The organism is Halomonas sp. H33-56, from assembly GCF_040147035.1.
Lineage (GTDB): Bacteria > Pseudomonadota > Gammaproteobacteria > Pseudomonadales > Halomonadaceae > Halomonas > Halomonas litopenaei.
On record NZ_JAMSHP010000001.1, the window covers coordinates 1,659,082 to 1,713,788 of the forward strand.

Sequence of the window (54,707 nt, forward strand, 5' to 3'; positions counted from 1 at the left end):
GAGCCAGTCCGAGCTGTCGGGCTTCCCCGAGCAGGCATTGCCGGAATCGCGGGTGACCTCCCAGGCCGGGATTCGTGTCGAGGCTTTCCCGGCGCTGGTGCCTTCGTCGAGCGGGCTCAGCCTCGAGCTGTTCGACCATCCGGCCAAGGCCCATGAAGCGCATCGCCGCGGGGTAGTCAAGGCGGCGATGGAACGCCTGCCAGATCAAGTGAAGGCCATCGAGCGTACCCAGGGACTGTCGACCTGTGCTCTATTGTTCGCCAAGGTAGGCAGCAAGCGTGCACTGACCGAAGATGTGGTGACGGCCGTCTTCCGGCAGGTCGTGGCGGTGGACCCGCTGCCGCGAAGTGCCGAGGCCCTGGAACAACGCATTCAGGCGGTTCGCCAGGATATCGTTCCCCATGCCGACAAGCTGGTGGCGGTGCTCAAGCCGGCACTGGAAGGCCACCTGGCGGTGACAAAGGCGTTGAAGGGTAACCTGAGCCTGTCGCTGGCGCTGGTATACAGTGACCTCAAGGCACAGATGCAGCGGCTGGTGTACCCGGGGTTCGTGACCGACGCCGGTGCCTGGCTCGAGGCTTATCCGCGCTACATGGAGGCCGCCCAGGTGCGCCTGGAGAAGGCCCCGCGCGAGCGCATGCGCGACCAGATGCTGATGCAGACGGTGCAGGACTTCGAGACGCGCCTCGAGACGCGTCGACAGGCCGAGCACCGAGGCGGCGTCGAAGATCCATCGCTGGTGGAGTTTCGCTGGTGGATCGAGGAGTTGCGGGTATCGCTGTTTGCGCAGCAGCTGGGTACCGCCATGCCGGTATCGGAGAAGCGCCTGGAGAAACGCTGGGCGGAATTGACCGGGCGGGGGTAAGGCCCCCGCGCCAAAGATGACGAAAGTGAGTGGCCGCCCCGGGCGGTCGCGATCGACCGGCGGCACCGAGGTGCCGCATGAAGGAGAAGGGCATGACCCCAGCGAAGGTGCTTATTACCGGCAGCGGCCTGTATACCCCGGCCAACGCCATCGACAACGACGCCCTGGTGGCGTCGTACAACGCCTGGGTGGATGCCGAGAATGCCCGCCACCGCGAGGCGATCGAGGCCGGGGAACGTGACGCCCTGGCGCATTCCAGCAGTGAATTCATCGTCAAGGCCTCGGGTATCCACAGCCGCTACGTGCTGGACGCCGAGGGTATCCTTGATCCTGAGCGCATGCGCCCGAAGCTCGACGAGCGCGACAACGACAGCCCCGGCATCCAGTGCGAGATGGCGCTGGCCGCCTCGCACGAGGCGCTGGCCGCGGCGGGGGTCGAGGCCGCCGACATCGACCTGGTGATCGTGGCCTGCTCGAATCTGGAGCGCCCCTATCCGGCGGTGGCGGTGGAGTTGCAGCGTGCGCTGGGCACCGGGGGCTACGCCTTCGACATGAACGTGGCTTGTTCCTCGGCCACCTTCGCCATCGACAACGCCGCCAATGCCATCCGCTCCGGCGGCGTGCGTCGCGCCCTACTGGTCAACCCCGAGGTGTGTTCGGCACACCTTAACTTCCGCGACCGCGACAGCCACTTCATCTTTGGCGACGCCTGTACCGCCCTGGTGCTGGAAAGCGACGACGTGGCGAAAGCCGAGACACGGTTCGAGGTGCTCGGGACCCGCCTGGTGACGCAGTTTTCCAACGCCATTCGCAATAATGCGGGCTTTCTCAACCGCGTCACCGACGCCGACCCCCAGGCAGCCGACAAGCTGTTCGTACAGGAAGGCCGCAGGGTCTTCAAGGAAGTCTGCCCGATGGTGGCACAGTTGATCCGTGAGCACCTGGAGAGCCTGGATATCGCGCCTGGTACGCTGTCGCGGTTATGGCTGCATCAGGCCAATCGACACATGAACGATCTTATCGCACGACGGGTGCTGGGCCAGGAGCCTGCTCCGGATCAAGCGGCGATTATTCTTGACCGTTACGCTAATACAAGTTCTGCCGGTTCGATCATCGCGTTCCATCTGCATCATCAAGACCTGGAACCGGGCGCTACCGGGGTGGTGTGTTCCTTCGGCGCGGGCTACAGTGCGGGCTGCGTGGTGATTCGCAGGGACTGAGGCCGACCCTCCGGGGAACCGACAGCTGACTCGTCGGCGGAACCAGACGACTGCCGTACGCAGAGGCGTCGTCGCTGACGCTACCCGGAGTCCAACCCCGGACAACAGCGCCGATAGATTGACGATCGTGACAAGGACAGGCAAGGGAGGCAGTCGAACGATGAACGCGAACTACAGCGGTGCCCTGGGCAAGGGCATGCAGAGGGGTGTCCTGGTCATGGCCGTCGCCCTGGCGGCAAGTGGCTGCGCCAGCAGCGGCGTATCCAGCGAGCCCAATCCAGCGGACCCCTGGGAGGGCTTCAATCGCAGGGTCTTCGCCTTCAACGATGTGCTGGATCGCTATGCACTCAAGCCTGCCGCCCAGGGTTATCGCTACGTGACCCCGGACCCGCTCGAGCGCGGTGTCAGCAACTTCTTCGACAACCTCGGCGAAGTGCGCACGGTGTTCAACAGCCTGTTGCAAGGCAAGGGTGCCAATGCGGGCAACTCGAGTATGCGCTTTTTGATGAACACCACCTTCGGTCTGGGTGGTCTTCTGGATCCGGCGACCCATGCCGGCTTTATCGCCGACGAGGAAGACTTCGGCCAGACCCTGGCTGCCTGGGGCGTGGGCGAGGGGCCCTTCGTGGTGCTGCCGTTCCTCGGCCCCAGCACAGTGCGTGACACCAGCGCCTTGCCGGTCGACTGGTACACCTACCCGCTGACCTACGTCGAGGACGACACCGTGCGCTACTCGCTGCGTGGTCTCGAGCTGCTCGACGCGCGTGCCAGCCTTCTCGATCAGGAGGATCTGATTCGCGGTGATCGCTACAGCTTCATTCGTGACGCCTGGCTACAGCGTCGTCGTTTCGAGGTCACCGATGGTGAGCTTGGTGACGACAGCTTTATCGACGATGGCTTTGACTACGACGAAGATGCCTTCGCCGAGTAAGGTGGCATCTGCATGCAAGCAGCCAAACCTCTGATCGGGGTAATCGACCACCCGGGCGAGCACCGCGACGCCCTGGTGGACGCGATTGCTCGCGACGGACTTGCGGTCTTTGCCGCCGCCAGCGCCGATGAGCTTCCCGGCTCCACGGCGCTTGTGGTGGCACATTCGCTGGCGGTACCGAGTCGCGAGTGGATGGTGCTGGCCGAGCGCTGGCCCACCCTGGTGGTCAGCGAGGACCGGCGAGACGACGATCTGCTCAAGGCCGTTGACGCGGGCCTTGTCGACTACGTGATCGACCCCTTGCGCCATGCCCATCTGCTCAGGCGGATGATCCGGCGTGTGGTGGACGTCAATCGTCTGGCCCGGGAGCGCGAAGAGGATCGAGCGCGACTGGAAGAGCTCAACGAGAGCCTGGAGACCCACCTGGCGATGCTCCGGCTCGACCAGCAGGCCGGCGGCCAGATCCAGCGTCGCATGCTGCCGCCGAGGCCGCAGCAGCTGGGGGCAATCGGCTGTGACTACTGGCTTGCGCCCTCGTTGTATCTGTCAGGCGACTTTCTCGATATCCAGGCGTACAATGAGCGCTATACATTATTCTATTTCGCTGATGTGTCGGGCCACGGAGCCTCGTCCGCCTTCGTGACGGTGCTGCTCAAGTATCTGTTCAATCGCTGGCAAGGCGAGTGGGACGGTGAGGCACCCGAGGCATTGCCGCCGCGCTGGCTGTCCCAGTTGAACCGGGAGCTGCTGGACACGGGGATCGGCAAGCACGCCACCCTGTTCGTCGGCGTGATCGACCAGCAGAAGCGCTATCTGCACTATTCTCTCGGCGCGCAGCTGCCGATGCCGCTATTGAAGTCCGACGAGGGCGTCACCACGCTGGCGGGAGAGGGCATGCCGGTAGGCTTGTTTCCGGAGGTCAGTTATCCGGCACTGGGATGTGACTTGCCCGATGACTTTTCGCTCTGGCTCTGCTCCGATGGGGTGCTGGAGTGCTTGCCGGGGGACAGTCTCGAGGCGCGCCTTGACGATCTCAGGCAGCGGGTCGAAGACAGCGATTCCCTGGATACGATGCGTCGGGGGCTGGCCCTGGGGGCGCTCTCCAGCGATGAAGAAGCGCTGGAGGATCCCACCTCGGGGCGCGAAGAGCTGCCCGACGACTTGACGATCATGTTGGTGAGCGGGTTTGGCGATGAAAGTGCATGAAGGTCGACTGAAGGCGGCATTCGAGGCCGGTGTGTTCGTCCTGAAGCTATGTGGCGACGTGCGCCTGACCCTGTGTGCCACCCTGGATCTCCAGGCCCAGCAACTGGCCGACACGCCGGGACTCAAGGCGGTGATGATCGACCTGCGCGAGGCCAGCAACGTCGATTCCACGGCGCTTGGCTTTCTGGCCAAGGTGGCCATGGCGCTGCGCGGCAAGCTCGAGCAGGCGCCGACCATCGTGGCCGACAATCCCGACGTCAAGCGGATGCTCGAGGTGATGGGCTTTGGCGCTTTCTTTACCTTGCTGGAGCGTCCCATCGCCGAGGTCGACGACTTCGAGGAGCTCCCCGAAGTGCCCGCCGATGAAGAGGGGCTGCGGGAGCGCATCCTCGAAGCGCATCGTATCCTGATGCGCATGAACGAGCATAACCACGAACAGTTCCAGCCGCTGGTCGAGATGCTCGAGGCCCAGAACGACGCTTCGCACAAGGCCTGATCCCGCCCTTGCCGGGCCTGACGTCGACGCGCCGAAGGCGTGTTCAGCAGAAGGCGCCGAAGGCGTAGAAAATGGCGAACTCCAAAAGCGGAAAGCGGTGTCAGATCGCCGCAAGCTGGCAAGCGCATAATGCAAGAGGGCGATCCATGGATCGCCCTCTTGATCATCTGCAGCCAGGCCCAGCCAGGCTTGCCGGTGGTGCGCTCGTGATCATCCCTGGCGCAGTTCGGTCAGCAGGCTTTCCAGCTTGCGCTGATCGGCCATGAACTTGCGGATGCCTTCGGCCAGTTTTTCGGTGGCCATGGCGTCTTCGTTCATGGCCCAGCGGAAGTCGTCTTCGGTCTGGGGCTCCGGTGCGCTGGTCTCGGCGTCGCTACGGACGAGGCGGCGTTCGAGAGCGCCTTGCTGACCGTGCAATTCCTCGAGCAGTGCCGGCGAGATGGTCAGACGATCGCAGCCGGCCAGCGCCTTGACCTCGTCGGTGTTACGGAAGCTCGCGCCCATCACGATGGTCGAGTAGCCGTGGCCCTTGTAGTGGTCGTAGATGCGCTTGACCGATTGCACGCCGGGATCGTTGTCGCCGCTGAAGTCGGCCTCCGGCTGCTGGGCCTTGTGCCAGTCGAGGATGCGGCCGACGAAGGGCGAGATCAGCGTGACTCCGGCGTCGGCGCAGGCCTGAGCCTGGGCGAAGCTGAACAGCAGCGTCAGATTGGTGCGGATGCCTTCTCGCTCCAGCGTCTTGGCGGCACGAATGCCTTCCCAGGTGGACGCCACCTTGATCAGGATGCGCTCGGCGCCGACGCCTTTGCGGGCATAGCGCTCGATCAGTGAATGGGCGCGAGCCAGGGTACCTTCGGTATCGAACGATAGCCGTGCGCTGACCTCGGTCGACACATAGCCAGGCACCAGCTCGCTGATCTCGCTGCCGATGTCCACCGCCACGGCGTCGAGAGCGTCATCGATGTCGTTGGCCTCCTTGGCGATGGCGGCCAGGCGGGCGCGACGATCGGCGTGGCTGGCGGCCTGCAGGATCAGCGACGGGTTGGTGGTGGCGTCGGTGGGCTGGAAGCGACGAATGGCGTCCAGGTCGCCGGTGTCGGCGACCACCGTGGTCATCGCCTTCAGTTGGGTCAGCAGATCATCTGCCATGTGGCAATCTCCGTAGTTGGGCGGTGGTGAGCTGGACCTACTGTACCAAGGCGTCGATGTGGACAACAGCCGCAGCGGCGTCACGATCAACCCGATGACAATTTTTCAAACCTTGTTCTTCATGGAGCGCCTGTGTCCCTGAATGCCCGGCGTGTCGCCCTGCTGGTGGCCGCCAATACCGCCCTTGCCCCCTTCGCCATCGACGCCTATCTGCCGGCCATGCCGGCGCTGGCCGAGTCGGTGGGGGCCAGTGTTCATCACACCGAGCTTTCACTCAGCGTGTTCATGGTCGGCTTTGCCGTGGGCCAGCTCACTTGCGGGCCGCTTTCCGACCGCATCGGACGCAAGCCGGTGCTGCTGGCCGGACAGATCCTGTTCTTGATCGCCAGTCTGGTGATCGTCAGCGTCGATTCGTTGACGGAGCTTCTGGTCTGGCGCTTTGTCCAGGCGCTCGGCGGCGGCGCCTGCGTGGTCAATTCCGCAGCCATCGTGCGCGACTGTTTCAGTGGCCGCGAGGCCGCCAAGGTCATGTCGACGATGGCGATGATCCTGATGCTGGCGCCGCTGGTGGCGCCGATGGTCGGCAGCCTGCTGCTGTACCTGGCCGACTGGTGGCTGATCTTCGTCTTCCTGGCGGTCTATGCCGCCTTCCTGATGTGGCTGCTCGGGGCCTTTCTGCCGGAGACCCGGCCTGCAGGGGCACCGGTGGCCTCGCCCCGTCAGGTGCTGCGCAACTACGCAAGTGTGCTGACCGACCGTCAGGCCATGGGCTACATCCTGGCGGTGGCGGCGTCCTTCGCCGGCATCTTTGCCTTCGTCACCTCGTCGCCGTTTCTCTACATGCAGCACTACGGGCTGTCGCCGGCGGCCTATCCCTTCGTCTTTGGTGCAAATGTAGTGGTGATGGCGCTATCCAACCGGGTCAATATTCGCCTGCTGCGGCGGCGTACACCCCAGCAGAACCTGCGTCTTGGTCTCGCCATTCAGCTGGTCGCCGCCGGCGGCCTGCTGGTGGTAGTGGCCACGGGGACGGACTCGCTGTTCACGGTGGTGCCTCTGGTGATGGCGTTTCTGGGCGTGGTGGGGCTGATCTCGCCCAACGCCATTTCGTCGCTGCTGGAGCGCTTCAGTCATATGAGCGCTACCGCCACGGCGCTGCTCGGCAGTATCCAGTTCAGCAGTGCAGCACTGTCCGGTGCCCTGGTCACCGCCTTTGAAATCGACTCTGCCTGGCCCATGGTGATCGCCATGGTCACGGTGGCGTTGATCGGCAACGTCGGCCTGCGCGTGCTCGCCGGACGTCCGCCTCGGGTCGAGGAGGCGGCGTCATGATGGCGTCGTTGCTGGCCGCAGTGCAGGACTGCGCAAGTGAGTGGTGGGTGCTCAGCGAGCTGACCCTTGGCTCGTGGCTGTGGGTGGGGGCGGTACTGGCGCTGGGGACCTTCGTCCAGCGTACCACCGGCTTCGGCATGGCGGTGGTGGGGGCGCCACTGATCCTGTTGAAGGCGCCGTCCCTGGTGCCGGTGGTGCTGGTGGTCTACGGCTTTCTGGTGTCCTGTCTGGTGGTACGCCGCTATCGCCGGGAAGTCGCCATGACCGATATCTCCATGGCCCTGGTGGGCAAGGTGCCGGGAACCCTGCTCGGGGTCTGGCTGTTGCTGGTGGCGCCCATGGCGACGCTGGAGGTGATGATCGCCAGCATCGTGCTGTTTGCGGTGGTGGTGACGCTGTTCAAGCTGCGCCTGCCGGTCAACCGCTCGTCACTGTTTGGTGCTGGTTTTCTGTCGGGAGTGTTCGGTGCCGTGGCGGCGATCGGCGGACCGCCCATCGTGCTGCTGATGCACGGCATGCCGATGGACCGCCTGCGGGGCAACCTGGCGGCGTTCTTTCTTATCTCGTCGTTGATGACCCTGGCGAGCCTGGCCGCCGTGGGCAGGGTGCCGCTGTGGCTGTTGGGCGTGAGCCTCAGTTTCATGCCCATGGTGGTGGCGGGCCACGCCCTGGGGGCGGTGCTGGCGCCGAAGTTGCCTCGGCGACTGTTGCAGGCGGCGTCCTTGACCCTGTGCGCCGCGGCGGCATTGGGGCTATTGATCAGCTGACCCCGTTGTTTCATGTTGTCGCTATCGAAGCGACACCAGATTGGCCGTCCGGCGCAAAGCCGCGCGGCCTTTTTTCTCGGCACCTTCTTTTGTGTCCGCTCGGGATGCCGCCGGCTGTAAAAGGGTGGCGATGACCGGGGTCGCGGTGACAGGGCCGTGACGCCGTCATGACATGGCCGGGCGGGAGGAGGGGCAGGGGGGAAGCGTAAGAGGTATCGGGAAGGCGTCAACCGGAGTGGACTGTCATGAAGCTGTCATTTTTCTGCGGCATTGTGTGTTTCGCGAAGGTTGACCATCTCATCATCAGGAGCTTTCTCCATGAACCGCATCCTCAAGACCACCGCTATCGCCGCCGCCGTCATGGGCGTGGTGGGTGTCGCTCAAGCCCGCGATCAAGTCCGTATCGTTGGTTCCAGCACCGTCTACCCGTTCTCGAGCTACGTGGCCGAAGAGTTCGGTGCCACCACCGACTTCCCGACGCCGGTCATCGAGTCCACCGGTTCCGGTGGCGGCATGAAGCTGTTCTGCTCCGGTCTGGGTGACGATACCCCGGACATCACCAACGCCTCGCGTCGCATGAAGACTTCCGAGTTCGAGACCTGTGAAGCCAACGGTGTGACCGACATCACCGAAGCCTTCATCGGCTATGACGGCATCGCCTTCGCCCAGTCCGGCGACAACGAGGCGATGGACGTCACCCGCGAGCAGATCTTCCTGGCGCTGGCCGCCAAGGTGCCGGTCGATGGTGAGCTGGTCGACAACCCCTACACCAAGTGGAGCGACATCGATTCCTCGCTGCCGGATCGCGAGATCGCCGTCTATGGGCCGCCCACCACCTCCGGTACCCGTGATGCCTTCGCTGAGCTCGTGATGGAAGCCGTTTCCGAGGACATGGAGGCCTACGGCGGTGAAGGTTACACCGACGTGCGCGCCGACGGTGCCTTCATCGACGCCGGCGAGAACGACAACCTGATCGTTCAGCGCCTGGCCGAGAACACCGATGCCTTCGGCATCTTCGGCTACTCCTTCCTGGAAGAGAACTCCGACACCCTGATCGGCTCCAGCATCGACGGCGTCGAGCCGACTCCGGACGCCATCGGCAGCGGTGAGTACCCGGTGTCTCGCTCCATGTTCTTCTACGTGAAGAACCAGCACGCCGAAGACGTGCCGGCCATGTACGAGTACGCCAACATGTTCATGAGCGAGCAGATGGTCGGTGACCTCGGCTACCTCAAGGGCATCGGCCTGATCCCGGCGCCGGAAGACGAGCGCGCCGAGGCTCGCAGTGCCGTCGAGAACCACGAGACCCTCGAGCTGGCCGACCTGAAGTAAGGGACACGGTCCTGATCACGCCGGCCGGCATCCTGCAACGGGTGTCGGCCGGTACACGTTCCGGCAAGCCTATGCTTGCTTGAGCACAGAACCCCGAGAGACACCCATGCAGACCAACCAACTCCTGGCGATGTTCAGCGGCTCGCTGCTTCTGCTCGGTCTGATCGCCTTCTTCCTGGCCCGCGGCAAGGCCGCCAGAGTCCGAGCCTCCGGCACCTCCATGTACGCCCAACCCGATCAGTACGGCTGGTTCACCGTCATGTCAACGGCGGGTCCGGCACTGGTGGTCGGTGCCGTGGGTGGCTTCATCATGCTGCTCGTGGGTGCCGAGATTCCGCCGCTGCTGCTGCTGGCCAGTTGCCTGGTCATCGCCTGCATCGGCCTGGTGCTGGGCGTGGCGATGGTGCGCCCCGACTTCCACGCGCGTCAGGCGATCGAGCGGGTCATCCGCTTCATTCTTGCCGGCGCGGCTCTGATCTCCATCTTCACCACCCTGGGGATCCTGCTGTCCATCGTCTTCGAGGCGATCCGTTTCTTCCAGATGCAGAGCTTCTGGGACTTTATCACCGGCACCACCTGGAACCCTGGTGCCAGCTTCCTCGAGGCCGCCGGTCGCGCCGAGGAAGGGGCCAGTGCCGCCAAGTTCGGTTCGGTGCCGCTGTTCGCCGGTACCTTCATGATCACCTTCATCGCCATGCTGGTGGCGATTCCGATCGGTCTGCTGGCGGCCATCTACATGGCCGAGTTCGCGCCGCCCAAGGTGCGCACCATCGCCAAGCCGGTACTCGAGGTGCTGGCCGGCATTCCGACCGTGGTCTACGGCTTCTTCGCCGCCATCACGGTGGCGCCGATCATCGTTGCCGTGGCCGGGTTCTTCGGTCTCGAGGCCTCGTTCAACAACGCCCTGGCCCCGGGCATCGTCATGGGCATCATGATCATTCCGTTCATCTCCTCGCTGTCCGATGACGTCATCAACTCGGTGCCCAACAGCATGCGCGAAGGCTCGCTGGCGCTGGGCCTGACCAAGGGCGAGATGATTCGCGACATCGTGGTGCCGGCAGCCCTGCCGGGCATCATCTCGGCCTCGCTGCTGGCGGTGTCACGGGCGCTGGGCGAGACCATGATCGTGGTGATGGCGGCAGGCATGCGCCCCAACCTGACCTTCAATCCGCTGGAAGACATGACCACCGTGACCGTGCGCATCGTCGCCGCGCTGACCGGTGACCAGGAATTCGCCAGTGCCGAGACGCTGTCGGCGTTCGCACTCGGACTGATGCTGTTCGTGGTAACCCTGAGCCTGAATCTGGTGTCGGTGATCATGATCCGTCGCTTCCGCGAAAAGTATCGCGTCAACAACCTGTAAGCCGTGGAGCCAAAGCCAATGAGACAATCCTTCGATGACATCAGCGCCCAGCTCCGCGCTCGCCACCGCAGGTCGGCCCGACTGAAGTGGGCGTCCATGGGAGCGCTCGGCCTTGCCGGCCTGTTCCTGGTGCTGTTCTTTGCCGACATGCTGGTCAAGGGGCTGCCGGCCTTCCAGCAGGCCCAGATCCAGGTCGAGGTGGACTACTCCGAGCAGGCCAGCCAGATTCCCCTGGCGGCGGTTCAGGAAGACGTCCGCCCGCTGGTCAGTCGCGGCTATCTGCGCCTGATCCCCGGCCGCATGGAAGACAACCCGGACCTGCTCGGTACCACCCGCATGGAGTGGGTGCTGGCCGACGGCCAGGTGGACCAGTACCTCAAGGGCCACCACGCCAAGCTCAGCAACAAGGAAATGGCGGTGGTCGATCGGCTGAAAGAGGATGGGCGGGCCGAGCTGCGTTTCAACTCGACCTTCTTCTCCAGCGGTGACTCCAAGATGCCCGAGCTCGCCGGTATCGCTTCGGCGGCCATGGGCACCGTGCTGACCCTGCTGGTGACCCTGGCGGTGGCCTTTCCCATCGGCGTGATGACGGCGGTCTACCTGGAAGAGTTCGCGCCGGACAACCGCTTTACCCAGTTGATCGAGATCAATATCAACAACCTGGCGGCGATTCCCTCGATCCTGTTCGGTCTGCTGGGCCTGGCGATATTCATCAACTTCTTCGGTGTGCCGCGCTCCTCCCCGGTGGTCGGTGGCCTGACCCTGGCGCTGATGACCCTGCCGGTGATCATCATCGCCACCCGGACCGCGCTTCGCAGCGTGCCCGACTCCATCCGTCATGCCGCCTTCGGCGTCGGCTGCTCACGCTGGCAGATGGTGCGCGATCACGTCCTGCCGGTGGCGCTGCCGGGCATCATGACCGGTTCGATCATCGGCCTGGCTCAGGCCATGGGCGAGACCGCTCCGTTGATCATCGTCGGCATGGTGGCCTTCATCCCCGATGTGACCAACTCCTTTACCGAGGCGGCCACGGTGCTGCCGGCACAGATATTCACCTGGGCGGGCGAGCCTGACCGGGCCTTCATCGAGAAGACGTCGGGCGGCATTCTGGTGCTGCTGTCGATCCTTATCACGCTCAACGCCACCGCGGTGGTGCTGCGCAAGAAATTCGAGCGGCGCTGGTAAACCGGCCCCCAAACAGGATACGTTGCCATGAACATGAAAGTTGCCCAGCGCGGAGAAAGCGTGATGAAGCAGGACCAGCCCGGCCAGCCGGTCACTCGCAACGAGGATGCCAACCACGAGTTGAGCATTCGAGTGAACGACCTGAATCTGTGGTACGGAGACTTCCACGCGCTGAAGTCGATCGACATGGATCTGTACCAGAAAAACGTGACCGCCCTGATCGGCCCGTCCGGTTGCGGCAAGTCGACCTTCCTGCGTTGCCTGAATCGCATGAACGATCTGATCCCGAGCGTACGCGTCAAGGGCCTGATCGAGATGGACGGCCGCGACGTCTACGAGCCCAAGATGGACGAGGTCGCGCTGCGGCGTCGGGTCGGCATGGTGTTCCAGAAGCCGAACCCCTTCCCCAAGTCGATCTACGACAACATCGTCTATGCCCCGAAGATGCATGACCTGGTCAGCCGCAAGGCCGACCAGGACGAGCTGGTCGAGCGCGCCCTGCGTGATGCCGGCCTGTGGGAAGAGGTCAAGGACAAGCTGCACCAGCCCGGCACCTCGCTGTCCGGTGGCCAGCAGCAGCGTCTGTGCATCGCCCGTGCCATCGCGGTCCAGCCGGACGTGATCCTGATGGATGAGCCGACCTCGGCGCTGGACCCGATCTCCACCGCCACCATCGAAGACCTGATGGACAAGCTCAAGCAGCAGTACACCATCATCACGGTGACGCACAATATGCAGCAGGCGGCTCGTGTCGCCGACTACACGGCGTTCTTCCACCTCGGAGAGGTCATCGAGTACAACGACACCAAGACCATGTTCTCGACCCCGCATACCAAGAAGGCCGAGGACTACATCACCGGTCGTTACGGCTAGGCCGAGAAGCGTCGGTCAGCGTGGTAGCGTTCACCGCGGTAGCAAAGGGAGGCCTTCGGGCCTCCCTTTTTACTACCTGTGAACCGGGCCCAGTAGCCGTGGTGGCCCGCTCTGGTGTCAGGATTGGTGTCTGCATCTGATGTCAGGGTCTGGTGCAGGGGTCTGGTGTCAGGGGGCTGGCATCAGGAACTGGCGGGCTGGCGGCGGACGTAGGCGGCGACACCACGCATCGACCACAGTCCCAGCACCGGTCCGGGCAACAGTAGCCACAGCACGCTCAGTTCGTGCTCCTGCCACAGGCTGGCACCGAGCCAGATACCGGGCAGGGTAAGGGTGAAGCCGATGGCGTTCATCACCGCCAGGGTCGCGCCGATGTGTGCCCTGGGGGCGGTGGCCGAGGCCAGTGACGAGAACTGGGCCGAGTCGGCGATGACGCTGAAGCCCCAGAGGTACAGCAGGCCCAGCAGCAGCAGGGGGCTGGCCTGACCAAGCCAGGGGTAGATCAGGCACAGGGCGCCGGAGGTGGCGAGCGCCAGGTTGGCCGCACTGGCGCTGCCGTGGCGTCGGCTGAGGGCGCCGGCCAGGATGCAGCCCAGCGCCCCCACGGCGATGACCGAAAAGCTCAGCCAGGGCGCCCAGTCGGCTGGCGCCTGAAGGCGCGTGACCTCACGGCCGACCAGGAAGGGCACCAGCAGCCAGAAGGCGTAGAGTTCCCAGCAGTGGCCGAAGTAGCCGCCGGCGACGCTGAGAAAGTGGCGATCACGAAAGGCGGCAAGGCCATCCTTCAGTCTGGCGCGAGACGCGTTTGCTGGCAGGTGCGGGCCGTCGCCCAATAGCGCCACGGCGATGCCACCGGCCACCGCCAGGGCCGAGGACAGGATCAGGGTCCAGGCCCAGGGGAGGTCCAGGGTGGCGCCGCGCAGCAGATGGGGCATGGCCGTGCCGAGTGTCAGCATGCCCACCAGCCAGGCCAGGGCGGCCCCGGTGTGACGCGGGGTCCAGCCGATCACCAGCTTCATGCCCAACGGGTAAATGCCGGCCAGGCAGAGCCCGGTGGCGAAGCGCAGCAGCAGGGCGAGGGCGTGTTGCTCGGCAACCGTGATAAAGGCGAGGTTGACCAGAGCGCCTGCCAGGCTAGCGCTCAGAAAGATGCGACTGGCGCGGTAGCGATCGGCGAGACCGCTGGCGGCGATCGTCAGGGTGCCGACGATAAAGCCGAGTTGCACTGCCAGCGTCAGGTGACCGATTTCGGCCTCGCGAATGCCGAGGTCGCTTCCCAGCGAGGCGGCAACGCCGTTGATGCTGAACCACAGCGATGTACCGCACCACTGTGCCAGCACGATCAGCGGCAGGGCCAGGCGAGAGCGCTCCATGCGTGAGTCCTGTTGTGGATCCAGACCTGAGGTCAAAAAAATGGCCGGGAGCGCCTGTGAGCGCCCCCGGCCATGCTGACCGCTTATCGGCGTGGAAGGCAAGCGTCGCGCCTGCCTTTCAGACTACGACGTTGGCTAACCAGGTCTCGACGTCAGTCGATCAGCTCTCGGCCTCATTCGATCAATGGCCGGCCTCAGTCGATCAGTTCCACCGCCACGGCGGTGGCTTCACCGCCGCCGATGCACAGACTGGCGATCCCTCGTTTTCCGCCCTTGGTGCGCAGGGCGTGGATCAGGGTGGCGATGATCCGTGAGCCAGTGGAGCCGACCGGGTGACCCTGGGCGCAGGCGCCGCCGAAGACGTTGACCTTGTCGTGGGGTAGCCCAAGATCGTCCATGGCCATCAGGGTGACCACGGCGAAGGCCTCGTTGATCTCGAACAGATCCACATCGTCCACCGACCAGTCGAGTTTCTTCATCAGTGACTCGATGGCGCCCACCGGGGCAATGGTGAACTCGCTGGGATGACGCGAGTGGGTGCTGTGGCCAAGCATGCGGGCCAGCGGGGTGGCGCCGAGGCGATCCGCCGCTGCCCGGGTGGACAGGATCAGGGCAGAGGCGCCGTCGGAGATGGAGCTGGCATTGGCCGCCGTGATGGTCCCGTCCTTGGCAAAGGCCGGCCTCAGGGTGCGAATCTTGTCCAGGCGAGCCTGGAAGGGTTGCTCGTCATGCTCGACCAGGGTGTCGCCCTGACGGCTGGAGACCGTGACGGGGGCCATCTCGGCGGCCAGGTGGCCGGCCTCGGTGGCCTGCATCGCCCGCTCCAGTGAAGCGATGGCGAAGTCGTCCATGCGCTCGCGTTCGTAGCCGCGCTCACTGGCGACCTCCTGGGCGAAGCCACCCATCAGCTTGCCGGTCTCGGCGTCCTCCAGGCCATCGAGGAACATATGGTCCTTGAGCTCGCCATGGCCCAGGCGGTAGCCGCCACGGGCCTTGGTCAACACGTGGGGGGCGTTGGACATGGACTCCATGCCGCCGGCCAGCATGACCTCGGCGGTGCCGGCCTTGATCAGGTCGTGGGCCAGCATGGTGGCCTTCATGCCCGAACCACAGAGCTTGTTGATGGTGGTGGCGCCGCGGTGGTCGGGAATGCCGGCCTGGCGCATGGCCTGACGGGCCGGCCCCTGCTTGACCCCGGCCGGCAGCACGCAGCCGAAGATCCCTTCTTCGATGGCGTCTGCCGGAATCCTGGCGCGCTCGATGGCGGCACGAATGGCGCAGGCGGCCAGTTCGGGGGCGGTCTGACTGGACAGGGAGCCCAGCATGCCGCCCATGGGGGTGCGGGCAGCGGCAAGAAAGACGATATCGGACTGACTCATGGCGTGACTCCTGAAACTCTTGCATGTCGATTCTGCGGTCGAGCGGCAAGGTGTTGTGTTTGTGTGGGCCGTGGACACGGCGCTGTGATGTCAGTGTGGTTCAGTCCCCGGGGTTTCGCTCGCGACGCGAATCGCGTACGACAAGGTCAGCAAACGACGTTGACCCCGAGGGTGGGCTATGCTTTTCTCAACGAAACCAAGCAAGCGCTAGTGTAACTGTCGATGAATGTAATGAATGACTCGCCCCGTCGCAAGGAGCTGACCCGGCTCGCCGCTCAGCTGTTTGTCCAGGAAGGCTTCGATCGCACCACCGTGCGCATGCTGGCACAGGAAATGGGGATCAAGTCAGGAAGCCTCTTTCACCACTTTCGTGACAAGCAGGAGATTCTTGCTGCGGTCATCGAAGAGGGCACCCAGAACGCCTTGACGCTGGCTCGAGCCGCGCTCAAGGACAGTGCGCCCGACCCCTTGTCCAGGCTGCATGCCATGGCGCGGGCCCATCTGGATACGCTGTTGACCGACCGCAACGCCCACGTGGTAGCGCTGTATGAGTGGCGGCGCCTCGACGATGGCGCTCGGGACCACCTGACCCACCTGCGTGACGCCTACGAGGCGCTGTGGAACGAGGTGCTGGATGACGCCATCGCAGCGGATCTGGTCACCGGCGATCGCGCCCTGGTTTCGCGCTTTGTGCTGGGCGCCCTGAACTGGACGGTGCGCTGGTACGACCCGGACGGGCCGCGTGACCCCGAACAGCTGGCCCACGAACTGGTCGTGATGATCACCCGCCGTCCTTGATCTGCCAAGGGCAGAGTAGCGGGCCGCCCCCTGTGATGGACAGCTGGGGCGCGCCGTGTGCCTGGTAGTCGTTTCTGCTCGTCTTTTCTCTTTCTCTTTTCTCTTTTCTCTTTTCTCTTTTGCTCCTGTTCTCCTTTTCCCATTCCCGCGTTGTCGTTGCCTCGATGAGGTTCATTCTTTCGCCGAGTGCGCGGGCACGTCCGTCGTGCTCGGTCGGTGCGGTACTTCGAGGTATTCCTAGACGATGGTCTAGCGCACTCTTGCTTGTGTCATGACGTTGAAGCCTCTAGCTTCAACCCTAGCGCTTGCTAGGTTGACGCTTACGTCAACGGAATATTGCTGCCGGGGTCACCCTGGAGAGCTTCATCAACAATCACAACGCAAGAGGCCCGTCATGAGCCACGTCACGCCCGTCGATGCCGAGAGCTATCGCGAGACCTTCGACATCCAGCAGGTGATCGATCGTCTGGACGACCACCAGGATGGATATCTCAACGCCTATCATGCCTGCTGTGGTCGACATCTAGGGCAGGGCAGGGGCGACGTCCTGGCGCTGGTGCATGAGGACACCGCCGGTCAGGTGAGCCGGTTGACCTATCGTGAGCTCGACCAGCAAAGCGCGCGTCTGGCGGGCTGGATGGCGGCTCGGGGGCTGGGTGTCGGTGACCGTATCGCCTGCATGCTGCCGCGTTCGCCGCAACTGCTGGTCGCCGTGGTGGCGACCTGGCGTCTGGGGGCGGTGTACCAGCCGCTGTTTACCGCCTTCGGGCCGGATGCGGTGGACTACCGCCTGGGACGCGCCGACACCCGCCTGGTCATCACCGACGCGGCCAATCGTCACAAGTTCGACGGCCTGGAAAGCTGTCCCCCGGTGCTGGCGCTGGGTGGGGCCAGCGAGGCGCACCCGCAGGACCTGTCCTGGGATGAGGCGCTGGCCAGCGAAGCGCTTCAGGACTCGCCGCCGCGGCTGTCGCCGGACGCCCCCTTTCTGCAGATGTTTACCTCCGGCACCGTCGGCAAGCCCAAGGGGGTGGCGGTACCGCTGTCGGCCATGCCGGCCTTTGCGCTGTACATGGAGCTGGCCGTCGACCTGCGCCCCGAAGATCGCTTCTGGAACATGGCCGATCCAGGCTGGGCCTATGGCCTCTACTACGCCATCGCCGGGCCGCTGCTGCTGGGCGTCACCACCCACTTCTGCGAGGCGGGGTTCAGCGCCGAGGGAGCGCTTGCCTTCATGCAGCGCCATGACATCACCAATTTTGCTGCGGCGCCCACCGCCTATCGACTGATGAAGGCCTCGGGTCTGTTCGACAATGCCCATGAGACGCTGTCGCTGCGCGCGGCGAGTTCAGCGGGCGAGCCGCTCAATACAGAAGTGGTGAGCTGGGTGGAGTCGGCGCTGGGCTGTCCGGTGATGGATCACTACGGCCAGACCGAGACCGGCATGACCTGCAACAACCACCATCGGCTCGAGCACCCGAAGCACATCGGCGGCATGGGCGTACCCATGCCCGGCTACCGCCTGGTGATCCTCGATGCCGAGTACCAGGAGTTGCCCCCCGGTGAGCCCGGCGTGCTGGCGGTGGATATCGAGCGCTCGCCGGCGCACTTCTTCCCGGGCTATACCTGGCAGGAGAAGCATCCCTTCGCCGAGGGCTACTACCTGACCGGAGACGTGGTGGTGCGCAACGAGGACGGCAGCTTTCAGTTCGCCGGGCGCGACGACGACATCATCACCACCGCCGGGTATCGGGTCGGCCCCACCGACGTCGAAAACTCGGTGCTGACCCACCCCGCGGTGGCGGAATCTGCGGCAGTGGGGCAGCCGGACGAGATCCGCGGCGAGATCATCAAGTCCTATGTGGTGTTGCGTGACGGCTTCGAGGCCAGCGATGCCCTGGCCGACGAAATTCGTCAGCAGGTGCGAGAGCGCCTGTCGACCCACGCCTTCCCTCGGGTGATCGAGTTTGTCGATGAGTTGCCGAAGACCCCGAGCGGCAAGATTCAGCGCTTCAAGCTGCGAGCCGATGCCGCCGAAAAGGCCTGAACGAGCCGTCGGTATGGTGTCGGGCCAGGCATCCAGATAGACGTTTTTACCTTACGCCCCGAGCGAGTGCTCGGGGCTTGTTGCATGATTGATCAGGAGAATTCGCATGCGTATCGAGAACGCGACCTTTGTCATCACCGGAGCCGGCTCCGGCCTTGGCTCCGCCTGTGCCGAACGCCTGGTGGCCGCCGGTGGTCGAGTCGTGCTGTGCGACTTGAGCGAGGGCGTGCAGGACCAGGCCCGTCGTCTGGGCGACGCTGCCATCGCCGTGCAGGGCGATGTCACCTCGGCGGATGACATCCAGGCGGTGATCGACGCGGCCCAGGCCCACGGTGGCAGCCTTGCCGGAGTGATCCACTGCGCCGGTGTGGTCAGCGTGGCCAAGCTGGTGGATCGCCACGGCAACCCGGCCGACCTCGACGCCTATGCGCGCACCGTGCAGATCAACCTGGTCGGGACCTTCAACGTCATGCGCCTGGCGGCGGCGGCCATGAGCCAGAACCCGCCGGGAGACGACGGTGAGCGTGGGGTCATCATCAATACCGCCTCGGTCGCCGCCTTCGATGGCCAGGTGGGGCAGTGCGCCTACAGCGCCTCCAAGGCGGGGGTGGTAGGTATGAGCCTGCCGGCCGCCAGGGAACTGTCGCGTCACGGCATCCGGGTGATGGCGATCGCGCCGGGCGTGTTCGAGACGCCGATGATGGCGGACATCCCCGAGGATGCCGTCGCTGCGCTGTCCCAGGCGGTGCCTTTCCCCAAGCGGCTGGGCAAGCCCGATGAATTTGCCCGCCTGGCAGAGCAGATCATCACCAACAGCATGCTCAATGGCGAAGTCATTCGCCTTGATGGCGGTATTCGCATGCAGTGAATCCTGCCCTGAAACGAACGCTTGACTTAGAGGGCGGTCGTCGCTACTTTCAAACACATGTTTGAAAGTGCGTCCTGGCGAGGTCCATCGCAGGCGCAGCCACCGAATCCAGGAGTGCCCCATGCCCGACTATCAGGCCCCGCTGCGCGACATGCGCTTCGTGATGGACGAACTGTTCGACTACCCGAGCCATTATGCTCGTCTTCCTGCCGGGGATGATGTCTCGCCCGACGTGGTGGCGGCGATCCTCGAGGAGGGCGCGCGCTTCGCCCGCGAGGTGCTGCTGCCCCTCAACCAGAGCGGCGATCGCGAGGGCTGTCGTCTCGAAGGTGGCGAGGTCAAGGCGCCGAGCGGTTTTCGCGAGGCCTATCGACAGTACGTGGAGGGTGGCTGGCCAAGCCTTGCCGCAGAGCCCGAGCACGGTGGCCAGGGGCTGCCGCCGTCACTGTCGATGCTGCTGTCGGAGATGATCTGTGGCTCGAACCTGGCCTGGGGCATGTATCCGGGTCTGTCCCACGGGGCGGCAGACGCGCTGCGACACCACGGCACCAAAGAGCAGCAGCGCGTCTACCTGACCAAGCTGGTGGAGGGGAGCTGGACCGGCACCATGTGCCTGACGGAGCCCCACTGCGGTACCGACCTCGGGCTGATCAAGACCCGCGCGCTGCCCCAGGATGACGGCAGCTATAGCATCAGCGGGACCAAGATCTTCATCTCTGCCGGTGAGCACGATCTGGCCGACAACATCCTTCACCTGGTGCTCGCCAAGCTGCCGGATGCACCAGAGGGATCCAAGGGCATCTCGCTGTTTCTGGTGCCGAAATTTCTACCTGATGGCCAGGGCGAAGCGGGGGAGCGCAACGGCGTGGTGTGCGGCTCCCTCGAACACAAGATGGGCATCCACGGTAACGCTACCTGCGTGATGAACTTCGACGGCGCCACCGGCTACCTGATCGGTGCGCCGAACAAGGGGCTGGCGTGCATGTTCACCATGATGAACGCAGCGCGTATCGGGGTCGGTATCCAGGGCCTGGGGCTCGCCGAGGCGAGCTTCCAGAACGCCCTGGCCTACGCCCGGGATCGACTGCAGATGCGCGCGTTGTCGGGCCCCAAGGCACCCGAAAAAGCCGCGGACCCGATCATCGTCCATCCGGACGTGCGGCGCATGCTGCTGACCCAGAAGGCTATCGCCGAAGGCGGCCGGATGCTGGTGCTGTATACCGCCCAGTTGGTGGACGTGGTCGAGCAGTGTTCGGCCGGCGAGGAGCGCGAGCGGGCCGAGACCCTGCTGGGCCTGTTGACCCCGGTCGTCAAGGCGTTTCTGACCGAGCTTGGTTTCGAGGCCACCAACGAAGGGGTACAGGTGTTCGGCGGCCACGGCTTTATCCAGGAATGGGGCATGGAGCAGATGGTGCGTGATGCACGCATCACACGGCTGTACGAAGGCACCACAGGGATCCAGGCGCTGGACCTGCTGGGACGCAAGGTGCTGATGAACCAGGGCGAGAGCCTGAAGGTCTTCACAAAGGAGATCCACAAGTTCTGCCAGGCCAACGCCGACGACGAGGCCATGGCGCCCTTTGTTGGCCCGCTGGCCAAGCTCAACAGCCAATGGGGCGAGCTGACCATGGGCATCGGCATGAAGGCCATGAGCGATCGTGAAGAGGTGGGGGCAGCCTCGGTGGACTACCTGATGTATTCGGGCTACGTGACCCTGGCCTATCTGTTCGCCCGGTCGGTCAAGTGCGCCCGGGAAGCGCTGGCGGACTCGCCCAGCGACGCCAGCTTCTACCAGGCCAAGATCCACACCGCGCGCTTCTACTTCGAACGGCTGTTGCCGCGCACCCGTACCCACGCCGCCCAGATGCAGGCAGGGGCCGAGGGCCTGATGGCGATGGACGCGGAAAGTTTCGGCCTTGGTTTCGAGGTGTAGACGGGACTGCCTGTCGACACGATGTTTTGCTGAGCTCTCTCGATCGGGTGACTGATCGTTGATGGGCGGCGAGCCTGGCTCGCCGCCCTTTTTTTATCGAGGCGAAGCGAGCCCGGGGGATGCGTCTGTCGGAGCAGAAGACTGAGACACTTCATTAGCCGCCATACGGGTTTCATGGCATGATGCGCCGATACGCATATTCTTATAGTGAAGGTGATGCAAGACTCTCTCCATCTGTCGATTCTCGCCAAGGAGGCATCATGAGCCGCCACCTGGGATTGGGGGTCAAGTCGTTACTTATCCCGTTGTTGTCCTTTCTGGTCGCACTGGTGCCGGTGCTGTGGATCGGCAGCCACGCGCTTCAGGACGTCGAGCGCCACTTCGGACAACGCTTCGCCGAGCAGTACAGCCAACTGCATACCCAGCGCATGCTGACGCCGCTGTCCACCGAACTGGCCCTGGCCAGGCGCTTCGGCGATCTGACGGTCACCCGCGACTGGCTCTCGGATATCGACAACGAGGAACTCAAGGCCCGTTTCTTCGCCGAGTCCGAGGGATTTCGCCAGCAGTTCGACGGTGACGACTACTTTGTGGTGCATCACGACAGCCGCCAGTTCTACTTCAACGACGGCAAGATGAGTCCGAGCCGTGCCCCCCGCAACCAGCTGTCACGCAGTGACAGTGAAGACAGCTGGTACTTCCGCATGATGGACAGTGGGGCGCCTACCCGGGTTCAGGTCGCCTATAGTCCGGCGCTGGACATCACCCGGGTGTGGATCAATGTTCGCGTCGACGGCGAGAACGGGCCTCTTGGCATGGTCGGTGGCGGCCTCAATTTCAACCGCCTACTGGCCAGCAGCTTCGACGATCAACCGTTGGGTGTGGCTTCCTTCCTGCTCGGCCGCGAGGGTCGGGTGCTGGCGATGGCAGAGGACGGAGAGCTCCAGGCGACCGACTTGAGCCAGGTCGATGAAGGCGGCGGCGTGCTTGATGCGGCGGTCGAGGATCCCGAGGCCCTCGCCGAGATGCTGGCATCGGCCCGAGAGAGCGGCGGAGAGGTAGAGACCCGCACCCTCGAGTGGTCCGGTGAGGAGCGAGTGGTGGCGGTCAGCTACATGCCGGAGCTCGACTGGTGGTTGGTGTCGGCGGTCGATCCCTACGCCGCCACCTTGCTGGAAAAGCGTTGGTTGTGGCCGCTGATGTTCGCCCTGGTTGCCAGCCTCGGGGTGGTGCTGCTGGTGGTGGTGATCGCCCTGCGGCGGCTGATCGTCAACCCGATGCGTCGCCTCAGTCAATCCGCCCAGGCGCTGGCCCAGGGCCGTTATGACACCAGGCTCGACAGTGACCGCGGTGACGAGATCGGCGATCTGTCACGGGATTTCCAGCGCATGGCCGATCAGGTTCAGGCCCATACCGAGGAGCTCGAGGAACGCATCCGTCAGCGCACCATGGATCTCACCCTGGCCAATCGGCAGATGAGCGAGGCCAAGCGTCAGATCGATGATTCCCTCGACTGCGCTCGGGTATTGCAGCAGGCGATCCTGCCCAGCCGCGACATGCAACGCTGCGCCGGGCTAAGGCACGGCGTGCTGTGGAGTCCCAAGGATACGGTCGGCGGCGACATCTTCGTGTTTCGGGACTTCGGTCATGACCGCGGCTATCTGCTGGGGGTCATCGACTGCGCGGGACACGGCGTGCCCGGCGCCCTGATGACCATGCTCGCCCGTGCGGCCTTCGACAACTCGGTCAACCAGGTGGGGCCCGAGAATCCGGCGGGTATCCTCGAGGAGATGGACCGGCGCATTCGCCGCACGCTCGAGGCCGACAGCGAGGCTCACGGCGTGACGCCGCACATGGATGCGGGGCTGGTGTGGGTCGGCGCCGACCAGCAGCAATTGACCTTCTCCGGCGCCAAGCTGGATCTCTATGCCACCGATGGCCAGCGCCTGGAGGTACTGGCCGGTGGTCGACGCGCCCTGGCGTTCAAGCGTCGTGGGGAGTTCACCAATCAAACGTTGGCACTGGTGCCTGGCTGGTCCTGTACGCTGTGCAGTGACGGCTTCCTGGATCAGGCGGGCGGCGAGCACGGGTTCGGCTTTGGCAGGCGGCGTTTCGAGGCCATGCTGCTGGAGCACGCCGGGCTCGATCCCAGGGCACAGGTTGCGGCCTTCCTGGATGCGCTTGCGCGTTTCCAGGGTGAGGCGCACCAGCGTGACGATATCACCCTGCTGTGCTTCCAGCCGGCCGTCGAGGACGAGCAGGACGGCACCGCGTCCGCGACGTCCAATATTCACCACGGTCACGATGAGGAAATTCCATGGACCTCTTGACGCTGCGCGACCAATTCGAGAAACAGCGCGTGCTGCTAAGCTTCAATGGCCCGATTTCCCATAGCCTGATCGAAGAGATCGGCAAGGCCATTCGCAACTACCTCAACAGCGAATCTGCGGCACCATCGGCGGCGATGGACGTGTTCTCGACCTACATCGAAATGACCCAGAACATCAGCCATTACGCCACCGCCATGGGCTATGACGAACAGCGCGCCACCGCCACCGTTGCGGTGGCGCGGGGCGAGCAGGGTCACTATCTGGTGTCGGCGGGCAACGTGGTCGAGCATGCCGATGGCCAGCGTCTGATGGCGACCGTCGAGGAACTCGGCGAGATGGACGCGGTCGAGCTCAAGCGATGCTACAAGCAGCAACTCAGAAAGCCGCGGGAAGACGGCTCCCGGGGAGCAGGGCTGGGATTGATCGACATGGCGCGAAAGTCCTGCCAGCCGCTTCAGTCGAACCTGACGCCGCTCTCCGATCAACAGAGCTTTTTCTGCATCACCGCCACTATCTGACGGAAAGTCGAGAAAATGATCAACGACATTGCGATTGACGGGACCCAGTCGACCCCTGACATTCGTTCTGACTGGGACGCCGGAACGCTGACCATGCGTGGCGATTCCTATCCCGAAAACACCTTCGAGCTCTACAGTGGCGTGCTGAACTGGGTAGATCACTACCTGCGAGACGGCGAGAGCCCCCTCGAAGTGTGCCTGGAACTGGTCTACCTCAACACCAGCTCGGTCAAGGCGATGATGGACATCTTCGACCTGATGGAGGAGGCTCACCTGGAAGGCAAGGCCTGCAGCGTGGATTGGCGCTACGATGTCAGAAACGAACGCATCGCCGAGCTGGCCGAGGAGTTCAAGGAAGACTGCAGTTTTCCGTTTGCGATCATCCCCGTCGAGGATACCAGTTCATGACCGAAAGGGATCGTCAGCTGCTGCGGGACATCGAGGCACTGCTGGCCTCGTCCGAGCATCAGGACAATCCACTGAAGGCACCGCTCGAAGCGCTCTACCGGCGGCATACCGAGCAGCTTGAGCGGCTGGACCGCATGGCTTCCATTTCCGATGGCTTTCAGCGCAACGTCAAGAGCGACCTGTCCACCGCCGAACGCCGGCTGGAGCGACAGCAGCGTCGCCAGCACAAGCTGTCACGCATCGCCGATGGTTATCAGGAGCTGCTGTTCGAGCGCAAGCAGACGCTGGAAAGCGAGGTCATGCTCGATCCATTGACCAAGATCCCCAATCGTCGTGGCCTGCACACCGAGCTGCGTCGACTGATGGCCGCCTCCAGCCGACAGCAACGCCCTTTTACCCTGGCGATGGTGGACATCGACCACTTCAAGCGCTTCAACGACGAGCATGGGCATGATGTCGGCGATCAGGCGCTGCTGGTAGTGGCCAAGGTCCTCGACGACACCCTGCGTGGTGGCGATATCGTCGGTCGCTGGGGGGGCGAAGAGTTTCTGATCGCCTTGCCCGGCGCTTCGCTGTGGGCGGCTGAACCCCTGTTCGAGCGGCTCCAGGCCAAGCTGCGTACCACCCAGGTGGTGAGCGACGACTCCCTGACGCTGACCGTCAGCATCGGTGCGGCGGAGCACCGTCATGACGAGACCTACGAGCAGACCATGAATCGCGCCGACCAGGCGTTGTATCAGGCCAAGCGCAATGGCCGAGATCGCTGGGAGGCCGCCGAGTGACGGGCGTTCTGACTCAGTATCAGATGGTGTGTCGGCGTTGGAGGTTGCGCGGGTCCGGACCTGGCAGGCAGGAGGTGCCGGCAGCATGCTGAGGGTGTCCGAGCGGCTGTGGCTTGCGTCGATCGGCAAGGAACACTGTGACGCTCTGTGGCACGCCATCGACGCCAGCCGGCAGTCGTTGAGGCCCTGGCTGCCGTGGGTCGATGCCACCCGCGAGCCGGGAGATTGCGAGGTCTTCGTCACCGCTGCCATGGCTGAGCGGCGTCTGGGCAGCGCTCGACACTTTGTCTTGCTCGAGGACGACGCGCTGATCGGCGTCGTCGGCTTCAACCGCATCGTCGAGCGTCACCGCTGGGCGTCGCTGGGCTATTGGCTGCGCAGCGACTTCCAGGGTGGGGGCCGGATGACGCAGTCCGTGGCAAGCCTGGTGGAATGGGGTTTCGACGAATTCGAGCTTCATCGACTCGAGATTCGTTGTGCCGAAGGCAACAGCCGTAGTCGCGCTATCCCCGAGCGACTCGGCTTTCAGCAGGAAGGCGTGCTGCGCGAGTGCGAATGGGTCGGCGGACGGGCGCTGTCCCATGTGGTCTATTCGCGTCTTGCCGGTGACCCCGCGCCGGGCTGACGGCCTCGCCTTCAGGCCCAGCGTTCCTCGGCGGTAAAAGCGACGGTAAACCAGCGGCGCTCGGGGGGAATGCTCAGTCGTGAGGATATCTCCTCGCGGATCTCGTCCATCTCTACCATGCCGCGCCCGGCGGCGAAGTTCGGCGCGGTGACGATATGAATCTCGATAAAGTGGCCCCGGCCACTCTTGGCCACATGACTGTAGTAGTGGCTGAGACCCTCTCTTTGCATGATCTCCTTCATCGCCGCGTGCACCTCACGATCGATGGCGCTGGGTGCCATCAGCAGGATGTCCTTGGCGGCTCGCCGAATGATGTTGATGGGCACCGGCATGAACACCAGGGTCAGCACCACCAGCAGCGCCGAATCGACGTAGGGTGTCCAGTGGTCGAGCGCGGTACCTTCCAGCAGCAGGGCGATCATGAAGGCCACCAGCAGCGCGCCGGTGATCAGCGCCGCCATCAGCCAGTTCTTCTGATCGATTCGCAGAAACTCGGAGTTGGCCCTGCGATTGATCTTCTTGAGATACACCGCCATGGTGCTGCAGATCACCAGCACCACGGCGGCGTAGAGGGTGGCCGCGCCGAAGGCGAGGGCGTGGCCGCCGCCCAGCAATTCCCGCAGCGCGTTGAGAAAGGCGTAGAAGCACAAGAGCAGCAGAATGCCACCGTTGAGCGCCGCCACCATCGGCTCGAAGTGCCAGAAGCCATGCTGGAAGCGTGAGGTCGCCTCGCGCACGACCAGCCGCGATACCGCCAGCGCAAGCCCCGACATGGCGGCGTCAATGGTGGAAAAGACGCCATCGAAGAGGATCGACTGGGAGCCGGCCAGCAGGCCGAAACTGACCCCGAGCAGGGCGACGCCCAGGGTGGTGATGATCGAGAGCGACAGGGCCCGTTGTTCGAGTCGTGAATCCATGATCCGATGCAGTGTCGAGGAAAGCTCGACTATAGGGGCTGGCGTCGTTTGGCACCAGCCGGGGCGTTCGCGTCGGCTATCACAGGGCGTGGATCAACAGGGAGAACACCATGAGCAACAATCTCTACGCCAGGGCAGAGTGTGGCTGCGGCGCCATTGCGCTGCTGGTCGCCGGTGAACCCGAGGCCGTCGATCCTCGCCTGAGGCTGGCCTGGTGGCCGGAGACAGCGCTGCAGTTGACGCAAGGGGCGGACTGGCTCGAGCTCACGGATGAACGGCGCGGAGAGCATTGCTTGCTGGTGGAGAGTTGCCGCCGCTGTGGTGACCGGCTCATGGTCTCACGGGACGGCTGGGTCGAGACGACGCTTGAATGGGTGGAGAGGCTGGGGCTGGAGGTATCGACGCTCAGTGCCAGTGATGCACTTCGAGAGAGCTTCGGGCATGCACGCCCCGTTGACTGAGCCGTCGTGATCTCCACCCATGGGCGCTCGCTGCCTGCGCGGTGCTGAGATCAAGGGTGCGCGTTGGCGAGGGAGGGGTAGCCCAGCAACTGCCCCAGGCGCTCGGCGTGAAGCGACAGCCAGTCGGGATCGATCGGCCCCCAGTCCTCGATGCGATAGTGGCCGATATTGTGAGGCTTGCCTGGCTGATGCTCGAAGCGGCAGCGGATGTCCAGTTCCTCGAGGGCGGCGAGGGTGTCCTGAGCGGTACGTCTCGGCATGCCGGTGGCGGCGGTGATGGCCGGCACGCTATCGATGCCGGTGGCCACCAGATGGGCCAGGTAGAGGCGTCGATAGAAGCTGGTGCGGGTCTTGCTGAGGCTGGTCATGGGCTTTCGCTATCTCGTCAGGGGCCTTTGGTACCGATGGTTCAGCGTCACGTAAAAGCGCGGCCAGTGCAACAGAGGTTCGAGACTTTGATGCACGTCACAGGCGTGCCTGCCGGCACAGGCTAGAGTGTGGCGACACCGGGCGGTGCTTCATGAACTTCGTCATGGAAATGATTCTTGAAACGCGAACGGTTCTCGCCATTTTCTATCCCGAGGTTCTCGCATGTCTGCATCGCCGATCTTTGACCGCTCCGCCCTGGCCGCCCTGGCCACCACCCTCTGTCTTGGTGTCTTTTCCAGCAGTGCCTCGGCGCTGGAGTATCCGATCGGCGAGCCCGAACTGGTCAACGGCATGGAAGTCGCCGCGGTCTACCTGCAGCCGGTGGTCATGGAGCCTGCCGGTGAGCTGGCCGCTGCCGAGGCCGATATTCATCTCGAGGCGGATATTCACGCCCTCGAGGACAACGACAACGGTTTTCCTCCCGGCGCCTGGATTCCTTTTCTGCACATTGACTATCGGTTGCAGAAGGAAGGCAGCGACAGTGTGATCGAAGGTAGCCTGATGCCGATGATCGCCAGCGACGGCACCCACTATGGTGTCAATGTGGCGCTCGAAGGCATGGGGCGCTATCACCTGAGCTTCCACATCGAAGCGCCGCACCTGATGCGTCATATCGACAAGGAAACCGGCGTGGCACCCTGGTATGCGCCCTTCGACGTCGAGTATGACTTTGTCTACGCCGGCGTGGGCAAGAAGGGCGGCTACTGAGAGGAGGCGGTCATGTTGCTGCTACGTCGTTCCCGTCTCTCGGGCGCGCTGATCACGGCGCCGTTGGTCGCGCTGTCGCTGATGACACTGTGCGCCACCTCTGGTCAGGCAGAGGCCGGAGCGCTGCCTACCTACCGGTTGACCCTTGTTGACGGCAGGCTTGATCCCGTCGAACTCGAGGTCGTCGCCGGGCAGCGGTTCAAGATCGAACTGCATAATGCCGGAAGTACGCCGGTGGAATTCGAGAGTCGCCGGCTTCGCCAGGAAAAGGTGATGGGCCCCGGCGTTCACTCCTTCGTCGTGGTCCACCCGCTGAAGCCGGGGCGCTACGACTACTTCGACGAGTTTCACCTGCCCGATGCCCAGGGCGTGATCATCGCTCGGGAAGCCTCCGAGGAGGCTCACCCATGAACGAAGCGGCCTTTATCGTGGTCCTGCGCGAGAGCCTGGAGGCCATCCTGGTGGTCGGCCTTGTCTACGCCTGGCTCGCCCGAGAGGGGCGTCGCGATGCCTTGAATTGGCTGTGGGGCGGTGTCGCGGCGGGTATCGCCCTGGCGGTGGTGCTGGGTGCTGTGCTGATGGGAGTAGGGCGCTGGTTGACCGGTGACGCCCAGACCCTGTTTCAGACCGCCATGTCGGCGCTGGCCGCCGCGTTGATCGTGCAGATGGTGGCGTGGATGCGCCGTCGCGGCGCCTCCTTCAAACGCTCCATGGAGTGTGACGCCATGCTGTGTCTGTCGCGCTCACGGCTGTGGGGCATCGCTACCCTGGTGGCCCTGGCGGTGGCTCGCGAAGGCGCCGAGACCCTGGTGTTTCTGTACGGTCTGGGGCTGGCCCAGTGGCGAGGCGGACAACTGACCTCCTTCGCCCTGGCCGCAGGTCTTGGCTTTGTCACGGCGGCTGCCTGCTTCGTGATGCTGCAGTGGTCCTCGCGACGACTGGCCTGGCGCGGGTTCTTCCGGGCCAGCGAGATCCTGCTGCTGCTGGTGGCGGCGGGCCTGTGGGTAGCGGCGCTCGAGCGGCTGATGAATCTGGGCTGGTTGCCGGTCGGGATCGATCCGCTGTGGGACACCAGTGCCTGGCTGGATGATGGCCAGGGAGTCGGCGGACTATTGGCCAGTATCGCCGGTTACCGTGCCTGGCCTTCCTCGACGCTGGTGCTCGGCTACCTGTGCTATTGGGGCCTCGTCTACTGGTGGGTGGGCGGGCAGCGCCCGTCGCACAACGTCGTCGAGGGAGCGGTGTCGTGAACGAGGCGGCGGCAGTGACGGCAACAGGGACGGCAACAGTGACGCCAGCAGTGATGCCAGAAGCCAGCGATCGTCGCTGCGGGCCTGGCAAGGAGACTCGGCCAACCGTGGCTGAGAATCGGCATCCAGGCGCCCGCAAGACCCGACGCTGGGCGCGTCTGGGAGCCTGGCTGAAGCATCATCGGCGCTGGATTCTGACACTGCAGTGGGCCGTGGTGGCGTTCTACGCCGTGCTGCTGCTGGTGCCGCCCTTGTTGCCCCTGCCGAACCATGAGGCACGCATCCTCGATCACCTCACGGTGTTCGCCGAGTTCGTGTTCTGGGGTATCTGGTGGCCCTTTGTCATGGTCAGCATGGTGGTGGCGGGGCGGCTATGGTGCGGGATGATGTGTCCGGAGGGTGCCATCACGGAAGCCGCCAGCCGTGTCGGCATGGGCCGGGCGATACCGCGCTGGATGCGTTGGGGTGGCTGGCCGTTCGTGGGCTTCGCCATGACCACGATCTATGGGCAGCTGGTCAGCGTCTACCAGTATCCCAAGGCCGCGCTGCTGGTGCTGGGGGGCTCGACCCTGGCGGCGGCCGTGATCGGTCTGGTCTACGGCAAGGGCAAGCGCGTCTGGTGTCGCCATCTGTGTCCGGTCAGCGGCGTCTTTGCGCTGTTGGCCAAGCTGGCGCCGTTGCACTACCGCGCCGACCCCGAGGTATGGACCGAACACGGACGGCGCCAGCGCCGGCGTGAGGTGTCAAGAAGCCGGGCTACGGACTGCCCGGTGCTGATCCCGCTGAAGCAGCTGGACAGCGCCAGTGACTGCCATCTGTGCTCGCGTTGTTCAGGCTACAAGGATGCTATCCATCTCGAGCTCAGGGCGCCCGGCATCGAGGTGGTGTCGCCACCGCCTCAGCGACCCGCGACCCTGTGGGAGTTCGTGCTGGTGGTGTTCGGCCTGCTGGGAATCGCGGTGGGGGCATTCCACTGGTCGGCGAGCCCCTGGTTTGTTGCCGCCAAGCAGCAGGCGGCCGTCTGGCTCTATCAGCACGGTTGGGGATGGCCGCTGGAAACCAGCGCACCCTGGTGGCTGCTCACCCACTATCCCGAACACAACGACGTCTTCACCCTGCTCGATGGAGCCCTGCTGCTGGGCTATATCGGCGTGACTACCCTGGTGCTGGGGGGGCTTGTCTCGCTGTCGCTGTCGCTGACCAACCGTCTGCTTGGCCGCTGGCGCTGGCAGCGCCTGTGGCACCTATCCTACGCCCTGATACCCCTGGCCGCGGTCGGCGTCTTCCTGGGCCTGTCGATGACCACCCTGACCCTGCTGCGAGGCGATGGCCTGCTGATCCACTGGGCCAATGACGCCAGGGCGCTGTTGCTGGGGCTTGGCGTACTGGCAAGCGCGGGGCTTGGATGGGGCATCCTCGGACGCTACGCCAGTGGCCCGCGTCGACTTCTGGCCATGCTGCCCATGCTCGCCGCCCAGGCGCCGGTGATCGGCGCCTGGTGGCTGCTGTTCTGGGGCTGGTAGAGCGTGGTAGCGCCTGGTAGAGAGCCAGCCAGCGCCGACCCTGACTATGCAGAAAGAAACGGCGCTTTCATTGCGGTGATGATCTGGCGCATCTCGTCATCCGAGGTGATATAGGCGGGCGGGCTGGTAGAGAGCCAGTCAGCGCCGCCCCTGCCCACTAATTATGCGTTTGCTGTGAAAGTTATGCGTTTGCTGTGAAAGGCGCCTTCATGGCCTTGATGATCTGGCGCATTTCGTCATCCGAGGTGATATAGGCCGGCGGGCTGGTAGAGAGCTAGTCAGCGCCGACCCTGCCCACTAATTATGCGTTTGCTGTGAAAGTTATGCGTTTGCTGTGAAAGGCGCCTTCATGGCCTTGATGATCTGGTGCATTTCCTCATCCGAGGTGATATAGGCAGGCATGGTGTAAAGCCATCTGCCGAAGGATCTCAGCCACACGCCCTGTTCACGGGCGATGGAGGCGGCGCCTTTCAGCGCTTTACTGTCGTGCACCTCGATCACACCGGTGGCGCCGAGCACACGGATGTCGGCCACCGCAGGGTGGGCGCGCAGGTCACTGTCGCCGGCGAGTTCCTGCACAAGGATGGCGTTGAGCCGAGCGATACGACCCAGATAGTCGTCCTCCTCGAAGACCCTGAGGCTTTCCAGTGCCACGCGACAGGCCAGCGGATTGCCCATGAAGGTCGGGCCGTGCATAAAGGCGTGAAGCTCGCTGTCGCCGATAAAGGTGTCATGGACACGGTCGCTGGCCAGGGTCGCCGCGTGGCCAAGGTAGCCGCCGGTCAGCCCCTTGGACAGCACCATGATGTCCGGACTGACACCGGCATGGTCGGCGGCGAACATGCGCCCGGTGCGGCCAAAGCCGGTGGCCACTTCGTCGAACACCAACAGCACGTCGAACTCGTCACATAAGGCGCGAGCACCCTTCAGATAGTCCGGAGAGGTCATGTTGAGGCCACCGGCGGCCTGCAGCAGGGGCTCCATCAACAGCGCGGCGATCTCGTGGTGGTGGGCTTCCAGCACCGCTCGCAGGGCGTCGAGGTCGGCGGCGACCTGCTCTGGCGTGGCCGCATAGGGGGCCGTCGGCGCCGGGGCGAAATGGTGCTTCGGAAGAAAGCCGGAAAACAGCGAATGCATGCCCTCTTCGGGGTCACACACCGCCATGCAGCCGGCGGTATCACCGTGGTAGGCCTTCATCAGCGACAGCATGCGGTGCTTGTTGGGGCGGCCGCGCAGATGGTGGTACTGCACCGCCATCTTCATCGCCACCTCCATGCCCACCGAGCCGCTGTCGGAGAAGAACACGTGGTTGAGGCCCTCTGGCGTGACGCGAACCAGTTCCCGCGCGAGCTGGTCGGCGGGATCGTGGGTCAGTCCTCCAAGCATCACGTGACACAGCGTGGCAGCCTGCTCCTGAATCGCCTTGACCAGCCGTGGATGTCCGTAGCCGTGGATCATGCACCACCAGGAGCAGGTCGCGTCGAGCAATGATTCGCCGCTGTCCAGGGTAAAGCGGGTGCCCTGGCCGCCGACTACCCGGGGGGCAGGGGCCTGGGTCTTGAGATGGGCGTAGGGATGCCACACCGGAGAGGTCATGTCGGCTCCTGAAGGACGCTTGGTGGTAAACTGAGTGACGAGTTAAAAGTTTACCACTGCTGCTGCTACCGTCGCCAACGCCAGCGCTCCCACCCGGAAAACCGGGGTAGAGCGGGGCAGGCGAGGGCACAAGGAGGAGCGGTGCTTCCTTAGGGATGCTGGGCTCAGGGATGCTGGGCGTCGACACGTTCGAGAAAGCGCTCGAACAGGAACGCCTCGTCGTTTTTCAGCGAGCGACTCAGGCAGTCGATGAACTCTCGGCGCGGATAGGTGAAGACCCGCGGCGCCTTGTAGGCATCCAGATCGATGGCGATCACCTCTCCGTCGACGACCAGGAAGTTCTCTGTGTGCAGGCCACGACAGTGGATACGGTCACGGTACAATGCTTCGAGAATGTCCAGGTAGCGGTTCTGCAGTTCCGGAGAGTCGAGGACCAGCTTTTTAAGCGCGATGCCGTGCACGTTGGCGGTGACCAGACGATAGCGCTCTGCCGACAGGATTTTCGGTGTGGCGATACCCAGTCGCTCCAGTCGGCCGGCGACATAGCGAAAATTGTGGCCGGGGTAGCGCCGGATGCCCAGGCGGTAGCGCCAGCGATCGCTGGTCTTGGGCGTGAAGGTCTTGATGAAGGCGTCCTGGTCCGCGTCGTAGTGGACCTCGGTGTACTTGCCGGTCTGGATCAGTTGCATGGCGTCCTTGGCAGGCAGGGGGTGGCGGTCAAAACAAGGAGAGGGAAGACGTCAGGCGTCTTCGTCGAAGCGTGCGTCGAACAGTGCCTCCAGAGCGTCCAGCACCGCGTCCGCGTCCTTGCCTTCGGCCTCCAGGGTCAGTTCCGTTCCGCAGGGGGCGGCCAGCATCAGCAGCGACATGATGTTGGCGGCGTCACCCGAGCGGCTGCCATGGTGGACGGTGACGGTGGCGTCAAAGGGTTGGCAGCAGGTAACCAGGCGAGTCGCGGCGCGTGCATGCAGGCCGCGACGATTGGTCAGGGTCAGGGTGCGTCGGGCCACGCCTAGAGTCCTCCGCTGTCCAGTCGGCGTTGCTGGCCGAGTTCGCGGTGGCGTAGACGGACGCGGGGATGCTGGTCGGCCAGGGCCGAGGCGATTCCCTCGGCCAGGTAGACCGAACGATGCTGTCCTCCGGTGCAGCCCACCGCCACGGTGAGGTAGCTGCGCTGGCTTTGCTGATAGCGCGGTAGCCAGGTGCGCACCCAGGCGAGAATGTCGCGCTTCATGTCGGCGACGTCCTGATAGCGTTCGAGGAAGTCGATGACGCTGGGATCGCAGCCATTGGCATCACGCAGCGATGGTTCCCAGTAGGGGTTGGGCAGACAGCGGGCATCGAACACGATGTCTGCATCCGGCGGCACGCCACGCTTGAAGCCGAAGGACTCCACGGTCAGGCTCAACTGGCCGCTGCGGTGGTCGGCGACCTGTTCGGCGATGCGCGAACGCAGTTCGTGCACCGACATGCGAGAGCTGTCGATGACCAGATCGGCCAGGTCTCGAATACCCGAAAGGGCCTTCTGTTCGGACTCGATGGCTTCCGCCAGGGTCATGTCGCTATCACGGGTCAGCGGGTGACGGCGCCGCGTGTGGGAGTAGCGCTCGAGCAGAATTCGCGCATCACTGGTCAGGTAGACCACCTGGCAGTCGATCGGACTCTGCTTGAGGGACGCCAGCTGGGCGGGGAAGCGTTCCAGCGCCTCAGGCAGGTTGCGGGCGTCGACGCTGACGGCGATACGGCGGGAATGACCGTTTTCCAGCTCGTCCACCAGGGCGCCCAGCAAGGTCGCGGGAAGGTTGTCGATGGCGTAGAACCCCAGGTCCTCCAGGGCCTGAAGGGCCACGGACTTTCCCGAGCCGGAGCGACCACTGATGATCACGAGCTGCATGTCCTGTCTCCTTGGGCAGGCGTCCATTGCTGATGGCCTAGGCAAGGCCGCGATCAGGAGGGAGTGTCGTCCCCTGGCGCCTGTTGGCGGATGGCTTCCTGCAGGCGCTCGTGAAGCTCGCGCTGGGAGCTGGCGTGGCGCAGACGGTGACGTGTGTCGGCGTCGTTCATGACGCCGGCGACCTGGCCGAGCAGGGCAAGATGGGCGTCGTCGGCCTCTTCCGGCACCAGCAGCACGAACACCAGATCGACGGGCTCACCATCGATGGCATCGAAGTCGACAGGTTCCGCGAGTTTGAGGAAGCCGGAGATGGGCGCCTTGCAGTGGGGGTTGCGGGCATGGGGAATGGCGACGCCATTGCCGATGCCGGTACTGCCCAGGCGCTCACGTCCGATCAGCCGACTGAAGACCTCCTGGCTGTCCAGGCTCGGGGTGTTCTGCGCAATGAAGGTGCTGAAAAACTCCAGCACCCTCTTCTTGCTGCCTCCCGGGACATCGAACAATGTGCGCTCGGGAGGGAGAATGGCTTCCAATGTCATGAGAGTCAGCGAATTCCGGCGCCTTGGGCGCGGGCTTGGGATTTTTCCTTGTGCTTGACCAGCTGGCGGTCCAGCTTGTCGGCAAGGGCGTCGATAGCAGCATACATGTCGCCGTCCTGCGCTTCGGCATGCAGGTCGGCACCGGCGGCGTGAAGGGTGCAGGCGGCCAGCTGGCGTTCCTTTTCCACCGAGAGGGTCACCTGGACGTTGGTGATGTTGTCGTAGTGGCGCTCCACACGGGCGAGCTTCTCTTGTACGTAGTCACGCAGGGGATCGGTCAATTCGACGTGGTGGCCGGTGATGTTGACTTGCATGACAGGCTCCTTGCTCTTTCGGGTGGTGGCTTGATTGTAACCCTTTTTCCGATCCTGCAAACCCCCTCGACGCTACGCAGAAAGACGCAGATGTCATGCGAAATTTCAAGTGCTTGCGCTTTCCCGATAACTAGGCTAGCGACGCCGCAGCGCAAGGCCTCAGCGCAGTCGCTTGCGCTCGCTGGAAGACGGAATATTCATGGCTTCCCGGTACTTTGCCACGGTGCGTCTGGCGACATTGACGCCGTCTTCCGCCAGCAATTCCACCAGTTTGCTGTCCGACAGAGGTTTGCGGGCAGGTTCCTTTTGAATCAACGATTTGATCATGGCGCGGATGGCGGTACTGGAATGGGCGTCGCCATCCTGGCCGACCTGGCTCGAGAAAAAATACTTCAACTCGAACACGCCGCGAGGCGTGTGCACGAACTTCTGGGTGGTCACGCGGGAGATGGTGGACTCGTGCATCTCCACCTTGTCTGCGATATCGGCCAGCACCAACGGTTTCATGGCCGCTTCTCCCTGCTCGAGGAAGTCGATCTGACGCACCATGATTTCCCGGCCGACCTTCAGCAAGGTGTCGTTGCGGCTGGACAGACTCTTGATCAGCCAGCGCGCCTCCTGCAGGTGGTCCTTGAGGAACTGGTTGTCCTGGCTCTTGTCCGCGCGCCGAATCAGCGCAGCGTAGTCGGGCTGGATGCGCAGTCGGGGCATTGCATCCGGATTGAGTTCAACGCGCCAGCCCTCTTCGGTGTGGCGTACCACCAGGTCGGGTATGACGTAGTCGTTATCGCTGTCACCGAACTGGCTGCCGGGACGTGGGTCGAGGCTCCGGATCAGCTCGATGACGCTGTCGAGTTGGTCGTCATCGAGTCCTAGTCGGCGCTTCAGCAGACGTCGGTCGCCGCTGGCCAGCGCCTCGAGAAACTGTCTTACCAGTCGTCCGGCCTGGGGCAGCAGGACGGTATCGCGAGGCAGGCTATCCAGTTGCAGCATCAGACATTCGCGCAGGTCGCGGGCGAACACTCCGGTCGGTTCGAACTGTTGCAGCCGAACCAGCACCGCCTCCACCTCGGCGAGGGGAGGGGGGCGACGACCGTCTTGCTCGAGCCCTTGGGCGATGTCATCCAGTGTCTGCTCGAGATAGCCGTCGGCGTTGACCGCGTCGAGCAGGCTCTCGGCGATCAGGCGTTCCTGGTCGCTGACGTCGAGCATCGCCAGTTGCCAGCTCAGGTGGCTGTGCAGTGACTGGGAGCTTGCCTGGCGCTCGAAATCCGGCGCCTCGCCACTGCCGGCGGGGGTGGTGCCCAGGTCCTGGTAGGTGTCGGACCAGTCGCTGTCCACACTGAGTTCCGAGGGAATCTGATCCGCCCAGTCATCTTCCACGGCTTCCCTGGTCTGCTGTTCGCCGAACTCGTCCTCGAGTTCGAGCATGGGGTTGGCCTCCAGCGCCTGATGGACCTCCTGGCGCAGGTCCAGGGTCGAAAGCTGCAGCAGGCCGATCGCCTGTTGCAGTTGCGGGGTCATGGTCAGCTGGGTACCGATGCGCAGCTGCAGTGACGCCTTGAGGGCCATGGGTCGGGATCCACCAGTGTTGTCGAAAGGCTTTACCCTAACGACGAGTCATCAGACATGCAAGCATCTTGCCAAGTTGGTGTTTTTTGACCTGTGGGAGGGAGTGAAAAGGTCGATGTGGAACAACTTGGTAGGGGGGGGGAGGTGGTTCTTTCGAGGGAGGCCCTGTGTGCAAGGTGAGGCCGACCCTTTCGGGGCCGGCGGTTGGATGCTGATGCTGGCAAGTGTTGCGGCCGCTTGATGCGACTGCGGCTGTCGGGCGGCCCTGCGGTCTAGAGGCGGAAGTTCTCGCCCAGGTAGACCTCCTTGACGCGCTGGTTGGCGAGGATGGACTCGGCGCTGCCCTCGGCGATGATCTGGCCGTCGCCGACGATGTAGGCACGATCGCAGATATCGAGGGTCTCGCGCACGTTGTGATCGGTGATCAGGACGCCGATATCGCGGGCCTTGAGTTGACGAATGATGGACTTGATCTCGCCCACCGAGATCGGGTCGACCCCGGCGAAGGGTTCATCGAGGAGGATAAAGGCCGGCTCGGTGGCCAGGGCGCGAGCGATCTCGACCCGGCGCCGCTCCCCGCCGGACAGGCTCATGCCGGGGTTGTCGCGAATATGGCTGACGTGGAAATCCTCGAGGAGTTGCTCGAGACGTGCTTCTCGGCCCTCGCGGTCGAGGTCCTTGCGGGTCTCGAGGATCGCCATGATGTTGTCGGCCACCGACAGCTTGCGAAAGATCGAAGCCTCCTGAGGCAGGTAGCCGATACCGGCCAGCGCGCGCTGGTGCATGGCCGCGCGGCTCAGGTCCCGATCATCGATGCTGATGCTGCCGGCGTCGGCTCTGACCAGGCCGACGATCATGTAGAAGGAGGTGGTCTTGCCGGCCCCGTTGGGGCCCAGCAGACCGACGATGCTGCCCTGCTCGATTGACAGGCTGATGTCCTGGACGACGCGACGCTTCTTGTAGCTCTTGGCCAGATGGCGAGCGTGGAGAGTCTTCATCAGTTTCCTTGGCTTTCCGGCTCGAGGGTCATGCGAATGCGCTGCTCGCCCTGGACGCCCTGGGCGCTGGAGCGGGCCTGGACCACGCGGCGATCGAGGAAGTACTCCAGATAGGCACCGTCGAAGGTGTCATTGGCCTTGTGCAGCTCAGCCTGGTCGATCAGCTCCATGCGGCGTTCGGCCACGTGGTAGATCACCTTGCGGCCCCAGCCCTTGACCACCGGTTCTTCCGGGGATGGCTTCTGCTCGAGGTAGGCACGTGAGCCGGTCGCGGTCGCCAGTGACAGTTGTCCCTGGTCGTTGCGCTGGATCTCGACGCGTTCGCCGGTGAGGATCATGCTGCCTTGCACAATGCGCACGTCGCCGGTATAGACCGCGGTACCGGCGCGATCATCGAGATCCAGCTGGTCGGCCTCCACCTGAATCGGTGCGCTGCGATCACTTTCCAGCGCCAGGACACTGCTGCCGGTGGCGCCGGCGGCCAGGCCAAGGGCCAGGGCAAGCAGGAGGGCGGGACTTGGACGCATCATGGAAGGGGCTCCTTATTGAGGCTCTGGCGGATGATGACCGGTGACATTGTCGGTCAGGCGAGCGGTATTGTCATGGATCCAGGCGTCGAAGCGCTCCCCTTGCATCTGTTGAGGGGGTTGGCGTAGGACGGCTGGCGTTTCGCTCCAGACATGGCCACTGTCGCTGTCGTAGACCAATACCTCTGTATCAAGCTGCCAACGCTCCGCGGGGGCCTCGAGATGGGCGTCGCCCGACAGGGTCAGGGGGTTGCCGTCCGGACCCAGTTCACCGTTGTCGGCGTCGGCGATCCACTCTCGGCCGCTGTCGTCGATCAGCGCAAGGTCCGGCTGGTCCACCCGGGTGATGTCGTCGAGTGGTGTGTGCACAAGGCGTGGCGTATCGATGCGCTGATGGGGGGTGCCCTGGGCATCGAAGCGGGTCAGGCGGGCATCCACCAGGTAGTAGTCGGGCTCGCCGGCCTTGTCATTGGGTACCAGGTCGGGGACGTTGCTCTCGCGGGGGTCGAGCAACGTCAGGCCGCCACCGAGTACCAGCAGCAGGATGACCAGCCAGAAGCGAAAGCCTGGACGCAGTGCGCTCAGTTTCATGTCAGCGGTCCGTTGCTCAGGTAGCTGTCGATGATATCGTCGAGGCGGCCCTGGGCCATCAGCAGGGTGTCGGTGATCTCGCGCACCGCGCCATGTCCGCCGGCAACCTGGGTGACCCAGTCGGCGTGCTGACGAAGGTAGCAGGGGGCGCCTGGCACGGTGATGCCGACCGCACTGCGATGGATGCAGGGCAGATCCGGCAGGTCATCGCCGCAGTAGGCGACCTGGTCGAGGGTCAGGCCCAGCGAATCGCACAGCGATTCAAGGGCGGGCAGCTTGCGCTCGACCCCTTGCTGTACGTGCTCGATGCCGAGTGCTCTGGCTCTTTGAGTGACCATGGGGGAGCTGCGCCCGGTGATCAGGGCCACCTGGATGCCGGCGCGCTTGGCCAGCTTGAGGCCGTGGCCATCCAGGGTGTTGAACGCCTTCAACTCGGAGCCGTCGGCGTGGAAGTACAGTCGACCATCGGTCAGTACGCCGTCCACGTCCAGCGCCAGCAGCTTGATGTGGCGCAGGCGCTCCACCAGTTCCGGCGCGAGGGAGGCGAGAAGCTCGTGAGACATGACGGCGTTCCTTGTAAAGGGATAAATGAGGCTCAGATGACACCGGCGGCCAGCAGGTCGTGCATATGCAGTGCACCGATTGGGCGCTGCTCGTCATCGACCACCGCCAGGGCGGTGATCCGGCCTTCTTCCATCAGCTTGACCGCTTCCGCCGCCAGGGTGGCGGGGCCGATGCGTCGCCCGGGGGTGGTCATCACGTCATCCACGGTAAGCGAGCTGAAGTCCTGATGGCGATCCAGGGTACGGCGCAGGTCGCCGTCGGTATAGACCCCGGCCAGGGTGCCGTCGGGGGACACCACGCAGGTAAAGCCGAGTCCCTGACGGGTGATCTCGAGCAGGGCATCGCGCAGCGGCGAGCCCGACGGTACCGAGGGCAGCCGGTCGCCGGTATGCATCAGGTCGGCCACGGTCAACAGCAGTCGCTTGCCCAGGCTGCCGCCCGGGTGGGACAGGGCGAAATCCTCGGCGGTGAAGCCGCGGGTCTCGAGCAGCGCCACCGCCAGGGCGTCGCCCAGCGCCAGCGCTGCGGTGGTCGAAGAGGTCGGGGCCAGGTCCAGTGGGCAGGCCTCGCGCTCGACCCCTGCGTATAGATGGGCTTCGGCGTGGCGGGCCAGGGTCGACTGTGCTCGGCCGGTCATGCTGATCAGTGGAATGCCCATGCGCTTGAGCAGCGGCAGCAGGGCAGTGACCTCGGCGGTTTCGCCGGAGTTGGACAGTGCCAGGACGACGTCGCCGGGCGTGATCATGCCCAGGTCACCATGACTGGCTTCGCCGGGATGGACAAAGAAGGCCGGCGTGCCGGTGCTGGCCAGGGTGGCGGCGATCTTGCCGCCGACATGTCCCGACTTGCCCATGCCGGTGACGACCACCCGGCCGCGGCAGGCCAGCAGCAGTTGGCAGGCACGGTCGAAGTCGCCGTCGAGACGCCCGATCAGGGCGTCGATGGCGTCACGTTCCAGCTCCAGGGTGCGTCGTGCGATATCGCGGACGCTCAGGGTCGGCGTCTGCGCCGAGGAGGGGTGTTTGCTCATGGCCATGATTGTTGCCGTTTACTGCCGTTGTCACAAGGGGCCTGCCGCGACCGAAAGGCCGAGCCAGGTCAGATAAAGCGCATAGGTGCAGGCCAGCAGCGCGCCGATCCAGCGCCCCAGGCGCCCTCGGCGTTGCCACAGCAGCAGCGCCGCCAGCAGCAGCGTCAGGCCAAGCATTACCGGAAAGTCGCGGCCGGCGGCTGCGGGATCGGTGGCTCCCGGCGCCAGCAGCGCCGGTACCGGCAGTACCGCCAGCATATTGAACAGGTTGGAGCCGATGACGTTGCCGATGGCCAGATCGTGGTGGCGCTTCAGCGCGCTGGCCACGCAGGCGGCGAGTTCCGGCAGGCTGGTGCCGATGGCGACGACGGTCAGACCGATCACCAGCTCGCTTACGCCAAAGGTGCGTGCCAGCTCAGTGGCGCCCCAGACCAGGGCGCGGGAGCTGGCGATCATCACCGCCAGGGTCAGCACCAGCCAGCCGATGGCCTTGCCCAGTGCCATGCCGGGAATGTCGTCGGCCATCTCCTGTTCGGCCTCGTCGGCGCGAAACAGCCACCACAGACTGAATACCAGCAGCGCGATCAGCAGGGCCGCGTCGAGGCGATCGAGGCTGCCATCGGCCAGGGCGTAGCCGGCGAGGCCGGTGGCGCCCAACAGCAGTGGCAGCTCGCGGCGCACGATGGTGAAGCGCACCGGGATCGGCACCACCAGTGCAGTCACGCCCAGTACCAGCGCGATGTTGGCGATATTGGAGCCCAGCGCATTGCCGGTGGCCAGGTCGGGGGCGCCATCCAGCGAGGCCATCACCGAGACCACGATTTCCGGGGCAGAGGTGCCGATGGAGACGATGGTCATGCCGACCAGCATGATGCTCATGCCGGCGCGGTAGGCGGTGGCGGCGGCGGCGCCGACAAAGCGATCCGCGCTCCAGAGCAGGCCCACCAGGCCCAGGGCGACGACGACAGACGGTAACAGCATGGAGAACGACTTGGTTGCAGAAAGGGCGCCCATTGAACCCTTAGATAAACCTGCGCGCAAGCGCGCAACCGGGGCACTGGCATGCTGCATTTGAGTTAAGATACGATGTTCGAAAACCGAGCGCGGCTCAAGGCGCTCTATTCTCAAGGTTCGGGCTCAGGTCTGGCCAGGCGTCGAATCCGAGGATTCGGGGCCGGCGTCCGGTCTGAACCGCCGGTTCACGGTGATACTGACTCTATAGGGACTGCGATGACGGCTTCCTCCTTGGTGGAGGTGGAGAATCTGCATTTCACGCGCGGCGACAGGGATATCTTTCGCGGCGTGGATCTCTCCATACCCCGCGGCAAGATCACGGCCATCATGGGGCCAAGTGGCACCGGGAAGACTACCCTGCTGAAACTGATCGGGGGGCAGCTCAACCCCAGTGGCGGACGCGTCCTGATCGATGGTCAGGACGTCCATCGCCTGTCGCGCAAGGATCTGTTCCAGATGCGTCGGCGCATGGGCATGCTGTTCCAGAGTGGCGCGCTGTTTTCCGATCTCAGTGTCTACGAGAACGTGGCCTTTCCGCTGCGGGTGCACACCGATCTGCCGGAAAGCATGGTGCGTGACGTGGTGCTGATGAAGCTCGAGGCGGTGGGGCTGCGTGGGGCCAGAGACTTGATGCCAGCAGAGCTGTCCGGCGGCATGACACGGCGTGTGGCGCTGGCGCGGGCGGTGGCGCTGGATCCTGAATTGATTCTCTACGACGAGCCCTTCGTCGGCCAGGATCCGATCTCCATGGGTGTGCTGGTCCAGTTGATTCGGCGGCTGAATCAGGCGCTGGGCTTGACGGCGGTGGTGGTCTCCCACGATATCAAGGAGACCCTGTCCATCGCCGACTACGTCTACGTGGTCGCCGACGGGCGGGTCATGGCCCACGGCACGCCGGCATCGCTGGACGTGGAACAGGACGCCCGAGTCAGTCAGTTCGTGCATGGTGAGCCGGACGGCCCTGTGCCGTTTCACTACCCGGCCAACGATTTTTACGATGACATTCTGGGCCAGGGGAGCCGTCCATGATCGAACGAATCACCCATATGGGACGGCGCGGATGTGACCTGCTGGAGGCCGTCGGCCGGGCCAGCATCTTTCTCGGCCAGTCCATGCTGGGGCGCCCCTCGGCAGAAGGGTTCAGCCTGTGGGTGGCCCAGGTCTATGCGGTCGGTGTGCTGTCGTTGGCCATCGTGCTGGTGTCGGGGCTGTTCATCGGCATGGTGCTGGCGCTTCAGGGTTACACCATCCTGGTCGGGTTCGGTGCCGAGGACGCGCTCGGCCAGATGGTGTCGTTGGCCCTGTTGCGTGAACTGGCGCCGGTGGTGGCGGCGCTGTTGTTCGCCGGGCGCGCGGGCTCGGCGCTGACCGCCGAGATTGGCCTGATGAAGGCCACCGAGCAGCTGACCAGCATGGAGATGATCGGCGTCGACCCGCTGCGTCGTATCGTGGCGCCACGCCTGTGGGCGGGGTTCGTCTCGCTGCCGCTGTTGACCATCGGCTTCAGCGTGGTCGGCGTGTACGGCGGCTACCTGGTCGGGGTCGAGTGGCTCGGGGTATTCGAAGGCTCGTACTGGGGCAACATGCAGGCCAGCGTCGGCTTCTTTACCGATATCGGCAACGGCGTGGTCAAGAGCATCGTGTTCGCCATAGTGGTCACCTGGATTGCCGTGTTCCAGGGGTATGATCTGGTGCCGACCTCGGAAGGTATTTCGCGGGCCACCACCCGTACCGTGGTGTATTCCTCCCTGGCCGTGCTGGGCTTGGATTTCGTTCTTACCGCCGTGATGTTCGGCGGGCTTTCCTGATTCTGCGGAGACTGTCCATGAAGCGCAGCAAGACGATGGAGTTTGGTGTGGGCCTGTTCATGCTGGCCGGTATCCTGGGGCTGGTATTCCTGGGGCTCAAGGTCAGCGGCCTGGACCTGCAACGTGCCGACGACACCTACGAGCTCCGGGCCAACTTCGCGAATATCGGTGGGCTCAAGCCGCGGGCACGAGTGACGATGGCCGGGGTGACCGTGGGACGGGTAGAGAGCATCGAGCTGGATACCGAGTTCTACGATGCCGTGGTGGTGATGTCGCTGGACAGCTCCCTGGCCGGCAAGCTGCCGGACGACAGCACCGCGGCGATCCTGACCTCGGGCCTGCTTGGCGAGCAGTACATCGGGCTGTCGGTCGGGGGATCACCGGAGATGATCGCCGAGGGTGAGGCGATTCGTGATACCCAGTCCGCGCTGGTGCTCGAGGAACTGATCCAGCAGTTCGTGTCCAATCTGACGAAAGACTGATCCGGCAGTTTCCGGAGATACAAGGAGGCAACCCATGACCCGTTCTTTGCCCGCAATGGTTCACCTGCGCCGCTGGTTGATGGCGCTGATGATGGTGCTGGCCAGTCTGCCGGCCATGGCCCAGCAATCCCCCGAACAGCTGATTCGCGACAGCGTCAATGATCTGATGGGGATGATCGGCGGCCGAGAGGCCTACTTCATGGACCGTCCCGACGAGCTCAAGCAGATGGTTGACGAGAGTCTGCGTGGCGTCGCCGACTTTCGCTACATCGGCGCCAGTGTGATGGGCCGCTACTTCAACAATGCCACGCCGGAGCAGCGTTCGCGCTTCGTCGAGGTGTTCAAGCAGACCCTGCTCGACACCTATGCCAAGGGCCTGGTGACCTTCGAGTACAAGGAAGTTCGCGTGCTCGATAACCAGTCCGCCTCACGCTATGACGATCAGGACAGCGTCGAGATGGAAGTGGTGGCTACCGATGGCACCATCTACCCGGTCAACTACACCCTGCGCAAGTCCAACGGCCAGTGGCGGGTGGTCAATGTCATCGTCAACGGCATCAATCTCGGTCTGACCTTCCGCAACCAGTTCGATCAGGCCATGCGTGACCACAACCGTGACTACGACGCCGTGATCAACAACTGGTCGCCGGATGTCGGCGTCGACGAACTGGAGCGCGGTGCGTGAGCGTGTTGATGGAAGTGGCGTCGGCCCGCCTGCTCGAGGACGGAAGTACACTCCGGGTGTGTGGCAAGGTCGACTTCGACGGGGCCGCGGACATGGCCGAGGCAGGTCGTGAGTGGCTCCAGAGTCGGGCATCGGGCACCTCGGTGTGCCTCGACCTGAGCGAGGTGGAGCACGTCTCCAGCGCGGCGCTGACCATGATGCTCGAGTGGGCGCGTACCATTCGCCGGATCGGGCTGTCGCTCAACAGCATCAAGCTGTCGGCGCAGCTCAGGCAGTTGACCGAGCTGGCCGGTCTGGATGATCTGTTGCCTTCCAGCACCGTTACCGCCTAGCGGCGGTTGTCTGGCGGCTGGTGTCCGTGATGCGCCTGGTTCGACGTCTGAATCCAGCGCCTTGATCCGGGCTGCTCGCCCTCGCCGCTAGCCCTTCCGGCACCCCCGACCACCGCAAGGTGGCCGGGGGTGTCTTTTTTGTGACGGATGTATAGGTGGAAACCTCGCTGCGTCATCGCCAAGCGCGCCGCTTTTCTTTACCATATGCCCTTTGAGTTTTTTCGGGACGTCACGGCGAGGCCGTGGGCGTCTCCCGTCATTGGTCTGGTCAAGGAGCAGGTGCATGCAACCCAGCGACGTCAAAGCGCTGCTCGAGAGCCGTGTCGACGGCTGTGAATTTCATATCCAGGGTGAAGGCTGCAACTTTCAGGTGATTGCGGTGGGCGAACGCTTCGCCGAGCTGTCACCGGTCAAGCGTCAGCAGGTCATCTATGGTGCGCTGTCCGAGGAAATCGCCTCCGGCGCCCTTCATGCGGTCAGCATCAAGACCTATACCCCCGCACAGTGGCAGGCTGCCGCCGAAAACACCGGAGCCTGATGGTACCGCCTTCATGGACAAATTGATCATTACCGGCAACGGACCCGCCGAGGGCGACGTCTGGGCCAGTGGCGCCAAGAATGCAGCGCTGCCCATCCTGTGCGCCACCCTGCTGTCCGAAGAGCCGGTCACCATCGGCAATCTTCCCCACCTGCAGGACATCACCACCACCCTGGAACTGCTCGGCCACATGGGCGTGCAGGCGGTGATGGGCGAAAAGATGTGCATTCAGCTCAACGGAGCCCAGGTCAGCGACTGCCACGCGCCCTATGAGCTGGTCAAGAAGATGCGCGCCTCGATCCTGGTGCTGGGACCGCTGCTCGCCCACTTCGGCAAGGCCGACGTGTCGCTGCCGGGCGGGTGCGCCATCGGCTCGCGTCCGGTGGACCTGCATATTCGTGGCCTCGAGGCCATGGGTGCCGATATCCGGGTCGAGGGTGGCTACATCCGTGCTACCACGCCGGGCCGCCTCAAGGGCGCCACCATCTTCTTCGATACCGTGACCGTGACCGGTACCGAGAACCTGCTGATGGCCGCGACCCTGGCCGACGGCACCACGGTGCTCGAGAACGCCGCCAAGGAACCCGAAATCGTGGATCTGGCCGAGTGCCTGATCAAGATGGGTGCCGATATCCGTGGTCACGGTACCGACACCATCACCATCGAAGGGGTGGAGCGGCTCCATGGAGCTCGCCACGACGTCATGCCGGACCGTATCGAGACCGGCACCTTCCTGGTCGCAGCGGCGCTCAGCCGTGGCCGCGTTCGGGTGCGTCGTACCCGTGCCGACATTCTCGAGGCGGTGCTGGCCAAGCTCGAGGAGGCGGGGGCCAGGATTACCACCGGTGAGGACTGGATCGAGCTGGACATGGAAGGGCGCAGGCCCAAGGCGGTCAATATCAGGACCGCTCCGTATCCGGCCTTTCCCACCGACATGCAGGCCCAGTTCGTGGCCATGAATGCGGTGGCCGAGGGCTCCTCGCGAGTGGTCGAGACGATCTTCGAGAATCGTTTCATGCACGTGCAGGAGTTGAACCGCATGGGCGCCAACATCGCCCTGGAAGGCAACACTGCCGTCATCGAAGGCGTCGAGCATCTTTCCGGTGCACCGGTGATGGCCACCGATCTGCGCGCTTCGGCCTCACTGGTGATCGCGGCGATGATGGCCAAGGGCGAGACCCTGGTCGATCGTATCTACCACATCGATCGCGGCTACGAATGTATCGAGGAAAAGCTCCACCTGCTGGGTGCTCGGATCAAGCGCGTCCCGGGCTGAGCTTTCTTCGCCCAGCCGGCTCGGACTGCCCGAGCCGGCGCGGGGAAACACGCCACATTGACTTCCAACCCGACAACCGGGCGAGACCATGAGCAAGCAATTAATAGTGGCGCTCTCCAAGGGGCGCATTCTCGACGAGACGCTGCCACTGCTGGCAGATGCCGGCATCCGGCCCGCCGAGGACCTGGGCAAGAGTCGCAAGCTGTTGTTCGACACCAATCTGCCAGACGTCAAGCTGGTGGTGATTCGTGCCACCGATGTGCCGACCTATGTGCAGCTGGGGGCGGCGGACCTGGGGGTCGCCGGCAAGGATGTGCTGCTGGAGCACGGTGCCGAGGGGCTCTATGAGCCGCTGGACCTCAATATCGCGCGTTGCAAGCTGATGACGGCTGGTATTCAGGGTGCCGAGCCCGCCCGTGCCCGGCGTCGGGTGGCGACCAAGTTCGTCAATGTGGCGCGGCGCTATTACGCCGAGCAGGGCATCCAGGCCGAGGTCATCAAGCTGTACGGTGCGATGGAGCTGGCGCCGCTGATGAACCTGGCCGACGAGATCGTCGATATCGTCGATACCGGCAATACGCTGCGTGCCAACGGTATGGAGCCACGGGAACTGATGGCCCATATCAGCACCCGGTTGGTGGTCAATCAGGCCTCGATGACCATCAAGCATGATCAGATCAAGCCGCTGCTGCGCCGCTTGAGCGACGCCGTCGAGGCGCGGCGGCAGGCGGCAAGCTGAGCGCACCAGCCAACGGAACCCGAGGGTTCTCAACGTATGGCCAAGACAGAAGCGGAGATTTCCGACATGAGCCAAGACACGCCCCTGGTGGCCCGACTCTCGACCCGGGACGAGGATTTCGAGTCCCGTCTCACCGACCTGCTGGCGTGGGAAGGCGTGTCGGACCATGGTGTCCAGCAGGCGGTCTCCGAGATCATCAGCCAGGTGCGTCGGGAGGGCGACGCCGCCCTGGTGGCGCTGACCTGTCGCCTCGATCGCCTCGAGGCCTCGAGCATGGCGGATCTGACCCTGGGGGCCGATCGTCTCGAGGCCGCTTACGCCGCTCTGCCCGACGACCAGCGTCAGGCGCTGGCCACCGCCGCCGAGCGTATCCGCGTCTACCACGAACGCCAGAAGCCCACTTCCTGGCAGTACACCGAAGATGACGGCACCGTGCTGGGGCAGAAGGTGACGCCGCTGGATCGCGCCGGTATCTATGTGCCCGGCGGCAAGGCCGCCTATCCCTCATCGGTGCTGATGAACGCTGTGCCGGCCCACGTGGCGGGAGTACGGGAGATCATCATGGTGGTGCCCACGCCCGACGGCGTGGTCAACGATCTGGTGCTGGCGGCGGCGCATCTGGCCGGGGTGGACAAGGTGTTTACCCTGGGCGGTGCCCAGGCCGTGGCGGCGCTGGCCTATGGCACCGAAAGCGTGCCCAGGGTCGACAAGATCGTCGGGCCGGGCAACATCTATGTGGCCACCGCCAAGCGCGCGGTCTTTGGTCAGGTGGGGATCGACATGATCGCCGGGCCTTCCGAGATCCTGGTGGTGTCCGACGGCCAGACCGATCCTGACTGGCTGGCCATGGACCTGTTCTCCCAGGCAGAGCACGACGAAGACGCCCAGGCGATCCTGGTCAGCTGGGACGTGGAGCATCTGGCGGCGGTGGAAGCGTCCATGGAACGGCTGCTGCCGACGCTCGAGCGCGAAGCCATCGCCGGGGCCTCGCTGCGTACGCGCGGTGCGCTCATCGCCTGTCGTGACGAGGGCGAGGCGCTGGAGTTGATCAATCGCATCGCGCCGGAGCACCTGGAGTTGTCGGTGGAGCACCCGGAGCGACTGGCGGAGCAGGTGCGCCACGCCGGAGCCATCTTCATGGGACGGCACACCGCAGAGGCGCTGGGCGACTACTGCGCTGGTCCCAACCACGTGCTGCCGACCTCGGGTACGGCGCGCTTCTCGTCACCGCTTGGCGTCTACGACTTCCAGAAGCGCTCTTCGATCATTCACTGCTCGCCACAGGGGGCGTCTACCCTGGGCAAGACCGCCTCGGTGCTGGCTCGTGGTGAATCGCTGACCGCCCACGCGCGTTCGGCGGAGTACCGCATCAAGGATTGAAGCGACGCAGGGCCGGTGGTCGTTGTGACCGAGCGCCCCCGGCCCCAGACAGGCATCCAGACATGAAAAGGCCCGGAGCAATTCCGGGCCTTTTCATGTCTGGACGGTGGGGCACGCCTGGACACTGCTTCTGCGTTACCCACCTCGGGGTGCGTCTCAGGGGGCTGACTGGCTGCTGCCGGTCTGCTGCGACTGGGATTGGGGCGTGGGGCGCTCGCCGACTTCCAGTTCCACCTCGATCGGCTTGCCGTCGCGGGCGACGCTGACGGTCAGGGTGGTGCCGGGAGCCACCGCAGCGATGTCGCTCATGGTGCGACGCGGATCGATCACCGCGCGACCGTCGACCTCCAGCAGCACGTCTCCGGGTTTCAGTCCCGCCCGGTCGGCAGGTCCCTGGGACACCACGCCGGCGATGATTACCCCGGCTGGCGCCTGCAGGCCGAAGGAAGCGGCCAGTTCCTGGTTCAGCTCCTGGGCCTCGATGCCGAGCCAGCCGCGGATGACCCGGCCGTGGGTGACCAGCTCGTCGAGGATGCTGCGGGCCAGGTTGGCCGGGATCGCGAAACCGATACCCTGGGAGCCCCCCGAGCGGGAGAAGATGGCGGTGTTGATGCCGACCAGGGCGCCGTCGGGGTTGATCAGGGCGCCGCCGGAGTTGCCCGGGTTGATCGCCGCATCGGTCTGGATGAAGTCCTCATAGGCGTTGAGTCCCAGATGGCTGCGACCGGTGGCGCTGATGATGCCCATGGTCACCGTCTGGCCGACCCCGAAGGGGTTGCCGATGGCCAGCGAAACGTCTCCCACCGCGACCTTGCGCGAGTCGGTCAGCTCGATCACCGGCAGGTCGCCGAGATCGATCTTGAGTACCGCCAGGTCGCTTTCGGGATCGGTGCCGATGACCCGGGCCAGGGTCTCGCGGCCGTCGCGCAGCGCCACCTGGACCTGGTCGGCGCCGCTGATGACGTGGTGGTTGGTCAGCACGTAGCCGTCCTCGCTGACGATGACGCCGGAGCCAAGGCTCGAAAGCATGCGTTGGCGCGATGGCACGTCATTGTTGCCGAAGAACTGGCGGAAGAAGGGGTCTGACATCAGCGGGTGGGTTTCCCGTTCCACGACCCGCGAGGAGTAGACGTTGACCACCGCGGGCGCGGCCTTCTCCACCGCCTCGGCGTAGCTCACGGGGCCGCCACGGCGGTCCAGCGGCGCAGCTTCCTTGACCTCGGGGGCAGGCCGTTGCGGTGCCTGCTGCTCGGTGGGTGTCGCTGGTGGCGTGGCGGGAACTACCGTCAGGCTGTCACCGCTCGGTGACGGTAGTCTGCCGAGCCGTTCGGGGAAGGCATTGATCAGCACGATGGCGAGCAGAATGCCGATGAGGACCGGCCAGATATAGGTCGAGAGGGTGCGTCGCATGCGGCGATGATCCTTGGCGCTTGGCAGTGAGGCGGTCGCGGGCCGGCGGGGCGGTGCGTACAATGTGCGCCATTGTAGCATCGCCAACCTGATGCTTGTTTGGAGCTATTTCAGGAGATCTCATGATAGACCGCGACGAACTGGTATCGGCCTGCGAGCAGCTGCTGGAGGCCCGGCGCTTCAAGGACTACACCGAGAACGGGCTGCAGGTGGAGGGCGCACGCACGGTCACCCGTGTGCTCTCCGGCGTCACCGCCTGTCAGGCGCTGCTTGACGAGGCGGTGCGCTGGCAGGCCGATCTGGTGCTGGTGCACCACGGCTACTTCTGGAAGAACGAGCCGGTGGCGGTTACCGGCATGAAGCGCCGGCGGCTGTCGACTCTGCTGGCCAACGACATCAACCTGCTGGCCTACCACCTGCCATTGGACGCCCATCCCGAGCTTGGCAACAATGCGACCCTGGCGCAGCGCCTGGGGTGGACGGTGGAGGGAACGCTGGACGCGCCCATGGGCGAAGGGCTTCTGTGGCACGGTCGGCTGGAAAGGCCAATGGGCGTTGCCGAGCTGGCTGCCCAGGTAGGAGCGTCGCTGGCACGCGAGCCGTTGGTGATCGAGGCGCCTGGTACCGACGCGGTGAGTCGAATCGCCTGGTGTACCGGCGGCGCTCAGGACATGATCATCCCGGCCGCCGAGGCCGGTGCCGAGGTGTTCGTTTCGGGCGAGATATCCGAGCGCTCAACCCACCTGGCGCGGGAGATGGGGATCCACTATCTGGCAGCGGGTCATCACGCCACCGAGCGCTACGGCGTCCAGGCGTTGGGTGAATGGCTGGCGCAGCGCTTTGGTGTCGAGCACCGCTTCGTCGACATCGACAACCCTGCCTGAGCAGCAAGCGCCATCGACCGCTTGTGTCGCTGCCAACGCCAGAGCCCGCACCAGTGTGCGGGCTCTGTCATGGCGGGGTGGTCAGTAACGTGGCGGGCGCGGTTCTGCGTTCTGGTCGTCATTGGCCTGGCGCAGACCGAAGTCCTCTGACAGGGTGCCGCGGTTGCCGTCGGCGTAGTCCCGCGGAATGGCGATATCATCGCTGGTCTCGCCGGGTTCGCTGGGCGGTGTCACCTCGCCGCCGATGGCCTTGCTGCCAAGCTGGCGCGCCGACTCGTGAAGTTGGCGCTGCAGGGTGAGGGCGTCATCGCAGACCTGCCGGGCCAGGTCGTCCATCTGTTGCAGGTGGTCGTCGACACCGTCTTTCCACTCGGTCAGCTGGCGTTCCCGTTCGGTCAGCTTGAGGCGCAGCCTTTGGGCACTGCGTGCGCCGCCGTTGAGCAGGTGGTAGCCCAGTGCGCCGAGTCCAATTCCGGCCACCAGGCAAGCCGCCGCCAGGATCATGTTGAAGTTGCTTGGTTCCACGTAGTTCTCCCTGAGCTCTTTCGGACGACCCGCGGCCGCCGCCGGCCTGGCCGACGGCCCATTATAGAGGCGTTGGCTCATAAAGGGTCAATGGCCTGGGGCCTCCCTTGTCGTGCTGGCGTGATGCGCTGTTGCCGGTCGCGGCCTGGGACCTGCCATTCCTGTGTGGTCTGCGTATAATGCGGCTCCGAACTTGTTGACAGTCAGGACGCTACATGAGCTCTTCCCCGTCGAGCAGTGGTCGGCCAGAAACTCCGCTGGAACGCTACCGGCGCGACCTCCAACGTGATGATTTCACGGTGGATGCCGCCCAGGCCAATGCCGTGGCGCATCTGCAGCGACTGTATGACGAGCTGGTGGCAGCGCCCAAGGCCAAGGCGCCGGCGGCGGCGCGCGACGGCTGGGCGTCGAAGGTGAAGGGCCTGTTCGGGCGCAAGGAGGAAGAGCAGGAGCCGGCGCTGCCAGCCATCTCCGGGCTCTATTTCTGGGGCGGCGTCGGTCGTGGCAAGACCTACCTGGTCGACACCTTCTACGAAGCGCTGCCGTTTCCCCAGAAGATGCGCACCCATTTCCATCGCTTCATGCAGCGTGTCCACAACGAGCTGGATCACTGCAAGGGCGAGAAGAACCCGCTCCGGCTGATCGCCGGCAAGTTTGCCGAGGAGGCGAGGGTGATCTGTTTTGACGAATTCTTCGTCAAGGACATCACCGATGCCATGATTCTGGCCAATCTGCTCGAGGCGTTGTTCGAGCGCGGTGTGGTGCTGGTCGCCACCTCCAACATCGTGCCGGACGATCTGTACAAGGATGGCCTGCAGCGCTCTCGCTTTCTGCCGGCCATCGATCTGCTCAAGCGCCACTGTGAGGTGGTCAACGTCGATTCCGGCGTCGACTATCGACTGCGCGCGCTGGAGCGCGCCGAGATCTTCCATTCGCCGCTGGACGAGGCGGCGGATCAGGAGCTCGAGCGCAGCTTTCGCGAGATCGCCGGTCAGGCGGGGGAAGAGCAGGTGCCGGTGGAGATCAACCATCGCATCCTCAAGGCGCGTCGACTGCACGAGGACGTGGTCTGGTTTGACTTTCTCGAGCTGTGCGACGGGCCGCGCAGTCAGAACGACTACATCGAGCTGGCTCGCGAGTTCCACACGGTCCTGGTGTCCTGTGTGCGGCGCATGGACGCCGCCACCGACGATCAGGCCAGGCGCTTCATCAACATGGTCGACGAGTTCTACGACCGTGGCGTCAAGCTGTTGATGTCCGCCGAAGCGCCGGCAGAGGCGCTCTATGAGGGTGGCAAGCTGGAGTTCGAGTTCGAGCGCACTCTGTCCAGGCTTCAGGAGATGCAGTCCCGGGAGTACCTGGCGCTGCCCCACAAGCCTTGAACCGACGGTGATTGCGTGTGTCCGAGGGGGTGACGGCACGCTTTCGCTCATGTAGAATGCGCGCTCGCTCGACCGTTGTGGCGGCATCGACCGGATTTCCGGGTGCCGCGCAACCAAGAAAAATAGGGATGATCTCTTCGCGGCGTGGTCTCGCTGAACACCTGTCGGGTGTCCAGAACACGACGAAAGGGATCCAACACATCGAATTGGTGATTTCATCCATGAAGACGTTCAGTGCTAAGCCGCAGTCCGTCCAGCGCGACTGGTATGTCGTCGATGCCGCGGACAAGACGCTCGGTCGTCTGGCTACCGAAATTGCTCGCCGCCTGCGTGGCAAGCACAAGCCGGAATACACTCCTCACGTTGATACCGGCGACTACATCGTCGTGATCAATGCCGAGAAGGTTAAGGTCACCGGCAACAAGGCCAGCGACAAGATGTACCATCGTCACACCGGTTACCCGGGTGGCCTGCGTTCCATGACCTTCAGCCAGCTGATCGACCACGCTCCCGAGCGTGTCATCGAAGGTGCCGTCAAGGGCATGCTGCCGAAGGGTCCGCTGGGCCGTGCCATGCACGCCAAGCTCAAGGTCTACGCCGGTTCCGAACATCCGCACGCTGCCCAGCAGCCGCAAGAACTGAACATCTGAGGGGATCTTCGCCATGACACAGCAGTATTACGGTACCGGGCGCCGCAAGACCTCAACCGCGCGCGTCTTCCTCAAGCCGGGCACCGGCAAGATCACCGTCAACAGCCGTGACCTGAACGAATACTTCGGTCGCGTGACTGGCCGCATGGTGGTTCGTCAGCCGCTGGAACTGACCGAGACCCTCGGCCAGTTCGACGTCTATGTCACCGTCAAGGGTGGCGGCGGCAGCGCCCAGGCCGGCGCCATTCGTCACGGCATCACCCGTGCCCTGATGCAGTACAACGAGGACTTCCGTCAGCCGCTGCGTGCTGCCGGCTACGTCACTCGTGACGCACGTGAAGTCGAGCGTAAGAAGGTCGGTCTGCGCAAGGCGCGTCGTCGCCCGCAGTTCTCCAAGCGTTAATCACCCACGCTTGCCGATCAACAACGCCCGGGCCATTGGCCCGGGCGTTGTCGTGTCCGGGGTTCGAAAAATTGTGTGCTGTAGTGCTCTGGTGGTGGGGATCATCGGGTCGCCTGGCGGCGCTTGTTTCCCTCGTTAATCTGTCATCGTCTATGCCTTTTGAGCCGCCCTGTCCCTCAAGGCGAACAGGCACAGTGGTATAAAGTTGTTCCACGTCAATTGTCTGGGGCTTGCGCAGGGGGTCTGGGTCAGCCGGCTTCTTGTGCCGGTGGGGGGGATTTCCTAACATACAATCCACTTGTATCCGTGGTCACGGACATTCAAGGGGCCGTGAAAACAACAACGGATAAAGTCTGATGGGAGAAACCAGATCATGGCAGACAACGGCGTGAACAAAGGGCGACGCCGTTTCCTCGTAGGGGCGACCTCCGTAGTTGGAGCAGTCGGCGCCGTCGGGGTAGCGGTACCCTTTGTGGCTTCCTGGCAGCCTAGTGCCAGGGCTCGGG

Annotated in this window: 59 protein-coding genes (2 of these 59 only partly in view); 39 read left to right on the forward strand and 20 right to left on the reverse strand. The window is 64.3% G+C overall.

Translation table 11 applies throughout. The features are described from left to right. The 5 genes from hrpA to NFH98_RS07195 form a co-directional block, all read left to right on the forward strand. A protein-coding gene (gene hrpA, locus NFH98_RS07175) for an ATP-dependent RNA helicase HrpA (RefSeq protein ID WP_349622415.1) crosses the window boundary here: on the forward strand, positions 1-865 show its final stretch. Its footprint begins 3,158 nt before the window's first position; only the last 865 of its 4,023 coding nucleotides appear in the window; the start codon falls outside the window, past its left edge; the stop codon is at positions 863-865. A gap of 92 nt (positions 866-957) precedes the next feature. Then, positions 958-2,085, forward strand: coding sequence for a beta-ketoacyl-ACP synthase III (locus tag NFH98_RS07180; RefSeq protein ID WP_349622416.1), 1,128 nt, complete (start codon positions 958-960; stop codon positions 2,083-2,085). A gap of 160 nt (positions 2,086-2,245) precedes the next feature. Next, positions 2,246-3,016 (forward strand): MlaA family lipoprotein, encoded by a 771-nt coding sequence (locus NFH98_RS07185; protein ID WP_045993225.1) that lies wholly within the window; start codon positions 2,246-2,248, stop codon positions 3,014-3,016. A gap of 12 nt (positions 3,017-3,028) precedes the next feature. Continuing rightward, positions 3,029-4,222, forward strand: coding sequence for a PP2C family protein-serine/threonine phosphatase (locus NFH98_RS07190; RefSeq protein ID WP_045993226.1), 1,194 nt, complete (start codon positions 3,029-3,031; stop codon positions 4,220-4,222). Beyond that, a complete protein-coding gene (locus tag NFH98_RS07195; protein ID WP_045993227.1) occupies positions 4,209-4,718 on the forward strand; it encodes an STAS domain-containing protein in 510 nt (169 codons plus the stop codon). Before NFH98_RS07190 ends, NFH98_RS07195 begins: the two co-directional genes overlap by 14 nt. Before the next feature lie 210 nt (positions 4,719-4,928). Here NFH98_RS07195 and tal read toward each other — a convergent pair whose 3' ends face one another. Next, a complete protein-coding gene (gene tal / locus NFH98_RS07200; protein ID WP_108447650.1) occupies positions 4,929-5,867 on the reverse strand; it encodes a transaldolase in 939 nt (312 codons plus the stop codon). Positions 5,868-5,999: 132 nt separating this feature from the next. Between tal and NFH98_RS07205 the strand changes: the two genes are divergently transcribed. From NFH98_RS07205 to pstB, 6 genes are all read left to right on the forward strand, one after another. After that, positions 6,000-7,199, forward strand: a complete 1,200-nt coding sequence (locus NFH98_RS07205; protein ID WP_045993229.1) for a Bcr/CflA family multidrug efflux MFS transporter — start codon at positions 6,000-6,002, stop codon at positions 7,197-7,199. Further along, the gene (locus NFH98_RS07210) at positions 7,196-7,966 is read left to right on the forward strand and encodes a TSUP family transporter (protein ID WP_349622417.1); all 771 of its coding nucleotides are present in this window, start codon (positions 7,196-7,198) and stop codon (positions 7,964-7,966) included. Before NFH98_RS07205 ends, NFH98_RS07210 begins: the two co-directional genes overlap by 4 nt. Before the next feature lie 318 nt (positions 7,967-8,284). After that, a complete protein-coding gene (locus NFH98_RS07215; RefSeq protein ID WP_108132630.1) occupies positions 8,285-9,298 on the forward strand; it encodes a substrate-binding domain-containing protein in 1,014 nt (337 codons plus the stop codon). Positions 9,299-9,404: 106 nt separating this feature from the next. Next, positions 9,405-10,661, forward strand: a complete 1,257-nt coding sequence (gene pstC / locus NFH98_RS07220) for a phosphate ABC transporter permease subunit PstC (RefSeq protein ID WP_213228718.1) — start codon at positions 9,405-9,407, stop codon at positions 10,659-10,661. An 18-nt stretch (positions 10,662-10,679) separates the two neighbouring features. Continuing rightward, the gene (pstA, locus tag NFH98_RS07225; protein ID WP_045993232.1) at positions 10,680-11,846 is read left to right on the forward strand and encodes a phosphate ABC transporter permease PstA; all 1,167 of its coding nucleotides are present in this window, start codon (positions 10,680-10,682) and stop codon (positions 11,844-11,846) included. A 33-nt stretch (positions 11,847-11,879) separates the two neighbouring features. Continuing rightward, the gene (pstB, locus tag NFH98_RS07230; protein ID WP_108447959.1) at positions 11,880-12,719 is read left to right on the forward strand and encodes a phosphate ABC transporter ATP-binding protein PstB; all 840 of its coding nucleotides are present in this window, start codon (positions 11,880-11,882) and stop codon (positions 12,717-12,719) included. Positions 12,720-12,901: 182 nt separating this feature from the next. Here the strand turns inward: pstB and NFH98_RS07235 are convergent, their stop codons facing one another. Together NFH98_RS07235 and NFH98_RS07240 are read right to left on the reverse strand one after the other, a co-directional pair. Beyond that, entirely contained in the window at positions 12,902-14,092 is a 1,191-nt protein-coding gene (locus NFH98_RS07235) for an MFS transporter (RefSeq protein ID WP_287164824.1), read from the reverse strand. Between the two features lie 194 nt (positions 14,093-14,286). Continuing rightward, positions 14,287-15,471, reverse strand: a complete 1,185-nt coding sequence (locus NFH98_RS07240) for an acetyl-CoA C-acyltransferase (RefSeq protein WP_108447653.1) — start codon at positions 15,469-15,471, stop codon at positions 14,287-14,289. Between the two features lie 231 nt (positions 15,472-15,702). Here NFH98_RS07240 and NFH98_RS07245 point away from each other — a divergent pair, with 231 nt between their 5' ends. The 9 genes from NFH98_RS07245 to NFH98_RS07285 all read left to right on the forward strand — a co-directional run bounded on the left by NFH98_RS07245 (position 15,703) and on the right by NFH98_RS07285 (position 25,780). Further along, entirely contained in the window at positions 15,703-16,269 is a 567-nt protein-coding gene (locus NFH98_RS07245) for a TetR/AcrR family transcriptional regulator (RefSeq protein WP_045993235.1), read from the forward strand. A gap of 394 nt (positions 16,270-16,663) precedes the next feature. After that, positions 16,664-18,316, forward strand: a complete 1,653-nt coding sequence (locus NFH98_RS07250) for an AMP-binding protein (RefSeq protein WP_213228712.1) — start codon at positions 16,664-16,666, stop codon at positions 18,314-18,316. A 106-nt stretch (positions 18,317-18,422) separates the two neighbouring features. Further along, positions 18,423-19,184, forward strand: coding sequence for an SDR family NAD(P)-dependent oxidoreductase (locus NFH98_RS07255; RefSeq protein WP_349622418.1), 762 nt, complete (start codon positions 18,423-18,425; stop codon positions 19,182-19,184). Between the two features lie 121 nt (positions 19,185-19,305). Next, positions 19,306-21,117, forward strand: a complete 1,812-nt coding sequence (locus NFH98_RS07260; RefSeq protein ID WP_349622419.1) for an acyl-CoA dehydrogenase C-terminal domain-containing protein — start codon at positions 19,306-19,308, stop codon at positions 21,115-21,117. A 260-nt stretch (positions 21,118-21,377) separates the two neighbouring features. Further along, positions 21,378-23,447, forward strand: coding sequence for a biofilm regulation protein phosphatase SiaA (gene siaA / locus NFH98_RS07265; protein WP_349622420.1), 2,070 nt, complete (start codon positions 21,378-21,380; stop codon positions 23,445-23,447). Further along, on the forward strand, positions 23,435-23,965 hold the full coding sequence (gene siaB / locus NFH98_RS07270) for a biofilm regulation protein kinase SiaB (RefSeq protein WP_108132639.1): 531 nt from the start codon (positions 23,435-23,437) through the stop codon (positions 23,963-23,965). The genes siaA and siaB overlap by 13 nt, the downstream gene beginning before the upstream one ends. Before the next feature lie 15 nt (positions 23,966-23,980). Next, positions 23,981-24,373 (forward strand): biofilm regulation phosphoprotein SiaC, encoded by a 393-nt coding sequence (gene siaC / locus NFH98_RS07275; protein ID WP_349622421.1) that lies wholly within the window; start codon positions 23,981-23,983, stop codon positions 24,371-24,373. Further along, a complete protein-coding gene (locus NFH98_RS07280) occupies positions 24,370-25,155 on the forward strand; it encodes a diguanylate cyclase (protein ID WP_108132640.1) in 786 nt (261 codons plus the stop codon). Before siaC ends, NFH98_RS07280 begins: the two co-directional genes overlap by 4 nt. Before the next feature lie 85 nt (positions 25,156-25,240). Further along, positions 25,241-25,780: a GNAT family N-acetyltransferase gene (locus NFH98_RS07285; RefSeq protein WP_349622422.1), complete on the forward strand. Its 540-nt coding sequence runs from the start codon at positions 25,241-25,243 to the stop codon at positions 25,778-25,780. An 11-nt stretch (positions 25,781-25,791) separates the two neighbouring features. Here the strand turns inward: NFH98_RS07285 and NFH98_RS07290 are convergent, their stop codons facing one another. After that, complete coding sequence (locus NFH98_RS07290) at positions 25,792-26,697, reverse strand: cation diffusion facilitator family transporter (RefSeq protein WP_349622423.1); 906 nt, start codon at positions 26,695-26,697, stop codon at positions 25,792-25,794. Positions 26,698-26,807: 110 nt separating this feature from the next. On the opposite strand from NFH98_RS07290, the gene NFH98_RS07295 reads away from it, so the two are divergent. Beyond that, positions 26,808-27,158 (forward strand): hypothetical protein, encoded by a 351-nt coding sequence (locus NFH98_RS07295; protein ID WP_349622424.1) that lies wholly within the window; start codon positions 26,808-26,810, stop codon positions 27,156-27,158. A 50-nt stretch (positions 27,159-27,208) separates the two neighbouring features. On the opposite strand, the gene NFH98_RS07300 is transcribed toward NFH98_RS07295, so the two are convergent. Beyond that, a complete protein-coding gene (locus tag NFH98_RS07300) occupies positions 27,209-27,526 on the reverse strand; it encodes a winged helix-turn-helix domain-containing protein (protein WP_213228702.1) in 318 nt (105 codons plus the stop codon). Between the two features lie 223 nt (positions 27,527-27,749). On the opposite strand from NFH98_RS07300, the gene NFH98_RS07305 reads away from it, so the two are divergent. From NFH98_RS07305 to NFH98_RS07320, 4 genes are all read left to right on the forward strand, one after another. Beyond that, positions 27,750-28,295 carry an iron transporter gene (locus NFH98_RS07305; RefSeq protein WP_108447658.1) on the forward strand — a complete coding sequence of 182 codons (546 nt, stop codon included), beginning with the start codon at positions 27,750-27,752 and terminating at the stop codon, positions 28,293-28,295. A gap of 12 nt (positions 28,296-28,307) precedes the next feature. After that, positions 28,308-28,706, forward strand: coding sequence for a cupredoxin domain-containing protein (locus NFH98_RS07310; protein ID WP_231498632.1), 399 nt, complete (start codon positions 28,308-28,310; stop codon positions 28,704-28,706). Continuing rightward, the gene (locus tag NFH98_RS07315; RefSeq protein WP_287164835.1) at positions 28,703-29,545 is read left to right on the forward strand and encodes an FTR1 family iron permease; all 843 of its coding nucleotides are present in this window, start codon (positions 28,703-28,705) and stop codon (positions 29,543-29,545) included. Before NFH98_RS07310 ends, NFH98_RS07315 begins: the two co-directional genes overlap by 4 nt. A 107-nt stretch (positions 29,546-29,652) precedes the next feature. Continuing rightward, a complete protein-coding gene (locus NFH98_RS07320) occupies positions 29,653-31,068 on the forward strand; it encodes a 4Fe-4S binding protein (RefSeq protein WP_349622425.1) in 1,416 nt (471 codons plus the stop codon). A gap of 321 nt (positions 31,069-31,389) precedes the next feature. Here NFH98_RS07320 and bioA read toward each other — a convergent pair whose 3' ends face one another. The 13 genes from bioA to NFH98_RS07385 all read right to left on the reverse strand — a co-directional run bounded on the left by bioA (position 31,390) and on the right by NFH98_RS07385 (position 41,674). After that, complete coding sequence (gene bioA / locus NFH98_RS07325) at positions 31,390-32,664, reverse strand: adenosylmethionine--8-amino-7-oxononanoate transaminase (protein WP_349622426.1); 1,275 nt, start codon at positions 32,662-32,664, stop codon at positions 31,390-31,392. A 164-nt stretch (positions 32,665-32,828) separates the two neighbouring features. After that, positions 32,829-33,353, reverse strand: coding sequence for a BUD32 family EKC/KEOPS complex subunit (locus NFH98_RS07330; protein WP_348827887.1), 525 nt, complete (start codon positions 33,351-33,353; stop codon positions 32,829-32,831). Between the two features lie 51 nt (positions 33,354-33,404). Continuing rightward, positions 33,405-33,674: an HPr family phosphocarrier protein gene (locus tag NFH98_RS07335; protein ID WP_045993249.1), complete on the reverse strand. Its 270-nt coding sequence runs from the start codon at positions 33,672-33,674 to the stop codon at positions 33,405-33,407. A gap of 2 nt (positions 33,675-33,676) precedes the next feature. Further along, a complete protein-coding gene (rapZ, locus tag NFH98_RS07340; protein WP_349622427.1) occupies positions 33,677-34,558 on the reverse strand; it encodes an RNase adapter RapZ in 882 nt (293 codons plus the stop codon). Between the two features lie 53 nt (positions 34,559-34,611). Next, complete coding sequence (gene ptsN / locus NFH98_RS07345) at positions 34,612-35,097, reverse strand: PTS IIA-like nitrogen regulatory protein PtsN (RefSeq protein ID WP_045993251.1); 486 nt, start codon at positions 35,095-35,097, stop codon at positions 34,612-34,614. Between the two features lie 5 nt (positions 35,098-35,102). Continuing rightward, complete coding sequence (hpf, locus tag NFH98_RS07350; protein ID WP_045993252.1) at positions 35,103-35,411, reverse strand: ribosome hibernation-promoting factor, HPF/YfiA family; 309 nt, start codon at positions 35,409-35,411, stop codon at positions 35,103-35,105. Between the two features lie 159 nt (positions 35,412-35,570). Next, positions 35,571-36,983: an RNA polymerase factor sigma-54 gene (locus NFH98_RS07355; RefSeq protein ID WP_349622428.1), complete on the reverse strand. Its 1,413-nt coding sequence runs from the start codon at positions 36,981-36,983 to the stop codon at positions 35,571-35,573. Between the two features lie 272 nt (positions 36,984-37,255). Continuing rightward, positions 37,256-37,981 carry an LPS export ABC transporter ATP-binding protein gene (lptB, locus tag NFH98_RS07360; protein WP_045993254.1) on the reverse strand — a complete coding sequence of 242 codons (726 nt, stop codon included), beginning with the start codon at positions 37,979-37,981 and terminating at the stop codon, positions 37,256-37,258. Beyond that, complete coding sequence (gene lptA / locus NFH98_RS07365) at positions 37,981-38,511, reverse strand: lipopolysaccharide transport periplasmic protein LptA (protein WP_083970449.1); 531 nt, start codon at positions 38,509-38,511, stop codon at positions 37,981-37,983. The genes lptB and lptA overlap by 1 nt, the downstream gene beginning before the upstream one ends. 12 nt (positions 38,512-38,523) lie before the next feature. Then, complete coding sequence (gene lptC / locus NFH98_RS07370; RefSeq protein WP_108447662.1) at positions 38,524-39,099, reverse strand: LPS export ABC transporter periplasmic protein LptC; 576 nt, start codon at positions 39,097-39,099, stop codon at positions 38,524-38,526. Continuing rightward, positions 39,096-39,662, reverse strand: a complete 567-nt coding sequence (locus tag NFH98_RS07375) for a KdsC family phosphatase (RefSeq protein WP_108132652.1) — start codon at positions 39,660-39,662, stop codon at positions 39,096-39,098. The genes lptC and NFH98_RS07375 overlap by 4 nt, the downstream gene beginning before the upstream one ends. 32 nt (positions 39,663-39,694) lie before the next feature. After that, the gene (locus NFH98_RS07380; RefSeq protein ID WP_108132801.1) at positions 39,695-40,693 is read right to left on the reverse strand and encodes a KpsF/GutQ family sugar-phosphate isomerase; all 999 of its coding nucleotides are present in this window, start codon (positions 40,691-40,693) and stop codon (positions 39,695-39,697) included. A 30-nt stretch (positions 40,694-40,723) separates the two neighbouring features. Next, positions 40,724-41,674 carry a calcium/sodium antiporter gene (locus NFH98_RS07385; protein ID WP_108195019.1) on the reverse strand — a complete coding sequence of 317 codons (951 nt, stop codon included), beginning with the start codon at positions 41,672-41,674 and terminating at the stop codon, positions 40,724-40,726. A 249-nt stretch (positions 41,675-41,923) separates the two neighbouring features. On the opposite strand from NFH98_RS07385, the gene NFH98_RS07390 reads away from it, so the two are divergent. The 9 genes from NFH98_RS07390 (at position 41,924) to hisD (ending at position 48,947) form a co-directional block, all read left to right on the forward strand. Next, complete coding sequence (locus NFH98_RS07390; protein ID WP_349622429.1) at positions 41,924-42,736, forward strand: ATP-binding cassette domain-containing protein; 813 nt, start codon at positions 41,924-41,926, stop codon at positions 42,734-42,736. Further along, positions 42,733-43,515: a lipid asymmetry maintenance ABC transporter permease subunit MlaE gene (gene mlaE / locus NFH98_RS07395; RefSeq protein WP_045993259.1), complete on the forward strand. Its 783-nt coding sequence runs from the start codon at positions 42,733-42,735 to the stop codon at positions 43,513-43,515. Before NFH98_RS07390 ends, mlaE begins: the two co-directional genes overlap by 4 nt. A 17-nt stretch (positions 43,516-43,532) precedes the next feature. After that, positions 43,533-43,997, forward strand: a complete 465-nt coding sequence (gene mlaD, locus NFH98_RS07400) for an outer membrane lipid asymmetry maintenance protein MlaD (RefSeq protein ID WP_045993260.1) — start codon at positions 43,533-43,535, stop codon at positions 43,995-43,997. 34 nt (positions 43,998-44,031) lie between these two features. After that, complete coding sequence (locus NFH98_RS07405) at positions 44,032-44,682, forward strand: MlaC/ttg2D family ABC transporter substrate-binding protein (RefSeq protein ID WP_045993261.1); 651 nt, start codon at positions 44,032-44,034, stop codon at positions 44,680-44,682. Further along, positions 44,679-45,014, forward strand: coding sequence for an STAS domain-containing protein (locus NFH98_RS07410; RefSeq protein ID WP_045993262.1), 336 nt, complete (start codon positions 44,679-44,681; stop codon positions 45,012-45,014). The genes NFH98_RS07405 and NFH98_RS07410 overlap by 4 nt, the downstream gene beginning before the upstream one ends. Before the next feature lie 283 nt (positions 45,015-45,297). After that, a complete protein-coding gene (locus tag NFH98_RS07415) occupies positions 45,298-45,552 on the forward strand; it encodes a BolA family protein (RefSeq protein WP_045993263.1) in 255 nt (84 codons plus the stop codon). Between the two features lie 13 nt (positions 45,553-45,565). Then, positions 45,566-46,828: a UDP-N-acetylglucosamine 1-carboxyvinyltransferase gene (gene murA, locus NFH98_RS07420; protein WP_108132653.1), complete on the forward strand. Its 1,263-nt coding sequence runs from the start codon at positions 45,566-45,568 to the stop codon at positions 46,826-46,828. Positions 46,829-46,916: 88 nt separating this feature from the next. After that, entirely contained in the window at positions 46,917-47,567 is a 651-nt protein-coding gene (hisG, locus tag NFH98_RS07425; RefSeq protein WP_045993265.1) for an ATP phosphoribosyltransferase, read from the forward strand. A 66-nt stretch (positions 47,568-47,633) separates the two neighbouring features. After that, complete coding sequence (gene hisD, locus NFH98_RS07430) at positions 47,634-48,947, forward strand: histidinol dehydrogenase (protein ID WP_349622430.1); 1,314 nt, start codon at positions 47,634-47,636, stop codon at positions 48,945-48,947. Between the two features lie 156 nt (positions 48,948-49,103). Here hisD and NFH98_RS07435 read toward each other — a convergent pair whose 3' ends face one another. Further along, complete coding sequence (locus NFH98_RS07435; protein ID WP_222516955.1) at positions 49,104-50,357, reverse strand: Do family serine endopeptidase; 1,254 nt, start codon at positions 50,355-50,357, stop codon at positions 49,104-49,106. A gap of 122 nt (positions 50,358-50,479) precedes the next feature. Here NFH98_RS07435 and NFH98_RS07440 point away from each other — a divergent pair, with 122 nt between their 5' ends. Then, the gene (locus tag NFH98_RS07440) at positions 50,480-51,241 is read left to right on the forward strand and encodes a Nif3-like dinuclear metal center hexameric protein (protein WP_349622431.1); all 762 of its coding nucleotides are present in this window, start codon (positions 50,480-50,482) and stop codon (positions 51,239-51,241) included. Between the two features lie 81 nt (positions 51,242-51,322). Here the strand turns inward: NFH98_RS07440 and NFH98_RS07445 are convergent, their stop codons facing one another. Then, a complete protein-coding gene (locus NFH98_RS07445) occupies positions 51,323-51,766 on the reverse strand; it encodes a Z-ring associated ZapG family protein (protein ID WP_052704392.1) in 444 nt (147 codons plus the stop codon). 215 nt (positions 51,767-51,981) lie between these two features. Here NFH98_RS07445 and zapE point away from each other — a divergent pair, with 215 nt between their 5' ends. The 4 genes from zapE to petA form a co-directional block, all read left to right on the forward strand. After that, positions 51,982-53,148 (forward strand): cell division protein ZapE, encoded by a 1,167-nt coding sequence (zapE, locus tag NFH98_RS07450; RefSeq protein WP_349622432.1) that lies wholly within the window; start codon positions 51,982-51,984, stop codon positions 53,146-53,148. A gap of 221 nt (positions 53,149-53,369) precedes the next feature. Further along, positions 53,370-53,798 (forward strand): 50S ribosomal protein L13, encoded by a 429-nt coding sequence (gene rplM / locus NFH98_RS07455; protein WP_045993422.1) that lies wholly within the window; start codon positions 53,370-53,372, stop codon positions 53,796-53,798. 13 nt (positions 53,799-53,811) lie between these two features. Then, positions 53,812-54,201 (forward strand): 30S ribosomal protein S9, encoded by a 390-nt coding sequence (gene rpsI / locus NFH98_RS07460; RefSeq protein WP_045993363.1) that lies wholly within the window; start codon positions 53,812-53,814, stop codon positions 54,199-54,201. 373 nt (positions 54,202-54,574) lie between these two features. Beyond that, positions 54,575-54,707, forward strand: the beginning of a protein-coding gene (petA, locus tag NFH98_RS07465) for a ubiquinol-cytochrome c reductase iron-sulfur subunit (protein WP_045993364.1). 467 nt of this gene lie beyond the right edge of the window; 133 of the gene's 600 nt are visible here — the first part of the coding sequence; its start codon is at positions 54,575-54,577; the stop codon falls past the right edge of the window.

What these genes read in the sequence shown, in the direction of transcription:
- NFH98_RS07180 (WP_349622416.1), top strand. Translation starts at nt 958, where the DNA reads ATGACCCCAGCGAAGGTGCTTATTACCGGCAGCGGCCTGTATACCCCG.
- NFH98_RS07185 (WP_045993225.1), top strand. Translation starts at nt 2,246, where the DNA reads ATGAACGCGAACTACAGCGGTGCCCTGGGCAAGGGCATGCAGAGGGGT.
- NFH98_RS07190 (WP_045993226.1), top strand. Translation starts at nt 3,029, where the DNA reads ATGCAAGCAGCCAAACCTCTGATCGGGGTAATCGACCACCCGGGCGAG.
- NFH98_RS07195 (WP_045993227.1), top strand. Translation starts at nt 4,209, where the DNA reads ATGAAAGTGCATGAAGGTCGACTGAAGGCGGCATTCGAGGCCGGTGTG.
- tal (WP_108447650.1), bottom strand. Translation starts at nt 5,867, where the DNA reads ATGGCAGATGATCTGCTGACCCAACTGAAGGCGATGACCACGGTGGTC.
- NFH98_RS07210 (WP_349622417.1), top strand. Translation starts at nt 7,196, where the DNA reads ATGATGGCGTCGTTGCTGGCCGCAGTGCAGGACTGCGCAAGTGAGTGG.
- NFH98_RS07215 (WP_108132630.1), top strand. Translation starts at nt 8,285, where the DNA reads ATGAACCGCATCCTCAAGACCACCGCTATCGCCGCCGCCGTCATGGGC.
- pstC (WP_213228718.1), top strand. Translation starts at nt 9,405, where the DNA reads ATGCAGACCAACCAACTCCTGGCGATGTTCAGCGGCTCGCTGCTTCTG.
- pstA (WP_045993232.1), top strand. Translation starts at nt 10,680, where the DNA reads ATGAGACAATCCTTCGATGACATCAGCGCCCAGCTCCGCGCTCGCCAC.
- pstB (WP_108447959.1), top strand. Translation starts at nt 11,880, where the DNA reads ATGAAAGTTGCCCAGCGCGGAGAAAGCGTGATGAAGCAGGACCAGCCC.
- NFH98_RS07235 (WP_287164824.1), bottom strand. Translation starts at nt 14,092, where the DNA reads ATGGAGCGCTCTCGCCTGGCCCTGCCGCTGATCGTGCTGGCACAGTGG.
- NFH98_RS07240 (WP_108447653.1), bottom strand. Translation starts at nt 15,471, where the DNA reads ATGAGTCAGTCCGATATCGTCTTTCTTGCCGCTGCCCGCACCCCCATG.
- NFH98_RS07245 (WP_045993235.1), top strand. Translation starts at nt 15,703, where the DNA reads ATGAATGACTCGCCCCGTCGCAAGGAGCTGACCCGGCTCGCCGCTCAG.
- NFH98_RS07250 (WP_213228712.1), top strand. Translation starts at nt 16,664, where the DNA reads ATGAGCCACGTCACGCCCGTCGATGCCGAGAGCTATCGCGAGACCTTC.
- NFH98_RS07255 (WP_349622418.1), top strand. Translation starts at nt 18,423, where the DNA reads ATGCGTATCGAGAACGCGACCTTTGTCATCACCGGAGCCGGCTCCGGC.
- NFH98_RS07260 (WP_349622419.1), top strand. Translation starts at nt 19,306, where the DNA reads ATGCCCGACTATCAGGCCCCGCTGCGCGACATGCGCTTCGTGATGGAC.
- siaA (WP_349622420.1), top strand. Translation starts at nt 21,378, where the DNA reads ATGAGCCGCCACCTGGGATTGGGGGTCAAGTCGTTACTTATCCCGTTG.
- siaB (WP_108132639.1), top strand. Translation starts at nt 23,435, where the DNA reads ATGGACCTCTTGACGCTGCGCGACCAATTCGAGAAACAGCGCGTGCTG.
- siaC (WP_349622421.1), top strand. Translation starts at nt 23,981, where the DNA reads ATGATCAACGACATTGCGATTGACGGGACCCAGTCGACCCCTGACATT.
- NFH98_RS07280 (WP_108132640.1), top strand. Translation starts at nt 24,370, where the DNA reads ATGACCGAAAGGGATCGTCAGCTGCTGCGGGACATCGAGGCACTGCTG.
- NFH98_RS07285 (WP_349622422.1), top strand. Translation starts at nt 25,241, where the DNA reads ATGCTGAGGGTGTCCGAGCGGCTGTGGCTTGCGTCGATCGGCAAGGAA.
- NFH98_RS07290 (WP_349622423.1), bottom strand. Translation starts at nt 26,697, where the DNA reads ATGGATTCACGACTCGAACAACGGGCCCTGTCGCTCTCGATCATCACC.
- NFH98_RS07295 (WP_349622424.1), top strand. Translation starts at nt 26,808, where the DNA reads ATGAGCAACAATCTCTACGCCAGGGCAGAGTGTGGCTGCGGCGCCATT.
- NFH98_RS07300 (WP_213228702.1), bottom strand. Translation starts at nt 27,526, where the DNA reads ATGACCAGCCTCAGCAAGACCCGCACCAGCTTCTATCGACGCCTCTAC.
- NFH98_RS07305 (WP_108447658.1), top strand. Translation starts at nt 27,750, where the DNA reads ATGTCTGCATCGCCGATCTTTGACCGCTCCGCCCTGGCCGCCCTGGCC.
- NFH98_RS07310 (WP_231498632.1), top strand. Translation starts at nt 28,308, where the DNA reads ATGTTGCTGCTACGTCGTTCCCGTCTCTCGGGCGCGCTGATCACGGCG.
- NFH98_RS07315 (WP_287164835.1), top strand. Translation starts at nt 28,703, where the DNA reads ATGAACGAAGCGGCCTTTATCGTGGTCCTGCGCGAGAGCCTGGAGGCC.
- bioA (WP_349622426.1), bottom strand. Translation starts at nt 32,664, where the DNA reads ATGACCTCTCCGGTGTGGCATCCCTACGCCCATCTCAAGACCCAGGCC.
- NFH98_RS07330 (WP_348827887.1), bottom strand. Translation starts at nt 33,353, where the DNA reads ATGCAACTGATCCAGACCGGCAAGTACACCGAGGTCCACTACGACGCG.
- rapZ (WP_349622427.1), bottom strand. Translation starts at nt 34,558, where the DNA reads ATGCAGCTCGTGATCATCAGTGGTCGCTCCGGCTCGGGAAAGTCCGTG.
- ptsN (WP_045993251.1), bottom strand. Translation starts at nt 35,097, where the DNA reads ATGACATTGGAAGCCATTCTCCCTCCCGAGCGCACATTGTTCGATGTC.
- hpf (WP_045993252.1), bottom strand. Translation starts at nt 35,411, where the DNA reads ATGCAAGTCAACATCACCGGCCACCACGTCGAATTGACCGATCCCCTG.
- NFH98_RS07355 (WP_349622428.1), bottom strand. Translation starts at nt 36,983, where the DNA reads ATGGCCCTCAAGGCGTCACTGCAGCTGCGCATCGGTACCCAGCTGACC.
- lptB (WP_045993254.1), bottom strand. Translation starts at nt 37,981, where the DNA reads ATGAAGACTCTCCACGCTCGCCATCTGGCCAAGAGCTACAAGAAGCGT.
- lptA (WP_083970449.1), bottom strand. Translation starts at nt 38,511, where the DNA reads ATGATGCGTCCAAGTCCCGCCCTCCTGCTTGCCCTGGCCCTTGGCCTG.
- lptC (WP_108447662.1), bottom strand. Translation starts at nt 39,099, where the DNA reads ATGAAACTGAGCGCACTGCGTCCAGGCTTTCGCTTCTGGCTGGTCATC.
- NFH98_RS07375 (WP_108132652.1), bottom strand. Translation starts at nt 39,662, where the DNA reads ATGTCTCACGAGCTTCTCGCCTCCCTCGCGCCGGAACTGGTGGAGCGC.
- NFH98_RS07380 (WP_108132801.1), bottom strand. Translation starts at nt 40,693, where the DNA reads ATGAGCAAACACCCCTCCTCGGCGCAGACGCCGACCCTGAGCGTCCGC.
- NFH98_RS07385 (WP_108195019.1), bottom strand. Translation starts at nt 41,674, where the DNA reads ATGCTGTTACCGTCTGTCGTCGTCGCCCTGGGCCTGGTGGGCCTGCTC.
- NFH98_RS07390 (WP_349622429.1), top strand. Translation starts at nt 41,924, where the DNA reads ATGACGGCTTCCTCCTTGGTGGAGGTGGAGAATCTGCATTTCACGCGC.
- mlaE (WP_045993259.1), top strand. Translation starts at nt 42,733, where the DNA reads ATGATCGAACGAATCACCCATATGGGACGGCGCGGATGTGACCTGCTG.
- mlaD (WP_045993260.1), top strand. Translation starts at nt 43,533, where the DNA reads ATGAAGCGCAGCAAGACGATGGAGTTTGGTGTGGGCCTGTTCATGCTG.
- NFH98_RS07405 (WP_045993261.1), top strand. Translation starts at nt 44,032, where the DNA reads ATGACCCGTTCTTTGCCCGCAATGGTTCACCTGCGCCGCTGGTTGATG.
- NFH98_RS07415 (WP_045993263.1), top strand. Translation starts at nt 45,298, where the DNA reads ATGCAACCCAGCGACGTCAAAGCGCTGCTCGAGAGCCGTGTCGACGGC.
- murA (WP_108132653.1), top strand. Translation starts at nt 45,566, where the DNA reads ATGGACAAATTGATCATTACCGGCAACGGACCCGCCGAGGGCGACGTC.
- hisG (WP_045993265.1), top strand. Translation starts at nt 46,917, where the DNA reads ATGAGCAAGCAATTAATAGTGGCGCTCTCCAAGGGGCGCATTCTCGAC.
- hisD (WP_349622430.1), top strand. Translation starts at nt 47,634, where the DNA reads ATGAGCCAAGACACGCCCCTGGTGGCCCGACTCTCGACCCGGGACGAG.
- NFH98_RS07435 (WP_222516955.1), bottom strand. Translation starts at nt 50,357, where the DNA reads ATGCGACGCACCCTCTCGACCTATATCTGGCCGGTCCTCATCGGCATT.
- NFH98_RS07440 (WP_349622431.1), top strand. Translation starts at nt 50,480, where the DNA reads ATGATAGACCGCGACGAACTGGTATCGGCCTGCGAGCAGCTGCTGGAG.
- zapE (WP_349622432.1), top strand. Translation starts at nt 51,982, where the DNA reads ATGAGCTCTTCCCCGTCGAGCAGTGGTCGGCCAGAAACTCCGCTGGAA.
- rplM (WP_045993422.1), top strand. Translation starts at nt 53,370, where the DNA reads ATGAAGACGTTCAGTGCTAAGCCGCAGTCCGTCCAGCGCGACTGGTAT.
- rpsI (WP_045993363.1), top strand. Translation starts at nt 53,812, where the DNA reads ATGACACAGCAGTATTACGGTACCGGGCGCCGCAAGACCTCAACCGCG.